The sequence below is a fragment of the Paenibacillus intestini genome, assembly GCF_030803945.1.
GTDB lineage: Bacteria > Bacillota > Bacilli > Paenibacillales > Paenibacillaceae > Paenibacillus > Paenibacillus polysaccharolyticus.
This window is the reverse complement of the sequence record NZ_JAURUN010000016.1, coordinates 1-57,671: the sequence shown is the minus strand read 5'-3', so window position 1 is coordinate 57,671 and position 57,671 is coordinate 1. Positions and strand designations below refer to the sequence as shown.

The 57,671-nt window shown below is 45.7% G+C and carries 50 protein-coding genes (1 of these 50 running past the window's edge); 41 read left to right on the top strand and 9 right to left on the bottom strand.

Annotation, left to right across the window (positions count from 1 at the left end; translation table 11 throughout):
* The 16 genes from purQ to J2T16_RS26685 all read left to right on the top strand — a co-directional run.
* Positions 1-501, top strand: partial view of a phosphoribosylformylglycinamidine synthase subunit PurQ gene (gene purQ / locus J2T16_RS26760; RefSeq protein ID WP_090923362.1) — the 3' portion only. Its footprint begins 189 nt before the window's first position; only the last 501 of its 690 coding nucleotides appear in the window; its start codon lies off the left edge, out of view; it ends in the stop codon at positions 499-501.
* Positions 479-2,722 carry a phosphoribosylformylglycinamidine synthase subunit PurL gene (gene purL, locus J2T16_RS26755; RefSeq protein ID WP_499019843.1) on the top strand — a complete coding sequence of 748 codons (2,244 nt, stop codon included), beginning with the start codon at positions 479-481 and terminating at the stop codon, positions 2,720-2,722. The genes purQ and purL overlap by 23 nt, the downstream gene beginning before the upstream one ends.
* Positions 2,707-4,185, top strand: coding sequence for an amidophosphoribosyltransferase (gene purF, locus J2T16_RS26750; RefSeq protein WP_499019841.1), 1,479 nt, complete (start codon positions 2,707-2,709; stop codon positions 4,183-4,185). Before purL ends, purF begins: the two co-directional genes overlap by 16 nt.
* 12 nt (positions 4,186-4,197) lie before the next feature.
* Entirely contained in the window at positions 4,198-4,641 is a 444-nt protein-coding gene (locus J2T16_RS26745; protein WP_499019838.1) for an immunity 26/phosphotriesterase HocA family protein, read from the top strand.
* A gap of 69 nt (positions 4,642-4,710) precedes the next feature.
* Entirely contained in the window at positions 4,711-5,751 is a 1,041-nt protein-coding gene (purM, locus tag J2T16_RS26740; RefSeq protein WP_499019836.1) for a phosphoribosylformylglycinamidine cyclo-ligase, read from the top strand.
* Entirely contained in the window at positions 5,751-6,368 is a 618-nt protein-coding gene (purN, locus tag J2T16_RS26735) for a phosphoribosylglycinamide formyltransferase (RefSeq protein ID WP_499019834.1), read from the top strand. The genes purM and purN overlap by 1 nt, the downstream gene beginning before the upstream one ends.
* A gap of 334 nt (positions 6,369-6,702) precedes the next feature.
* A complete protein-coding gene (purH, locus tag J2T16_RS26730; protein ID WP_154960740.1) occupies positions 6,703-8,250 on the top strand; it encodes a bifunctional phosphoribosylaminoimidazolecarboxamide formyltransferase/IMP cyclohydrolase in 1,548 nt (515 codons plus the stop codon).
* A 218-nt stretch (positions 8,251-8,468) separates the two neighbouring features.
* Entirely contained in the window at positions 8,469-9,734 is a 1,266-nt protein-coding gene (gene purD, locus J2T16_RS26725) for a phosphoribosylamine--glycine ligase (RefSeq protein ID WP_499019832.1), read from the top strand.
* A gap of 792 nt (positions 9,735-10,526) precedes the next feature.
* Entirely contained in the window at positions 10,527-11,864 is a 1,338-nt protein-coding gene (locus J2T16_RS26720) for a hemolysin family protein (RefSeq protein ID WP_499019830.1), read from the top strand.
* 47 nt (positions 11,865-11,911) lie between these two features.
* On the top strand, positions 11,912-12,994 hold the full coding sequence (locus J2T16_RS26715) for a hemolysin family protein (RefSeq protein ID WP_499019827.1): 1,083 nt from the start codon (positions 11,912-11,914) through the stop codon (positions 12,992-12,994).
* 336 nt (positions 12,995-13,330) lie between these two features.
* Positions 13,331-14,278 carry a ring-cleaving dioxygenase gene (locus J2T16_RS26710; protein ID WP_499019826.1) on the top strand — a complete coding sequence of 316 codons (948 nt, stop codon included), beginning with the start codon at positions 13,331-13,333 and terminating at the stop codon, positions 14,276-14,278.
* Between the two features lie 14 nt (positions 14,279-14,292).
* Complete coding sequence (locus tag J2T16_RS26705; RefSeq protein ID WP_090923416.1) at positions 14,293-14,898, top strand: alpha/beta hydrolase; 606 nt, start codon at positions 14,293-14,295, stop codon at positions 14,896-14,898.
* A gap of 328 nt (positions 14,899-15,226) precedes the next feature.
* A complete protein-coding gene (locus J2T16_RS26700) occupies positions 15,227-17,527 on the top strand; it encodes a beta-glucosidase family protein (RefSeq protein ID WP_499019824.1) in 2,301 nt (766 codons plus the stop codon).
* 264 nt (positions 17,528-17,791) lie between these two features.
* The gene (locus tag J2T16_RS26695; RefSeq protein ID WP_499019821.1) at positions 17,792-18,658 is read left to right on the top strand and encodes an alpha/beta fold hydrolase; all 867 of its coding nucleotides are present in this window, start codon (positions 17,792-17,794) and stop codon (positions 18,656-18,658) included.
* 243 nt (positions 18,659-18,901) lie between these two features.
* The gene (ilvA, locus tag J2T16_RS26690; protein WP_090923415.1) at positions 18,902-20,134 is read left to right on the top strand and encodes a threonine ammonia-lyase IlvA; all 1,233 of its coding nucleotides are present in this window, start codon (positions 18,902-18,904) and stop codon (positions 20,132-20,134) included.
* Positions 20,135-20,155: 21 nt separating this feature from the next.
* On the top strand, positions 20,156-20,761 hold the full coding sequence (locus tag J2T16_RS26685; protein WP_253497460.1) for a GNAT family N-acetyltransferase: 606 nt from the start codon (positions 20,156-20,158) through the stop codon (positions 20,759-20,761).
* A gap of 595 nt (positions 20,762-21,356) precedes the next feature.
* Here the strand turns inward: J2T16_RS26685 and J2T16_RS26680 are convergent.
* A complete protein-coding gene (locus J2T16_RS26680; protein ID WP_499019816.1) occupies positions 21,357-22,331 on the bottom strand; it encodes a hypothetical protein in 975 nt (324 codons plus the stop codon).
* 308 nt (positions 22,332-22,639) lie between these two features.
* Between J2T16_RS26680 and J2T16_RS26675 the strand changes: the two genes are divergently transcribed.
* Together J2T16_RS26675 and J2T16_RS26670 are read left to right on the top strand one after the other, a co-directional pair.
* Positions 22,640-25,780: a stalk domain-containing protein gene (locus J2T16_RS26675; protein ID WP_499019814.1), complete on the top strand. Its 3,141-nt coding sequence runs from the start codon at positions 22,640-22,642 to the stop codon at positions 25,778-25,780.
* Positions 25,781-26,029: 249 nt separating this feature from the next.
* Complete coding sequence (locus J2T16_RS26670) at positions 26,030-26,899, top strand: AraC family transcriptional regulator (protein WP_499019812.1); 870 nt, start codon at positions 26,030-26,032, stop codon at positions 26,897-26,899.
* A 117-nt stretch (positions 26,900-27,016) separates the two neighbouring features.
* On the opposite strand, the gene J2T16_RS26665 is transcribed toward J2T16_RS26670, so the two are convergent.
* The gene (locus tag J2T16_RS26665) at positions 27,017-27,889 is read right to left on the bottom strand and encodes a hypothetical protein (RefSeq protein WP_221788370.1); all 873 of its coding nucleotides are present in this window, start codon (positions 27,887-27,889) and stop codon (positions 27,017-27,019) included.
* Positions 27,890-28,300: 411 nt separating this feature from the next.
* Here J2T16_RS26665 and J2T16_RS26660 point away from each other — a divergent pair, with 411 nt between their 5' ends.
* The 3 genes from J2T16_RS26660 (at position 28,301) to J2T16_RS26650 (ending at position 30,536) form a co-directional block, all read left to right on the top strand.
* Positions 28,301-28,534, top strand: coding sequence for a hypothetical protein (locus J2T16_RS26660; RefSeq protein ID WP_090923327.1), 234 nt, complete (start codon positions 28,301-28,303; stop codon positions 28,532-28,534).
* 272 nt (positions 28,535-28,806) lie between these two features.
* Positions 28,807-29,637: an alpha/beta hydrolase gene (locus tag J2T16_RS26655; protein WP_090923326.1), complete on the top strand. Its 831-nt coding sequence runs from the start codon at positions 28,807-28,809 to the stop codon at positions 29,635-29,637.
* A gap of 113 nt (positions 29,638-29,750) precedes the next feature.
* Positions 29,751-30,536: a DODA-type extradiol aromatic ring-opening family dioxygenase gene (locus tag J2T16_RS26650; RefSeq protein ID WP_221788371.1), complete on the top strand. Its 786-nt coding sequence runs from the start codon at positions 29,751-29,753 to the stop codon at positions 30,534-30,536.
* Between the two features lie 143 nt (positions 30,537-30,679).
* Here J2T16_RS26650 and J2T16_RS26645 read toward each other — a convergent pair whose 3' ends face one another.
* The gene (locus J2T16_RS26645; protein WP_123064805.1) at positions 30,680-30,892 is read right to left on the bottom strand and encodes a hypothetical protein; all 213 of its coding nucleotides are present in this window, start codon (positions 30,890-30,892) and stop codon (positions 30,680-30,682) included.
* A 75-nt stretch (positions 30,893-30,967) separates the two neighbouring features.
* Between J2T16_RS26645 and J2T16_RS26640 the strand changes: the two genes are divergently transcribed.
* Entirely contained in the window at positions 30,968-31,120 is a 153-nt protein-coding gene (locus J2T16_RS26640) for a hypothetical protein (RefSeq protein WP_221788372.1), read from the top strand.
* A gap of 3 nt (positions 31,121-31,123) precedes the next feature.
* On the opposite strand, the gene J2T16_RS26635 is transcribed toward J2T16_RS26640, so the two are convergent.
* Positions 31,124-31,663 (bottom strand): DoxX family protein, encoded by a 540-nt coding sequence (locus J2T16_RS26635; protein ID WP_154891598.1) that lies wholly within the window; start codon positions 31,661-31,663, stop codon positions 31,124-31,126.
* 346 nt (positions 31,664-32,009) lie between these two features.
* Between J2T16_RS26635 and J2T16_RS26630 the strand changes: the two genes are divergently transcribed.
* From J2T16_RS26630 to corA, 4 genes are all read left to right on the top strand, one after another.
* A complete protein-coding gene (locus J2T16_RS26630) occupies positions 32,010-33,083 on the top strand; it encodes a DUF3048 domain-containing protein (RefSeq protein ID WP_221788373.1) in 1,074 nt (357 codons plus the stop codon).
* 357 nt (positions 33,084-33,440) lie between these two features.
* Complete coding sequence (locus J2T16_RS26625) at positions 33,441-34,058, top strand: DUF47 domain-containing protein (RefSeq protein WP_221788374.1); 618 nt, start codon at positions 33,441-33,443, stop codon at positions 34,056-34,058.
* A gap of 14 nt (positions 34,059-34,072) precedes the next feature.
* Positions 34,073-35,062, top strand: a complete 990-nt coding sequence (locus tag J2T16_RS26620; protein ID WP_090923317.1) for an inorganic phosphate transporter — start codon at positions 34,073-34,075, stop codon at positions 35,060-35,062.
* 318 nt (positions 35,063-35,380) lie between these two features.
* Entirely contained in the window at positions 35,381-36,340 is a 960-nt protein-coding gene (corA, locus tag J2T16_RS26615; protein ID WP_154960613.1) for a magnesium/cobalt transporter CorA, read from the top strand.
* Between the two features lie 185 nt (positions 36,341-36,525).
* Here corA and J2T16_RS26610 read toward each other — a convergent pair whose 3' ends face one another.
* A complete protein-coding gene (locus J2T16_RS26610; protein WP_221788375.1) occupies positions 36,526-37,614 on the bottom strand; it encodes a DNA alkylation repair protein in 1,089 nt (362 codons plus the stop codon).
* Between the two features lie 125 nt (positions 37,615-37,739).
* Complete coding sequence (locus tag J2T16_RS26605) at positions 37,740-38,375, bottom strand: tyrosine protein kinase (RefSeq protein ID WP_221788376.1); 636 nt, start codon at positions 38,373-38,375, stop codon at positions 37,740-37,742.
* A gap of 474 nt (positions 38,376-38,849) precedes the next feature.
* On the opposite strand from J2T16_RS26605, the gene J2T16_RS26600 reads away from it, so the two are divergent.
* The 8 genes from J2T16_RS26600 to bioC all read left to right on the top strand — a co-directional run bounded on the left by J2T16_RS26600 (position 38,850) and on the right by bioC (position 46,249).
* Complete coding sequence (locus tag J2T16_RS26600) at positions 38,850-39,140, top strand: YerC/YecD family TrpR-related protein (RefSeq protein ID WP_017690665.1); 291 nt, start codon at positions 38,850-38,852, stop codon at positions 39,138-39,140.
* Between the two features lie 3 nt (positions 39,141-39,143).
* Positions 39,144-39,926, top strand: a complete 783-nt coding sequence (locus tag J2T16_RS26595; protein ID WP_221788378.1) for a sirohydrochlorin chelatase — start codon at positions 39,144-39,146, stop codon at positions 39,924-39,926.
* Positions 39,927-40,221: 295 nt separating this feature from the next.
* Positions 40,222-41,574 (top strand): adenosylmethionine--8-amino-7-oxononanoate transaminase, encoded by a 1,353-nt coding sequence (bioA, locus tag J2T16_RS26590; RefSeq protein WP_260510825.1) that lies wholly within the window; start codon positions 40,222-40,224, stop codon positions 41,572-41,574.
* A gap of 1 nt (position 41,575) precedes the next feature.
* Positions 41,576-42,307, top strand: a complete 732-nt coding sequence (gene bioD, locus J2T16_RS26585; protein WP_221788379.1) for a dethiobiotin synthase — start codon at positions 41,576-41,578, stop codon at positions 42,305-42,307.
* 8 nt (positions 42,308-42,315) lie between these two features.
* Complete coding sequence (gene bioB, locus J2T16_RS26580; protein WP_499019867.1) at positions 42,316-43,350, top strand: biotin synthase BioB; 1,035 nt, start codon at positions 42,316-42,318, stop codon at positions 43,348-43,350.
* Positions 43,331-44,509: an 8-amino-7-oxononanoate synthase gene (gene bioF, locus J2T16_RS26575; RefSeq protein ID WP_499019801.1), complete on the top strand. Its 1,179-nt coding sequence runs from the start codon at positions 43,331-43,333 to the stop codon at positions 44,507-44,509. The genes bioB and bioF overlap by 20 nt, the downstream gene beginning before the upstream one ends.
* On the top strand, positions 44,506-45,378 hold the full coding sequence (locus tag J2T16_RS26570) for an alpha/beta fold hydrolase (RefSeq protein ID WP_260510826.1): 873 nt from the start codon (positions 44,506-44,508) through the stop codon (positions 45,376-45,378). The genes bioF and J2T16_RS26570 overlap by 4 nt, the downstream gene beginning before the upstream one ends.
* Positions 45,353-46,249 carry a malonyl-ACP O-methyltransferase BioC gene (gene bioC, locus J2T16_RS26565; protein WP_221788381.1) on the top strand — a complete coding sequence of 299 codons (897 nt, stop codon included), beginning with the start codon at positions 45,353-45,355 and terminating at the stop codon, positions 46,247-46,249. The genes J2T16_RS26570 and bioC overlap by 26 nt, the downstream gene beginning before the upstream one ends.
* Positions 46,250-46,346: 97 nt before the next feature.
* Here the strand turns inward: bioC and J2T16_RS26560 are convergent, their stop codons facing one another.
* A complete protein-coding gene (locus tag J2T16_RS26560; RefSeq protein ID WP_244159393.1) occupies positions 46,347-47,045 on the bottom strand; it encodes an NPP1 family protein in 699 nt (232 codons plus the stop codon).
* Positions 47,046-47,612: 567 nt separating this feature from the next.
* On the opposite strand from J2T16_RS26560, the gene J2T16_RS26555 reads away from it, so the two are divergent.
* Entirely contained in the window at positions 47,613-48,497 is an 885-nt protein-coding gene (locus tag J2T16_RS26555) for a diacylglycerol kinase (RefSeq protein ID WP_499019798.1), read from the top strand.
* Positions 48,498-48,692: 195 nt separating this feature from the next.
* On the opposite strand, the gene J2T16_RS26550 is transcribed toward J2T16_RS26555, so the two are convergent.
* Entirely contained in the window at positions 48,693-48,836 is a 144-nt protein-coding gene (locus tag J2T16_RS26550) for a hypothetical protein (protein WP_499019795.1), read from the bottom strand.
* Between J2T16_RS26550 and rlmD the strand changes: the two genes are divergently transcribed.
* On the top strand, positions 48,836-50,365 hold the full coding sequence (gene rlmD / locus J2T16_RS26545; RefSeq protein ID WP_499019793.1) for a 23S rRNA (uracil(1939)-C(5))-methyltransferase RlmD: 1,530 nt from the start codon (positions 48,836-48,838) through the stop codon (positions 50,363-50,365). The genes J2T16_RS26550 and rlmD overlap by 1 nt on opposite strands.
* Here rlmD and J2T16_RS26540 read toward each other — a convergent pair.
* Positions 50,275-51,837: a recombinase family protein gene (locus tag J2T16_RS26540; RefSeq protein WP_499019791.1), complete on the bottom strand. Its 1,563-nt coding sequence runs from the start codon at positions 51,835-51,837 to the stop codon at positions 50,275-50,277. The two genes, rlmD and J2T16_RS26540, sit on opposite strands and share 91 nt — an antisense overlap.
* 501 nt (positions 51,838-52,338) lie before the next feature.
* On the opposite strand from J2T16_RS26540, the gene J2T16_RS26535 reads away from it, so the two are divergent.
* The 5 genes from J2T16_RS26535 (at position 52,339) to J2T16_RS26515 (ending at position 57,662) form a co-directional block, all read left to right on the top strand.
* Positions 52,339-53,439: an ABC-three component system protein gene (locus J2T16_RS26535; protein WP_499019789.1), complete on the top strand. Its 1,101-nt coding sequence runs from the start codon at positions 52,339-52,341 to the stop codon at positions 53,437-53,439.
* A complete protein-coding gene (locus tag J2T16_RS26530) occupies positions 53,432-53,938 on the top strand; it encodes an ABC-three component system middle component 2 (protein WP_499019787.1) in 507 nt (168 codons plus the stop codon). The genes J2T16_RS26535 and J2T16_RS26530 overlap by 8 nt, the downstream gene beginning before the upstream one ends.
* Complete coding sequence (locus tag J2T16_RS26525; protein WP_499019784.1) at positions 53,931-55,793, top strand: P-loop NTPase family protein; 1,863 nt, start codon at positions 53,931-53,933, stop codon at positions 55,791-55,793. The genes J2T16_RS26530 and J2T16_RS26525 overlap by 8 nt, the downstream gene beginning before the upstream one ends.
* A gap of 382 nt (positions 55,794-56,175) precedes the next feature.
* Complete coding sequence (locus J2T16_RS26520) at positions 56,176-56,778, top strand: hypothetical protein (RefSeq protein WP_499019782.1); 603 nt, start codon at positions 56,176-56,178, stop codon at positions 56,776-56,778.
* An 11-nt stretch (positions 56,779-56,789) separates the two neighbouring features.
* Positions 56,790-57,662: a hypothetical protein gene (locus J2T16_RS26515; protein WP_499019780.1), complete on the top strand. Its 873-nt coding sequence runs from the start codon at positions 56,790-56,792 to the stop codon at positions 57,660-57,662.
* Positions 57,663-57,671: the final 9 nt, after the last annotated feature.

The window sequence follows — 57,671 nt, the reverse complement described above, 5'->3', positions numbered from 1 at the left end:
CGTTTCGCACCGGTAATGAACGAAGTGGCTAAAGCTGCAGAGCAAGGCAAATATGTACTGGGCATCTGTAACGGATTCCAGATCCTGACGGAAGCAGGTCTGCTTCCGGGAGCGTTGATCCGCAACACGTCCCTGAAATTCCGTTGCCATGACACGGTGCTGAAGGTGGCTAACGCAGATACACCTTTCACACGTGACTACGCACCGGGCGAAGAGATTGTCATTCCGATTGCTCACGGTGAAGGCAACTATTATTGTGACGAAGAAACACTGGCAAGTTTGCAAGCGAACAATCAGATTGTTTTCACATATGGCAATAACCCGAATGGTTCCCTAGGTGATATCGCAGGGGTTTGCAACGAGGCGGGCAACGTAGTGGGCATGATGCCGCATCCAGAGCGTGCAGTGGATTCGCTGTTCGGTTCGGAAGACGGCAAACGGATGTTTACTTCAATTTTGAAAGCATGGAGGGATCGGCATGACGCAGCAGCTATCCGCTAAGGAACCAACAGCAGAACAGGTCGCAGAACATAAACTTTACGCACAGATGGGCGTGTCTGATAGCGAGTATGAGCTGATCTGTGAGTTCATGGGCCGCAAGCCAAACTACACGGAAATTGGTGTATTCAGCGTAATGTGGTCTGAGCACTGCGCATACAAAAACTCCAAGCCACTCTTGCGTCGTTTCCCGACAAGTGGTCCACGGGTCCTGATGGGACCGGGTGAAGGTGCCGGGATCGTAGATATCGGTGACAATCAGGCCGTTGTTTTCAAAATTGAAAGCCATAACCACCCTTCCGCGGTAGAACCTTATCAAGGGGCGGCAACGGGTGTGGGCGGCATTATCCGTGATATTTTTTCAATGGGTGCAAGACCGGTAGCGCTTTTGAACTCTCTTCGTTTCGGTAAGCTGGAGAGTGATCGCGTAAAATATCTGTTTGAGCATGTGGTAGCGGGTATTGCGGGATACGGCAACTGTATCGGAATTCCGACCGTTGCAGGTGAAGTGATGTTTGATGAGAGTTATGAAGGCAATCCGCTCGTGAATGCGATGTGTGTGGGTTTGATCGATCATGACAAAATCCAGCGCGGTGTAGCCAAAGGCGTGGGTAACCCGGTGTATTACGTTGGCCCACCAACAGGTCGTGACGGTATCCACGGCGCAACGTTTGCTTCCGTTGAGCTGACCGAAGAATCCGAGTCTCAGCGTACTGCCGTTCAAGTCGGTGACCCGTTCATGGAGAAGCTGGTTATGGAATCCTGTCTGGAATTGATCGATACGGGTATCGTGCTCGGTATTCAAGACATGGGTGCAGCAGGTCTGACGTGCTCCAGTGCGGAGATGGCAAGTAAAGCGGGTAACGGTCTGGAGTTGTATCTGGATCAGGTGCCACAGCGAGAAGAAGGCATGACACCTTACGAGATGATGCTTTCGGAGTCACAGGAGCGGATGCTGTTTGTCGTCGAGCCGAAGGATGAGGCGCAGGCGATGGAAATCTTTGAACGTTGGGGTGTTATCTGTGCCAAAGTTGGTAAAGTTACTGACGATGGTCGTCTGAAACTGATCCACCACGGCGAAGTTGTCGGTGATATGCCTGTAACGGCTTTGGTTGACGAGTGCCCGGTATACGACAAGCCATCTTCCGTACCTGCTTATTATGAAGCGAGTGCTTCCATCGACACGCTTCGTTATGACGAAGTGTCGGATCTCGGCGGTGCACTGAAACAAGTGCTGGCTTCTCCGACAGTGGCGAGCAAAAAATGGATTTATGATCAATATGACTACATGGTGCGTACAAGCACAGCCGTACGTCCGGGTTCTGATGCAGCAGTGGTTACGATTCGTGGCACGCGCAAAGGTCTTGCGATGACGACGGACTGTAACGGTCGTTACGTTTACCTTGATCCTGAGGTGGGTGGACGTATTGCGGTGAGTGAAGCAGCGCGTAATATCGTATGTTCCGGTGCAGAACCGCTGGCAATTACGGATAACCTGAACTTCGGTAACCCGGAGAAACCGGATATTTTCTGGCAAATGGAAAAAGCCGTGGACGGTATGGCGGAAGCTTGCCGCGTGCTGGATACGCCGGTCATCGGTGGTAACGTGAGCTTGTACAATGAAAACGCCAAAGGCTCTATCTATCCAACGCCAGTGGTCGGTATGGTAGGTCTCGTGCATGATACGGATCATATCACGACACAAGCTTTCAAATCCGAAGGAGATGTCATCATCCTCCTCGGTGAAACCAAAGCAGAACTCGGCGGCAGCGAGCTGCAATACGCCGTGCATGGCGTGACCGAAGGCCGTCCGCCAGAACTTGACCTGAACACGGAGAAAGCATTGCTCAGCACCGTGCTGGAAGCTATCCAATCCGGACTCGTTCGCTCCGCGCATGACTTGTCCGAAGGGGGTCTGGCGGTTGCACTGGCAGAGTCCTGCATCAGCGGTAACGTAGGAGCACAAGTGAATGTAGAGACTGCACTGCGTGCAGATCATACCCTGTTCAGTGAGAGTCAATCCCGTATTTTGCTGTCGGCTTCGCCGGAGCAAGCGAGTAAGCTGGAAGCTTTTGTACGTGAACGTGGAGTGCCAGCAGCTGTCATTGGACGTGTTGAAGGAAGTAACCTGACCATTGAATTGAACGGAACATCAGCCGTGAACGAACCTGTAGGAGGTTTGGCTAAGGTCTGGGAGGATGCGATTCCATGTCTCATGAACTGATGACGGAACCGTTGTGGACAGGTGATTATTATAACGAAGGGTCCGGCAAGGAAGGACTCGACAAATTAAAGGAAGAATGCGGCGTATTCGGGGTGTATCGGCACCCTGATGCGGCTTCCCTTTCCTACTACGGTCTGCATGCCCTGCAGCATCGCGGGGAAGAAAGTGCGGGCATGTGTGTAAGTGACGGCACACAGTTTAACTATCACCGCGGTATGGGACTCGTGAAAGAGGTCTTCACCAAAGACCTGATGCAGACACTCACCGGTGATATTTCGATTGGTCATGTACGTTATTCGACAAGTGGAGATAGCAAACTGACCAATGCACAGCCGCTCGTATTCAAATATCGGGATGGCGACCTAGCGGTTGCTACGAACGGCAACATCGTGAATGCACCAACGATCCGGCGTGAGCTGGAGCAGAGCGGTTCTATTTTCCAAACAACCAGTGATACTGAAGTTATCGCTCATTTGATTGCAAGATCTTCGAAAGGGCTGGTAGAGGCGGCAAAAGACGCATTCAAGCGTATCGTCGGTGGTTATGCGTTTCTGATTATGACGAATGATAAGCTGTTGGTTGCTTCTGACCCGCATGGACTTCGTCCTCTGACGATGGGTAAGCTTGGGGACGCGTACCTGTTTGCTTCTGAAACTTGTGCGCTTGAAACCATCGGCGCTGAGCTGATCCGTGATATTGAACCGGGTGAATTGCTTGTGCTGGATGCAGACGGATTGCATGAGGATCGTTTTGATGATCATAAACACCGCAAGGCACTCTGTGCGATGGAATATATTTATTTTGCTCGACCTGATAGTGATATGAACGGTGCCAATCAGCATGCTGCTCGTAAACGCATGGGTAGTCGGATGGCCATTGAGGCGTTTGTGGATGCGGACTTGGTTACGGGGGTACCAGATTCCAGCATCTCGGCGGCGATTGGATACGCTGAACAGACAGGTATTCCATATGAGATGGGCATGATCAAAAATAAATACACCGGACGTACATTTATCCAGCCAAGCCAGGAACTGCGTGAGCAGGGCGTAAAGATGAAGCTTAGCGCCGTGCGCCGTGTCGTGGAAGGTAAACGTGTAGTGATGATCGATGACTCGATCGTACGGGGGACAACATCCCGCCGGATTGTGAATATGCTTCGTGACGCAGGGGCAACGGAAGTGCATGTGCGGATTACTTCGCCGCCATTTAAGAACCCGTGCTTCTATGGCATTGATACACCGGATAGCCGCGAGCTTATTGCATCTGCTCTGTCCGTTGAAGAGATTTGCCGTGAGATCAATGCAGACTCTCTGGCGTTCCTCAGTCCGGATGGACTGATTGCATCCATTCAAGGCGATAATCAAGATGACTATAAGGGCGGACTATGTCTGGCGTGCTTCGATAATGATTATCCGACCCGCCTTGACTTCGACGGAGAAGAGAAGTTCGGCTGTAGCTGTTAGGAGGTCAGGCTTATGGGAAGAAAAAGCTATAATGAGGGCGATGTTTTTCTGATTCCAATGCATGATGGACGGTTTGCCGTGTGTCAGGTGATATGTGCACTGAGAGACCGCTTCAAAAAAGCATTTTCATTCGGCGTGATGAGCATTCAGCGTGACGAAACTGTAAGTTTGGAAGACGGCGAATTCCTTGTCTATTCTTATGGCAAACGTAAGAGCAACGTGATCTTCACGTCACCCAAGCTGCTGAAAGATGGCACATGGAGCATCGTTGGTAACATTCCGCTGACTCCGGCGAAAAAAGAGCTGCAAGTATTCCAGTGTGCCGGTGCGGTATACAATGGTGACGAATTCATTCGAATGGTTCCACCAGAAGAGTACAGGAACTACATTACAATGGGTTTAGCTGGATTTGAATTGGTACAGATTCATCTATTAGAGATGAGTAGCAATAAATGAGTTGGACTTTTGATTTACACAAAAAAATGTTGAGCTCGATTTATACAAGATACGAAGGGTGTGAGGGTTGTGTCCGAAGCATATAAAAAGGCCGGCGTCGATATCGCGGCAGGAAACGAAGCGGTTGAACGGATGAAAAAACACGTAAAGCGTACCTTTCGTCCGGAAGTGATGACGGATTTGGGTGGATTTGGTGCCCTGTTCGGATTGAACAAAGACAAATATGATGAGCCGGTTCTGGTTTCCGGTACAGATGGTGTTGGAACCAAGTTAAAAATAGCATTTGCTATGGATCGTCATGATACGATTGGTATTGATGCTGTAGCGATGTGTGTCAACGATATCGTTGTACAAGGAGCAGAGCCACTCTTTTTCTTGGACTACCTCGCTTGCGATAAGGTCATCCCGGAGAAGATTGAAGCGATCGTTGCGGGTATCGCGGAAGGCTGTCATCAGTCCGGCTGTGCGCTCATCGGCGGTGAAACGGCTGAGATGCCAGGCATGTACAGTGAAGGTGAGTATGATATTGCAGGTTTCACCGTGGGTATCGTGGACAAAGCAAAAATCATTAATGGCACAACCATCGCATCTGGAGATACGGTCATCGGTCTCGCTTCCAGCGGTGTGCATAGCAACGGTTTCTCTCTGGTTCGCAGATTGCTGCTTGAAGAAGCTGGCCTGGATCTGCACTCCGAAATGACGGAGCTGGGTGGCAAACTGGGCGATGCCTTGCTGGAGCCAACGAAAATTTATGTAAAACCATTACTGTCCCTGCTGGAGAATGTCAAAGTTAAAGGGATGGCGCACATCACGGGCGGTGGATTTATTGAAAATATCCCGCGTATGTTACCAAGCAACGTGAACGTAGATATCAATTATGGTTCATGGCCGATCTTGCCAATCTTTAATCTTTTACAGCAAAAAGGCGATGTATCCAACCGTGATATGTTCACGACGTTTAACATGGGTATCGGACTTGTCTTGGTTGTGAACGAAGCGGATGCAGCAAAAGCATTGGAGCAACTAAAAGCTTCCGGTGAAGAGGCGTACATCATTGGCCGTGTAACTGAAGGAGATGCGCGAGTAACCTTCACGGGAGCGGATGTTTAATGACGAACTACCGCATTGCTGTATTTGCCTCAGGGACAGGAAGCAACTTTCAGTCTCTGGTTGATGCAGCACGGAATGGTGATTTGGGTGCATCGGTGGAATTACTCGTCTGTGATAAACCTGCAGCACGTGTTGTGCAGCGAGCACGGGATGCAGGGGTAGACTGCCATCTGTTTACGCCCAAAGCGTATGATTCGCGTGAAGCATACGAGGCAGAAATTATTGAAGTGCTTGAATCCAAACAGATTGATCTGGTTGTGCTGGCGGGTTATATGAGACTGCTGACCTCCGTAATGGTTGAGCGCTACGCGGGTCGACTGATCAACATTCATCCATCGCTCCTGCCAGCCTTTGCTGGCAAAGATGCGATTGGACAAGCACTTGATTATGGTGTGAAAGTGACAGGTGTAACCGTTCATTTTGTGGACGGCGGCATGGATACGGGGCCGATTATAGCCCAGCATCCTGTGCCTGTCCAACCAAGGGATACGGCGGAAACGATCAGCAAAGCTATCCATGCTGCCGAACAGCAGTTATACCCTGAAGTGGTATCTTGGTTCGCGCAAGGTTTGGTTCAATTAAACGGACGCCACGTTACCGTTACCAAACCGGTTTGATATAAGTTGAAATTTTTTCCACACATGAACGTAGAGAACAGAAATAAGCTGGAGAAGCGGAGCGTTCGCCTGAAAGCTTTCTGAAAGAAAGCTACATCGGAAGCATAAGCTTATTACTTGATTTTTACCATTATAAAATTGTTCGAAAAATCTAGGAATAACAGCGATCAAAAGATTATCTGTTCTCGCAGTGGCTCAGTGTGGGAATCGTTTATCAACTTATATAACAGAAGTCGAAAATTGGTACGCATTTTGTGATATTTCTCGGGAAATAAATCGGCTGTGTTTCGTCAGGAAACGCGAAGCTTATGGGATAATAAAGGAGGAGCATATTGTGAGTATCAAAAGAGCGCTGGTCAGCGTATCGGATAAAACAGGCATCGTGGACTTTTGCCGCGAGCTGTCGCAAATGGGTGTGGAGATTATTTCGACAGGAGGTACAAGTAGCCTGTTGTCGAAGGAAGGCGTACCTGTCATCGGAATTTCGGACGTAACCGGATTCCCGGAAATTATGGACGGGCGTGTCAAAACATTACATCCGGCAGTTCACAGCGGCTTGCTTGCTGTTCGTGATAACGAAGAGCATACACGCCAAATGCAGGAGCTTGGTTTGGGTTACATCGATCTGGTTGTTGTGAACCTGTATCCTTTCCAGGAAACCATCGCTAAACCGGATGTAGCCTATGAAGATGCGATTGAGAACATCGATATTGGTGGACCAACGATGCTTCGTTCAGCGGCTAAAAACCATGCTTTTGTTAGCGTTGTTGTTGATGCGGCCGACTACAGTCAAGTGCTGGAGGAAGTGCGCAGCGGCGGAGATACGACGCTGGAAACACGCAAACGGCTTGCGGCAAAAGTGTTCCGTCATACGGCGGCTTACGATGCACTCATCTCCGATTACCTGTCCAACGTTAATGGCGATCCATTACCAGAGCGTCTGACCGTTACTTACGAAAAGCTCCAAGATCTACGATATGGCGAAAATCCGCACCAACAAGCGGCATTCTACCGCAAACCGCTGGCTGCGCAGGATACATTGACTACAGCTGAGCAATTGCATGGTAAAGAGTTGTCTTACAATAACATCAACGATGCCAACGCAGCACTGCAGATTGTCAAAGAATTTGAAGAGCCAGCAGTCGTTGCCGTAAAACATATGAACCCTTGCGGTGTAGGAATTGGCGAAAGCATCTATGAAGCCTACAGTAAAGCTTATGCTGCTGACCCAACATCGATTTTCGGTGGCATTGTGGCAGCAAACCGCATCATCGACAGCGATACGGCGAACAAGCTGAGCGAGATTTTCCTGGAAATCGTACTCGCTCCTGATTTTACCCAAGAAGCACTGGATATCCTGACGAAAAAGAAAAATATTCGTTTGCTCAAAACAGGTGAACTGAACGCAGCTCGCAACCGTGAAAGCCAATTCGTGGTGACATCGATTGACGGCGGTATGATCGTGCAACAATCAGACGTACACTCCATTGAAGCGAGCGAGCTCAACGTGGTTACAGATCGTGCACCTTCCGAAGAAGAAATGAAACAGCTATTGTTTGGCTGGAAAGTTGTTAAACATGTGAAGTCCAACGCGATTGTACTTGCTGCGAACGACATGACGGTAGGTGTAGGTGCAGGGCAAATGAATCGTGTCGGCGCGGCCAAAATTGCAATTGAGCAAGCTGGCGAGCAGGCAAAAGGAGCTATTCTCGCTTCCGATGCATTCTTCCCGATGGGTGATACACTTGAGTTGGCGGCAAAAGCGGGTATTACAGCAGTCATTCAGCCAGGCGGCTCGATCAAAGACGAAGAGTCTATCAAGGTAGCCAATGAATATGGCATCGCCATGGTATTCACGGGCGTACGTCATTTTAAACACTAGGACAAGTAATAAGCAGGTTGAAGAGTTAAAGTCCGAACAGAAGTATTAAAATACTCTTCATCAAAAAGTGGCAAGTGTTATAAAGGAGTGTCACCTGTCATGCTGATGACGTATGGGGCACTCCTTTTTTCAGGAAATAGATCAATAAAAAATAGACACTTAATGTTTTGAAGTGTAGGAACATCACAATCCAGTAAAGCGTGGAGGGAAACAGACGAATGGATATTTTGGTAGTCGGCGGCGGCGGCCGCGAACATGCAATTATCTGGGCACTGGCGAAGAGTCCAAAGGCAGGTAAAATTCATTGTGCACCCGGGAATGCGGGCATTGCACAGCTGGCAGAGTGTCATCCGATTGCGGTACATGAATTTGACAAACTCAAAGCACTGGCAGTTGAACTAAAAGTAGACCTCGTCGTTATTGGACCAGATGATCCGCTCGCAGACGGCATTGTGGACGCATTTGACTCGACAGGAATCCCGGTCTTCGGCCCACGTCGTAATGCAGCGGAAATCGAAGGCAGCAAAACATTTATGAAGGATCTGCTACACAAATACAATATCCCTACGGCTGCATACGAGAAGTTCGACAACTACGAGCAAGCTCAGACCTATCTGGATGAGCAAGCGATTCCGATTGTTATCAAAGCGGACGGACTGGCTGCAGGTAAAGGGGTCACCGTTGCATACTCTCGTGAGGAGGCGAATCAGGCCCTTCGCAGCATTATGGTTGATAAGGTGTTTGGTGAAGCTGGAGCGAAAGTGATTATCGAAGAATTCCTCGCCGGACAGGAGATGTCGATTCTGGCTTTTGTTGACGGTGAGACAGTTCGTCCGATGGCTGCTGCGCAGGATCATAAACCTGTGTTCGACAATGATCAGGGGCCAAATACGGGCGGCATGGGCACATACTCTCCACTTCCACATATTCCGGCCACCATTATTGAAGAAGCGGTGGAAACCATCATTAAGCCAACAGCGAAAGCAATGGTATCCGAGGGACGTCCATTCCGTGGTGTATTGTTTGCGGGTCTGATGATCTCCCCGGATGGCAAACCCAAAACGATTGAGTTCAACGCACGCTTCGGAGATCCAGAGACACAAGTGGTGCTGCCACGTCTGAAAACGGACCTGCTCGACATTTTCTGGGCAACCGTTCACGGAAAACTGGCTGATCTGGAGATTGAATGGAGCGAAGAAGCCGCTGTATGTGTCGTGCTTGCTTCAGGCGGATATCCCGGCCCTTATGCGAAAGGTGTTGTGATTGAGGGACTGGATCAAGCCCAAGAGGGTGTTGTGTTCCATGCAGGAACAGCGCGTAATGAAGCTGGGGACTGGGTGACAAACGGTGGACGTATTCTCGGTGTTGTAGGCCTAGGTGCTGACATTGCAGAAGCAAGAGCCAAAGCATATGCTCAGGCAGAGCACATTCATTTTGAAGGCAAACATCAACGCTCCGACATTGCTGCCAAAGCTTTGGTGTAACAATTAAGCCAGCCCGTAGGATGGGTACCGCAAGGTATTTGCATCCTGTGGGCTTTTTGCGCGTATTACATATATTATGTGTAAAAAAGACAGTTAGATTTCTTATAAACCTGCCTGAGCACAACGTTTATCCGCTATGAAAGTGAAGATTTGGATCTGTTTAATGGCCAAATGGAACGGGTAGTATTTCAGTAAACTGCACTATTCTAATAAAGTGGAAAGATTCATATATAGATACGGAAAAAGCCAGAAAAAACGGAAGATACATAGATCATAGAAACTCATTTTTTGGTAGGATAACACTGGTTAAAATGCCACAGGATAACATACATATAGACTATTCTGTGAACAATAGACTGTAAGCTTGTGCCAAACCATAACGTGCAACTGGATGGTTTGAATCAAAACATGATATACTTTTCGGAAACAGGAATCGATACGTTGGGAGGTGGATATCTATTGGGTAGGCGATATTGTAAATTGTCCAAATGGCGAATCTAGGTGGAGTTGATCAAGGAACAATGGACAGCATGAGGGGTAACCCGTTTTGATTGAAGTCGTTTCTACACGTCATGGGCGTTATTGACTTCATCTTGGATTCCTGTTTTAGATTTACAAGGTCATTATGCGACTTATACAGAAGTGATCATGAACTGATTTTTATATATTTTTTATTCGTCACGGGCTCTTGGCATCACACATTCAACAGCGTATGAACAGTTAACGGCATGAACGTTAATGTATCACGCTGTAACTATCTTGGAGGTGAATCCCTGACTATCGGGGAAGTCTTTGGACATAATTACCATATTAAATATCGCATTACTTATCATCTTGATTGTACTGACTGCATTTTTCGTTGCGTCGGAGTTTGCTGTTGTGAAAATTCGTACATCAAGGGTGGATCAACTGGTTGCCGAAGGCAATAAACAGGCAGTGCTTGCCAAAAAGGTCGTCTCGGACCTGGATTATTATTTGTCCGCCTGTCAGCTAGGTATCACCGTTACAGCCCTCGGACTCGGGGCCTTGGGGAAACCGACTGTGGAGAGATTGTTATATCCGGTGTTTAATTATTTTGACGTACCTGCCTCGGCCTCGGCGATTGCTTCTTATGCGATAGCTTTTATACTCGTTACGTTTTTGCATGTCGTTGTTGGTGAGATGGCACCCAAAACGTTGGCGATTCAATTTTCCGAAAAGTTGACTTTGTTACTCTCTCCGCCGCTGTACTGGTTTGGTAAAGTCATGTATCCATTCATCTGGGCACTCAATGGTGCATCGCGTGTAATCCTGCGTGCATTCGGTGTAAAACCAGCCGGACATGATCAGGCCTATTCCGAGGATGAGATTAAGATCATTATGAACCAGAGCTATGAAGGCGATGAAAGCAACAAGACCAAACTTTCGTATCTGGAAAATGTTTTTGTGTTCGATGAACGTGATGCCAAAGACATCATGGTTCCTCGTACAGAACTAATTACACTGAATCAGGATATGACGTATGACGATATTATTCCTATATTGGATGAGCATAACTACTCCAGATATCCCGTCATCGAGGATGGAGATAAAGACCGCATTATCGGTGTCGTGAATGTGAAGAAGATTTTGCCGGACATGGTTGCGACCCGGGCACATCAATTGAGTGAATTTGTGCGTGAGATCCCCTTTGTATCGGAAGTGACATCCATTCAGGATGCGATGATCAAAATGCAACAGGAACGTGTGCATATGGCTGTTGTCGTGGATGAGTATGGCGGTACTTCGGGAATCATTACGATGGAGGATATCCTTGAAGAGCTGGTTGGCGAGATCCGGGATGAGTTCGATGCTGATGAAGTAGCGGACATTCAGGAGACCGGGGAAAACCAGTATCTAATTAGTGGCCGTGTGCTGCTGGATGAACTGGAGCGTCAATTCGGAATTATATTCGAAGGTAATGAAGAGATGGATACGGTTGCCGGATGGATTCAGTACCAGAAGGGTGTCGGTGTGGAAAAAGGAGATACCGTTGAACACGGCGACTATGTCTGGACGGTAGTGGATGCCGAGAACTATCACATCAAGCAGGTGCTGCTTGAACGTGTTAACGGTATTGAGGCCCAAGAAGCTGCCAGCGATCTGGCTTAAACATTTCAAAACTTAATGGAGGTGAATCCCTCACCCGAGGGAAATCATTGGACGGAATAATAGCCTTAAACTTATTTTTAGTAGCTGTATTTATCGGTTTGACCGCGTTTTTCGTAGGAGCCGAGTTTGCTATTCTGAAAGTGCGGATGTCCCGTATTGATCAATTGATCTCGGAAGGCAACAAAAAAGCAGTGGTCGCCAAAAAAGTAGCACATAATCTGGATTATTATCTGTCTGCCTGTCAACTTGGTATTACGATTACTGCGCTCGTACTGGGTGCTTTGGGCGAACCGACCGTGGAGAAATTGTTGCATCCGTTATTCCAGAGTCTGGAAGTGCCTGCTGCACTGTCCACCGTACTCTCTTACGCGATTGCATTGGCATTTATCACCTTCTTGCATGTCGTAATCGGCGAGCTTGCACCGAAGACACTTGCCATTCAGTTTGCTGAAAAGATGACGTTGTTGCTTGCACCACCGCTCTACTGGTTCGGTAAAATCATGAACCCGTTCATTTATGCGCTGAATGGTGCAGCACGTTTATTGCTTAGCATTTTCGGTATCAAACCGGCCGGGCATGATACGGTTCACTCCGAAGAGGAATTAAAGCTGATCATGGCGCAAAGTTATGAGAGTGGCGAAATTAACCAGACGGAGCTGGATTACCTCAAAAACATTTTTGCCTTTGATGAGCGTTTGCTTCAGGAGATCATGATTCCCCGAAATAAAATCGTTACACTGAATAAAGAAATGCCGCTGGAACAGATTATTGAAGTGCTGAATCAGCATGAGTATACGAGGTATCCTGTCATTGCAAACGGGAATGCAAACCATTTTGTCGGGTTTATTAATACCAAACAGACGTTAACGAGTGTAGCTGCGGGCAGAACGTTCAGCATGAACACGTTCATGCACCCAATGCCGAGCTTCTCGGAGCGTTCACCGATCAAGGATGTACTCGTTCAGATGCAACATAGCCGCGTGCATATCGCTTCTGTCAAAGACGAAGCTGGCGCAACGATCGGAATGGTGACCATGGAGGATATTCTCGAAGAGATTGTCGGGGATATCAAGGATGAATATGAGCATAAAGATCTGGTTAATCCACCGAAGAAATTAAAATTGGTGTAAGAATCAGAAGCAGGCTTCATTTTGGTGAGATACACGTTATTAAAGACAGGTTCCCGTACTTCGGTTCGGGGACCTGTTTTTTATGTGAAAAGCAGTTCAGAGCGATACGTTTTAACAAAAACAAACGAGTCTATGTAAGGTTCATTGAAGTAATATCTTAATTTTGAAATAAATGCTTGCATATTACTCGGTTATGGATTAATATGAATTTAAAGAATCTTAATTTAAAGATAAATAACGAAGCTAAAGTAAGTTAATCCTCAGAAGCAGTAAATAAAACAACCGTACAACAAACAAGATAATGAATAATAAACGAAAACTAAGGGAGTGGAGATTATGTTCAGAACTTCAGGCATTCATCATATTACCGCTTTTGTTGACGACGCACAGAAAAATGTAGACTTCTACGCAGGGGTGTTGGGACTCAGACTGGTGAAAAAAACGATCAACTTTGATGCACCGGATGTATATCACTTGTACTACGGCAATGAGCAAGGCGCACCAGGTACGATCATTACGTTTTTCCCGCAGAAGAATGCAAGAAGAGGTGTGATTGGCTCAGGTCAGACCGGAGTTACCGTCTATGCTGTACCGATGGGCAGCCTGTCGTTCTGGAAAGAACGTCTTGCTTCCTTCGATATTCCATATGAAAATAAAACGAGATTCGGCGAACAATATATTCGTTTCTTCGATAAAGGGGGATTGCTCCTTGAACTGGTTGAGCGCGAAGGCGGCGAGCCGAGCCAGTGGGCATTTAATGGGGTGACACCTGAGCATGCGATCAAAGGCTTTGGCGGTGCGGTGCTCTACAGTCATGTGCCTGAGAAAACGATGGATGTGCTTGTCGGCAAGCTTGGTCTGGAACAGGTTGGTGAAGAGAATGGCCTGATTCGTCTGCGGGCGAGCGGTGATCTGGGACAGATCATCGATATTCAATCAACAGGTATCCAGCGCGGTATCGGTGGAGCAGGAACGGTACATCACATTGCATGGCGTGCCAAAGATTATTCGGAGCATGAACAGATTCAACAGGATCTGGATCAAACAGGGTATCATCCAACACCCGTGATTGACCGTCAATACTTCAACGCGGTATATTTCCGTGAACCAGGCGGTATTTTGTTCGAGATTGCGACAGATCCTCCAGGCTTTGCACGGGATGAACCGCAAGAGACGATGGGCGAGAAATTGATGCTGCCTGAATGGTACGAACCACAGCGTGAGCAGATCGAACAATTGTTGCCACCAATTCAAGTACGGGAATGGAAGGGGGAGTCTAAATGATGAGTACAGCGACGATGAAACATATCTACAAAGCAGGTGCGCAGGCAGATGCGGCGACAATATTGTTGCTCCACGGTACAGGTGGAACGGAGAATGATCTGATCGGACTGGCAGAGATGATTGCTCCGGGGGCGGCGATTCTTGGAGTGCGAGGTAACGTTTCCGAGAATGGGATGCCACGTTTCTTCCGCCGCCTTGCAGAAGGTGTCTTTGATGAAGAGGATCTGATTGCACGGACAGCAGAGCTGGGAGCCTTTATCGATGCTGCTGCGGTGGAATATGGATTCGATCGATCGAACGTGTATGCGCTGGGCTATTCCAATGGTGCCAACATTGCCGCAAGTCTGATGTTCCATCAGGCAGATGTATTCAAGGGAGCAATCCTGCACCATCCGATGGTGCCGCTTCGCGGACTGACACTGCCTGATCTGAAAGGACTGCCCGTGTTCATCGGTGCAGGAGAGAATGATCCAATTGTGCCAAGACGTGAAACGGAGGAACTGGCTTCCCTGCTGAGCGGGGCGGGTGCCGATGTGCATATGCATTGGGAACGTCAGGGGCATCAACTGACACGTACCGAGGCAGAAGCCGCGGCAGCATGGTATACAACACAGGTGTAATACAGGTACAGTACTTGTGGATGTATTGCATTACGAGATCTAGCACATATCGACATATATAAGAAGTTCGCAGGCAGCCTGATCGTTGAGATCGGGCTGTTTTTTCATTTTATTAATCTATATAGGATAACAGCGATTGAAGGTTATTCTGTCATCGGAGTGCACCGTGTAAAATCTTTAAGTTAACTTATTTGCCTCACGAAAAATGAGCACATCTGTTATGTAAACGTGCCAAACCGGGTAAGGATTTGAAATAGTAAAAGTCCACGCAGTATGCTTGTTATATAGCTTCGACACTACACGAATATCATGAACTGGAGGGGTTAATGTGGAACGTAACATCAAAGATTTGGTACAGCAGATGACACTGGAAGAAAAAGCGGGAATGTGCTCAGGGCTCGACTTTTGGCATCTGAAAGGGGTGGAGCGTCTCGGCATTCCATCTATTATGGTAACGGATGGTCCTCACGGATTGCGCAAACAGGACAGCAGTGCAGATCACTTGGGTCTGACCGCAAGTGTACCTGCAACCTGTTTCCCGTCTGCGGCAGGGCTGGCGAGTTCGTGGGATACCGAGCTGGCGCGTCAGGTGGGCGTGGCTTTGGGTGAAGAATGTCAGGCCGAAGATGTGGCGGTACTGCTTGGACCGGGTGTAAATATTAAACGTTCTCCCTTGGGCGGACGGAACTTTGAATACTTTTCTGAAGACCCACTCTTATCTACTCAGATGGCTACCGCTCATATTCAGGGCGTGCAGAGCCAGGGCGTGGGTACGTCTCTCAAACACTTTGCGGTGAATAACCAGGAAGAGCGCCGTATGTCGATTGATGCGGTGGTAGACGAACGGACGCTACGCGAGATTTATCTGGCCAGCTTCGAAGGCGCAGTGAAGGATGCACAGCCTTGGACGGTCATGTGTTCTTATAATAAAGTGAACGGTACGTATGCGGGTGAAAATGAGTGGCTGCTGACGGACATATTGAAGGATGAATGGGGCCATGAAGGTCTGGTTGTCTCGGACTGGGGTGCAGTGAATGAGCGGACGGATGCCCTTGCAGCTGGACTGGAGCTGGAGATGCCAGCAAGCGGCGGTATTGGAGAACGTAAGGTGATCGATGCGGTAGAGAGCGGAAAGCTGCCCATGGACAAGCTGGATCTTGCGGTGGAGCGTTTGCTGACCTTAATTTTCAAAGCGGTGGATCATAAGAAAGAAGGCGCTTCGTACGATAAAGATGAACATCATCAGCTTGCACGTAAAGTGGCATCCGAGAGTATGGTTTTGTTGAAAAATGAAGCCGGGCTTCTTCCGCTAAAGCGTGAAGGTAGCGTAGCCATCGTAGGTGCTTTTGCGCGTAAACCTCGCTTTCAGGGAGGGGGAAGCTCCCACATTAATCCGACCAAGGTCGATGATATTGTGGAGGAGATGACTCTTGTGGCAGGCGATGGAGTAACCATCTCGTATGCACCAGGGTACCGGATTGAAGAGGACGATGTGGATGAGACACTGTTGCAGCAGGCTGTTCAGGCTGCACAAGCGGCAGATACCGCTGTGGTATTTGTTGGATTGCCGGATCGATACGAATCCGAAGGGTATGACCGTGCGCATCTGCGTCTGCCGGACAACCACATTCGACTGATTGAAGAGGTTGCCAAGGTGCAGTCCCGTGTAGTGGTTGTGCTAAGCAACGGTTCTCCAGTGGAGATGCCTTGGCTGTCGCAGGTCCAAGCTGTGCTTGAAGCTTATCTTGGCGGACAGGCCGTAGGAGGCGCAATCGCCGATCTGCTCTACGGTGAGGTGAACCCATCCGGTAAACTGGCAGAGACCTTCCCGGCTAAGCTTAGCCACAATCCGTCCTATCTGAACTTCCCTGGTGAGGCAGATCGTGTGGATTACCGAGAGGGGATCTTCGTCGGTTACCGTTATTATGATAAAAAAGAGCTGGACCCGCTATTCCCTTTTGGATACGGCCTCAGTTATACCACGTTTGAGTACAGCGATTTACAAGTAGATCGCACAGCGCTAACGGATCTGGACGAGGTGCAGGTACAAATACGCGTCACCAATACCGGGGAGCGTGCAGGGAAAGAGATCGTACAGTTGTACGTTAGTGATGTTGAGAGTACAGTGATTCGTCCGGATCGGGAGCTGAAAGCTTTTGCGAAGGTGGCACTGGAGGCTGGCGAGTCCAAAATAGTTCATTTCACGCTGAATAAGCGTTCGTTCGCGTATTACAACGTGGATATGAAAGACTGGCATGTCGAGACGGGGGAGTTCGGTATACAGCTCGGTAGCTCTTCGCGTGATATTCGTATGCAGACTCGGGTAAGCGTAGAGTCTACTGCCACGTTCATTCCAACGTATACACGCAATAGTACCCTTGGCGATATTCAGCGCGACCCCGAGAATAAAAAGCTGATTGAGCAGGCTTTGCAGCAATTCCAGGAAGCGAGCGGTTTTGGTGGCGGTGACGATTCCGGTGATCATGATCATGCGGACATGATGAACGCGATGATGAAATATATGCCGCTACGTGCCCTTGTGGCTTTTAGCGGTGGCGCGATGACTGAGGATACGATGAATCAGCTGCTGGATCAGATGAACAATAAGGAGCACGGCATTCGCGGATAAGAGAATTTCATCCCGATTCTGCTTCATGACCTGTGATCTGTGAAGAAGTAATCAGGTTATGCGCGAGCAAAAGGGCGCGAGGCCGTAAGTTTTATATTGTACGTTCAGCTACTGCAAGGCTGAGAGGGATACCCGATCCGGTGATGGATTGGGTGTTCTTTTTTTACAGGGGAAAAGGTATAATTAGTAATTGATAATCATTTTCATTTAGAAGCGTGATGAGAGACGAGATACTGTGGATCAGTGGGGAGGGAAGGTGAAGCAATGGGTCATGATGCTGGATTACATACGTTGGGTTCAAGTGCATATATCCAGACCCGGGATGGCCGGAAGTTGCATTACATGTCGAAGGGCGCTGGAGAAGTGACGGTCGTTTTTGAGTCGGGGATGGGCGTTTCCAGATCTACATGGGGGCTGGTTGTGCCGACGATTGCGGAGCATGCACGTACCGTTGTGTATGACAGGGCAGGAGCGGGACGAAGTGATGTTGATTTTTCTCCACGCACGCTCACCCGGATTGCGGTAGACCTGAATGACCTGCTAAAAGCGCTCGGGACAGGGCCGATTATTCTGGTGGGGCATAGCTGGGGAGGGCCCATTGTGCGGGCAACGGCCGCTAGTAATCTGTTACGTCTGCAAGGTATCATTCTTGTTGACCCGTCGGATGAGCATTGTGAGTTATATTTTTCCCGTATGGCGAAGGTCGGTTTTGCGATAAATGGGGCACTTATTCCCGCTCTGGCTCGTGTGGGCCTGTATCGGTTTCTTGGCATCAAAGACTTTCTTAGTCAGCCTGATGACGTTGTAGCAGATCACCGCCGGGAGGACTTTACGGTACAAGCTGCTCGGACGATGGCTGCGGAGGGAAAGAATTTTTTGCAAGATTTAAAGGGGTTACAGGAGCAACCTCCCGAATTGGGAGACTTGGAAGTTAGCATTATTTCGGGTACGTTGCCGGGCAAGGGAGAACGTAAAATCAGACCTGCCATTGTTGAAGCTCACCGTCAGACGGTGAGTAAGCTAGCCAATGCAAGGTGGGTAGAAGCAGCGCGTTCGGGTCACATGGTGATGTTTACAGATCCTGAAGTGATCGTCAATGAGATCATGCGAATGATACGCGATGCGGAGTAAGAGATAAGAAAGTGGAAAATGAGAAATGTAAAGTATTTGAGTACAGTCGTTATAGCGAGTAGAAGATTGTTCCTCCCGGTGTCGGGCGCAAGAACAGAGCAAAAGTGATACAATAAAAAGAAAAAGCAATGGATGACATTGTTAGACCATATAAGCGGAGTGTGGAGACAGATGAAACCAGAGAATCAAGAAACAACAGGAACGGGAGCCGGAAACGAAGGTTCTAGAAATGTCCATGTAGGCATGGAAGATATCGTACGCGCACATCATGTGCTGCGTGAAGTGATTGTCAGAACGCCGCTACAGCGGGATGCTGTACTTTCGGCTAAATATAACTGTAATGTGTATCTGAAACGGGAAGACCTTCAAGTGGTGCGTTCTTTTAAAATTCGAGGGGCTTACAATATGATACGCAGTCTGACCCCAGCGGAAATGGAGAAAGGCATCGTCTGTGCGAGTGCCGGCAACCACGCACAGGGTGTAGCTTTTAGCTGTAATGCACTGGGCATTCACGGCAAAATCTTTATGCCAAGCACAACACCGAACCAGAAAGTGAAACAGGTACGACGTTTTGGCGGCGATAATGTAGAAGTTGTCCTGATCGGTGATACGTATGATGATGCGTATGCGGAAGCGATGCGGGCATGTGACGAGCAGGGCATGACCTTTATCCATCCGTTTGATTCACCGAAGATTATTGCAGGGAACGGTACAGTTGCGATGGAGATCATGGAAAGCCTTGATGAGAATGCAGACTATGTATTTGTCACCATTGGCGGCGGCGGATTAGCGGCTGGAGTAGGAACCTACATGAAAACGGTGAGTCCTGAAACACAAATCATCGGCGTTGAGCCGCTTGGAGCAGCTTCCATGAGTGAAGCAATGTTCCGCAAACAAGTGGTTACGCTGGATGATATCGATAAATTTGTGGATGGGGCAGCGGTGAAACGGGTCGGTGATTTGACTTATGACATCTGTAGCAACATCCTGAATGACATTGTGAAGGTGCCAGAAGGCAAAGCCTGCACAACCATTCTGGAATTATATAACGAAAATGCGATCGTGGTGGAGCCTGCGGGTTCGCTGGCTGTAGCAGCACTGGAGCAATACCGCGAACAGATCGCAGGCAAGACGGTGGTCTGTGTCATCAGCGGCGGTAACAATGATATTGACCGGATGCAGGAGATCAAAGAGCGTTCCCTGATCTACGAAGGTCTGAAATATTATTTCATGGTGAATTTCCCGCAACGTGCTGGGGCGCTACGTGAGTTCCTGGAGGAAGTGCTCGGTCCGAATGACGATATCGCCAGATTTGAATATACGAAAAAACATGACAAGGAAAATGGCCCTGCCTTAGTCGGCATCGAGCTCATGTACAAGGAAGACTACCAGCCACTCATCGAACGTATGAACCGCAAAGGTATCGCCTACACTGAGCTGAACAAAAACTTAAATCTGTTCAACATGTTGATCTGAGAGAGAGGTGTCTTTTTACAAGTGAAACCTACTATAGGGTCAGAGCAACAGAAGAAAGTGCCTCAGATCCGACCTGCACGGAAGGAAGATGTGGATCAGATCATCCCGCTGCTGGTGCAGGCGATTGGGGATATCGCTTATGCACTTGCGGGGGAGGCGGACCATGAGCGGGCAATGGACGTCTTACGTGAGTTTGTTACACAGGAAAATAACCGGATCAGTTATCAAAATATAACTGTGATGGAGCAGGATGGTGAGATTGCTGGCATGCTGGTAGCGTACGCCGGTGATGATGTGGATCGTCTGGACCAGCCGCTTCTGAATCGTCCCGGACGTGATGGCGATGAGAAATATGCTCTGGTAAAAGAAACCCGCCCTGGGGAGTATTATCTCGATACTCTTTCGGTAAGTGAGCCATTTCAGGGGCAGGGCATCGGCCGTGCACTGATGGCTGCTTTTGAGCAGCAGGGAAGAGAACTCGGGCACACGCAGGTTGCCCTGATCGTGGAGCAGGACAATGGCCGCGCCATGCAGCTCTATGAACGGCAAGGCTATGTTCAAGATGAAGTGATTCTCATCGGTGGACATGAGTATTACCATATGGTCAAAGAGCTCTCAGTTCTATAGATTGGCTGGAATGCATTCGAGCTTCGCACTCAAAAGGAGCCAACGCTTGAGTGATGGATGCTTACATATGTAACAGTGAGGGACACCATCTGTATCGTGAACCCGTAACAACTATATTTAGTCAGTTAACAGCAGATACGCCAAAAAAGACGAAGCAACGCCGAGGGCGGTGGGTTCGTCTTTTTTTGATAAAGCGGCGGTGGAGCAATATAAGCTGACAGGCTAACGATCTCAGATGACGCTATTTGGTCGATTTCAACTCATTTAAAATTCTAACGATCAGGAGAAACGTTATTTCCCCATTTCAGACGAGAAATCATTGATTTTTGCTCATTTCAGAAGAAATAGCGTCTCTGGTGATCGTTAGATCACTGAACATCTCTAAATCGGCCAAATAAGGTCTGTGGTGATCGTTAGAATTTTTTTCATCCGTACAACCTTCTACGCGACTAGCACAAGGAACGGTGTATGAAAAATGTTGACTATTCCAAGCTTACCATTGCATGCACACATCTATTTAACCTAACTCCCTTGCTCTACCTCCAGCTTATCCAGGCCATTGGCTGATTGTTACCGTTAGATTGATCTAAAACTTTTATATACCGTACTCCGGCAGATATTCATCCCTAGATACGTTCTGTTCCAGCCATTTGTCGACAGCCTCTGTTCTTTCAAACTTGGATTCAGCGACGACATCCATGAACGCATTCAGTTTTTTAAAAAAAGCACTGTCCTCGGAAGTATTCCGCTGTAAGACAGCTTTGTACCCTTTTTGAGCATTGGGCACCATTACGTTGGTGTCGTAATCGAACAGCGGGGTATTATCGAGCCCGTAAAAGGTGTACAAGGTGTATTGATTCATCAACATCTGTACCTGGTTTTTCCGGTTAGACTTAGGAAAATCATTCAGGAACCGCTCTTGATTCAGCGCACGGTTCAGCATATCCTGATATCCGATCATGAGGCCCCCATCTTCAGAGGCGATATTGCTCGTTTCGACTGCCATGATGCGAATGTACTGTTTGATATCTTCATTTACATAAGAAGTGTATTTTTCAAATGCGGCATAATTCATGATTGGATAGAGATAACCCTCGATCATCGTAAGACGATAACCGCTGTCTCTGGCCTGTTGCAGCAGTGAACGGAGACTCGTGTCTTTGGTGCGTGACATCAGCTGCGTAAAGCTGTTATTCCAATTGTATATTTTCTGCATCTGATCCTGAACATTGGGCACAAGCATGCGATCCGTTATGGCCGTTAGCGCTTTGAAGCGGGCATTTTCTAACTGTAGCACCATCAGGGTTGCATGATAGGGGGTCACCTGGCTGATTTTAGACTCTAGGTAACGGTCTGCCGCGGGTAGGCCATTTTTTTTGTATAGCATGTTCTGAAAGGATTTGTAGATTGCTGTCGAATTGGCTGATGTTACTTTGGTATTCGCAGCAGGGGCAGCAAAAGCAATGCCTGCGACTGGTGAAACCGCTGTTTGTAACAATAGAGTAATAGCCGTAGCGGTAAGCAGCGTACGCATACCTTTCTTTTTATAAAAATACAAAGATGATGCCATAGATATAAACCTCCTGTAATTTTGGAATGAACAGATAAGGATGAAAAGTAGACTTGATTCACTATTACACACAGATTAAAGCAATTGGCACAAGAAGTGGTTTCGGAATGATGACAAAATCTTCTGTTAATTTTAACCTTTACAGGTGGATGCAAGGCCAATGTTTCTGCGAAAATAATTTTTGGGGAACCGGAAACCTTTTAACGATTCGGAACGTCTTAGTTGTGCATAGGTAAATACAGGAATTATTGAATCGCACAGCTAATCTATAAGAGTGTACTAATTATAGGAGAATGGGGATAGGGTCTATGAGGAAAGCAGGAGGAAATCAAGTCAAAAAAGTGATGTCAGCACTGGCCGTATCAGCCATGCTTATGTCTGCACTGCCAACATCGGTAATGGATGCTGCTGCAAGAATCAGCATTTATATTAACGGTACTGAGGTGCCGGCGGTTCAAGCCCCTGTGATGAAGGCTGGACGTGTACTCGTTCCACTCCGGTCGATTTTTGAAGGAATTGACGCGGAAGTGCAGTTCAACAATAAAACGAAAACCATTACAGCAACCCGTGGGGATCAGGAAGTGAAATTAACACTTGGTTCCAAGGCTGCATATATCGATGGTCAACTGAATGTGATGGATGTTCCTGCGAGTACGATTAAAGGTAGTACGATGGTACCCATTCGTTTTGTGAGCGAAGCTTTTGGGGAAAAAGTATTCTGGAACTCACGCAGTCAGCGTGTGGATGTTAAAACCACATATACACCTGAAACGCCGGTTGATGATACGCAGTTTTCTGCTTGGAATATTTATGGATCCGTATCTGGCAGTAACGGAGATGGCCGTGACCTGACGGTAAGCTTCACACGTGCAAAGTCAGAGAGAACAGTGTCAGCTTACAGGGTGATGCTGGTCAAAAGTGGGGATATCAACAGCTTTAAAGAATCCGTTGCTACAGCCGTATCTCCGGCGAACTACACTTCAATTACACCAAACGGCACCAATCCGAAGCTGACACTTAACGCTCAGACACGCGACGTTAACGGTGATTTGCTGAATAGCAATGAATCCTATCGATTGTATGTACTGACCGTAGGTAACAGCAACAATAACAACCAAAACTATCTAGGCTGGTCTTCACAGGTTCTGAAGCTGAACCAGGTGAAACCTTCTGTTCAAGCTGTGACGGGACTGCGCATTGCCGATGTTAGCGATAATGGCGACGGAAGGGATCTGGAGATCAACTTCACACAGCCAAGCACCAATTCGAATATTACGAGTTACCGTGCATTTGTTGTGAAGGCGAAGGACGCATCCTCATTTAACCAGGCTGCTGCGAGCAAGGTATCCAGCGCGAATTACACGATCATCAATAAAGGGAATTCCAGCACAGTCAAAAGCATACTGAACTCTTCATCACGGGATACGTCGGGCGAGTTGATCAAAAACGGAACCACGTATGTTGTGTACATTATGTCTGTAAGTGCGAATACAGCAACAGATAGCAAGCTGTCTGCGGCTTCGTCTTCCCTGACGTTGTCCTTGAATTCAACTCCGGCTCCGGTCATTACACAAGTGAGAGACATCTCGGATTATGGAGATGGGCGCGATATTCAGGTGAGCTTTAACCGTGTATCGGATGAATCGAAGGTAACGAACTATCGTGTGTTTGTTGTACGCAACTCGGTAGCCAGCAGCTTTAACTTGCCTACAGCAAGTAATCTGTCTTCCAGTTTATATTATACCGTGAACAAAACAGGTAATAACCTCGTGGTTACATTGCCATCGAATATGCGGGATACCAGCGGTTATAACATCACAAACCTGCAGGATTATCGGATCTTTGTCATGGCAGCAGGCACTCAGCAGAACAACTATACCCATGCGTTGTCAGCTTCCTCCAATGTCTTGAGACTGACCTCCAATAGCAATGCAGGTGTGGCAACGAACCTGTCTGTTACAGATATTGCGGATAACGGAAATGGATCTGACATGCGCGTGTCGTTTAGCAAAGCAAGCGATGAGTCCAATGTTTCCCACTATCGAGTATTTGTCGTACCTGCCAATAACGTAGGAAGCTTCAACCTGAATGCTGCGAATGTGTCGAACAATTATACACAAGTGAATAAAACAGGTGGTAATCTGACCGTAACACTATCGAGTAACTCGGTTGATACCAATGGGTATAGAATTGCGAACTACAACGCTTATCGTGTGTTTGTCCTGTCCGTAAATAGTAACGGAAACTGGAGTCAGAATGCACTTTCCTCATCTTCAGCTCAAATCACGCTAGCACCGAACGCAATGGTTGCTGCACCGACCAGTGTGAGTGCAACCGATGTTGCGGATAACGGGAATGGCAGTGATCTGCGTGTAACATTCAACCGGTCAACGGATGAGAATAATGTGAATCATTATCGTGTGTTTGTTGTGAAAAATACGGCTGTAGGAAGTTTTAATCTGAATGCTGCATTGAATAACGGCTTCTACACGTATAGAAGTAAAAGTGGGAGTAATCAGGCTTTCACATTAGCAAGTGATGCTAGAGCAACGGATGGCAGCTTTATTGGTGATAATGTTGATTATCGGGTATTTGTCCTGGCGGTGAATAATAATTCATCTCAATCTAGCGCGCTGTCTTCAGTATCGCCTGTGGTTAAATTAGGAAGTGCTTCTCCTGTAATCGCAGTGGGCAGTGTAAGTGTAGCGGTTAAAAATCAGGGACAACAAGCGGGTAACGCTTCTGATGTAACTGTAAATTTTGCCAAAGCATCGAACGAAACAGGCATTGCCAAATATCGTCTGTTTATTGTCCCAGCAGATCAGGTACCTGGCTTTACGCTAAATACAGCGATGAATATTAATTATTATAATGATTTGGATAAAAGTAGTGCAGGCACTACGTTCGCATTGAGCGATGGATACCGGGATATTAATAATAAATCTATCGAGATCGGGAAAAAGTATAGAGTGTTTATTATGTCTGTATCCGACAGTACAACTCGTTCATCAAGTCTTTCAGTGGCTTCCGACGAATTTAGTATTAATAACATAGTACAATCTGTTCAAGCAGCCGTTATTACGGGTCTACAGAAATCAAGTACTGTAACTGAAGCGATCTACAAGTTGACCTTCATCAAACCATCTAGTGAAACTGGCATCTCCTCATATCAATTGTATATTGTGAAGGGAAGAGGAGCTGTTGATCCGGCTACAGCTAATTCCAGCAGTAACTATTCAGTAGGAGATCCCAAAGCGGTTGAAGTTACTTTGAATACCAATGCTAAAGATACTACAGGGGCTAGTCTTGTGGAAGGAGAAGAGTACACCGTATATATTGTGTCAGTTGCGTCTAATACAACAACCAATAGAAGTACGATCTCTAATCCATCTGAAGCATTTAAGCTTGAAAAAGCTCCAGCAGTTACACAATCAACTCCTCCGCAGTAAACTACGGCACAAAGTTAGCAATAGAATTGTAATGCTTCAACTCCCTTTCCTTCCTTGGAAAGGGAGTTTTTTCTTTGCATCCGTTAATGCCTCGGAAAGGGAACCGCTCTCCGTACGACCTATGTCCTTATTTTTCCATATTTAGACATGCTCAAATAGGTTCCTAAGGCCATTGCTGGTCTTGGATCAAACCATGGATAATAGGAGTCATAGAGCTTGACTAGCTCTTGAGTCGAAAGGAAGGATGCAATGTTAACATTTCGTTTGACGGGGCAGCCGGATTCCCGGATGCCGCTATACCTGTACGGTGTGGGCACACAGGAAGAGAAAGGACTGCATCGACCGGGGGGATTTCCGGTGTATCAGTTATTTTTGGCGCGTAATGGTGGAGGACAGTTTAATATCTCTGGCAGAGGAACGATCGTAATGGGCTCAGGGCAGCTGTTTGCTTTGGGGCCGGGCATTGCTCATGAGTATATCGCACATACAAGAACGGGTGGAGAGCTGGGGTTTATAGGAATCGGCGGCGAATCAGCGAATTCAGTACTTCAGGCGACAGGCATCATGTGCGAAAGACCTCGCACATTAACCGGGTTTGACCTGATTTGGTCACAGATGACGGAACTGTGGAAGGGGTTGGATCAGGGCGGGATGTCGATGTGGCAAATGTCCACTTTGATCTACCAGCTGATTCTCGACTTGGCTCAGGCTATGGCTCCAGTTGGTTATGTTTCACATGTACATGGGAATTCGGACGCTGGCCAGGAGGGACTCAACCGGGCAATCGTTTTAATGCAGGCTCATTATCAGGACGATCTGTTATTGAAACATGTGGCCGAGGCAGTTGGTTACTCTGTGCAGCATTTGAATCGTTTATTTCATCAGCATTATGGCGTGACTGGACATCAGTATATGCAACGCTGGCGTTTACAAAAGGGACTGGAGTGGCTTAATGAACATCCTGAGGCTAGTGTGAAGGAAGCTGCGGAGAATGTAGGCATGGAAGTGAATTATTTTATTCGTATGTTCAAGCGTGAATTCGGGGAAACGCCAGGCAAAGGCATGAAACTACGCAATCAGCTCAGACTGGAGCAGGATCACCACCCCCGTCACAAATAAAATACGAATCTGCAATAAAAAAAGAGACCTGACGGTCTCTTGAATGGAATTTCTTATAAAGTAAAAGAACATCTATGTGTACCACGAAACAACCACATTCGACATTGCCTCCTTCAATCATGCCTGCTTTTTTTGCCCGAAAATAGGCCGGATTAAAGCAAGACCAACAATACCAATAACGGCGCTAACCCATGGAGCCATGTAGAACACAGGAAGTTTATCCCGAAGTGGATAACCCACAAAAAGAACAAGTACAACGATCACGATATAAATGATAATGCCTCGAACGTTAACTTTGGGCATGACATGTTTGTCTGTCCCCTTATCGTCTGGACGTTCTGCTAATCGGCGTAGCATCTCTACGAGCGCAATTCCGCCTACAGCGCTAATGATGAGAGAGAACAAGCTGATATGTTCGAAAGCCTCCGTATCGCCGTCTGTTAGGCCGAAGAATAGTCCTGCACATCCCTGAATGAACAGGACAACGGATATGGCCGCCCAGGCAATCATAACATACCATTTTGGCGTTCGTTTCACAGGTTCTGGTGTACCCGGTTGATCGTCAGACTGAGCGATGCTGGATTTGATGTTCTTTTTAGAATCTTCAGCAGAACGGGCATGTTGTTTCGGATAAGCTTGTTTTTTTTCGGGAGGGACACTTCCGCTACGGTTTTCCCTGCTTGAATCTTTCCCTGTGCTTGCCCCTGATTGAGCATATGTATCTGCTGAGCCTACTCCAAGTTGGGTATAAATATCTTCTTCCAGATCAGAGCCGTACAATTCGCGTGCAGATTTGTTATCTTTCTGTGCTTGTACGATGGCTTTTCCCGCAGCGAGAATCCATTCTTCCTGTGTTTTCTCGTCTGCTGGCGCTTGCCTTGCGATGGTGCTGATCTGGTTATACAATTGTACGTTGTCTGGTGTCATACGGCTCATCTCTGTGATTTGCCGATTTTGTATTTCTTTCAGCTTTTTATAGGAAATCCCCAATGCTTGCTCCCCCTGTCTCACACGTTCTGATCTTCCATTCCATGAAGACCCTGACGATATTTTAGTATACGGGAAGGGCTCTCGTTTCGCAAAGTCATTCCTTATAAAACAACTGCTTGTGATTTACCCATAGCCCGATACAGGCTAACACAACACAGGTGCATAAGAGCACCAGTTTTCCATGATGCTGAATCCATCCGAGTAGATGTGCCATGAGTTCATTCCTTTCGGTAACAGGCCTCCGGGACAGGCGTGCCTGAGATTTTGGTTTTATTTTCCCCTGTGGAGTTGTGAATATACATGGCTTGGTTGGAAGAAGCAACGATTCTGTGAACCGTGAATAAAGAGCTGCCCAATCCATCACAATAGTAGCATTTCCAAACTGAAATGATGGATAGGAGTGTGGTTAGCATGGATAAACAATCAGATCTCACACGAAAGATGCTGCTCAACAGTAATTCCCGTGGTGCCATGGATGAAGTGGTACCGATGGAAGAGGCAGTGGAGGATACTGAGTTCGGCGAAGAGTTGAATGATGATAACTGGCAGGGAAGAAGCTTCTGGGACAACGAGGGAGCAGGTCAGCAACATGAGTGGAACGGACGTATTGAGACTCATGCGATGTTTCGCAGGAGCTATGAGTAGGATCGTGCAGATATAACGCAAGAAAACAGGAATGAATCAGAAATTTTCGGAGCCCTGCTGAATATAGCGAGGCTCTTTTTTTACGAGAAAATCCGTACGAAAAGAGAACAGCTTTACATGACCTAAGGGGTTCATTTCTCGCGTTGACTTGGGGGTGAGGGAATGATAATATACTAATATCTTCTTAATACTCATTAAACTTATCGGATTAAACATAATTAATTAAAATACGTTGATTATATAACAAGGTCACCATGAAAGGGGAGATCCGTATGGAACGTCAGATCAGCATTCGTCACGGGGAAGAGGAGTTAACTGCGACCATTCACTATCCGGTTGTAAAAGATATTAAAGAGGAGACACGTCAGCAACGTGTTCCTCTGGCTGTCATCTGCCACGGTTTTGTGGGAAGCCGAATTGGAGTGGATCGGTTGTTCGTGAAGACAGCTCGTGAACTCGCGGAAGACGGATATCTGGTGCTACGTTTTGATTACATCGGTTGCGGAGAAAGCAGTGGGGAGTACGGAGCAGAAGGATTAGAGTCGATGATACTGCAGACCCGTTCTGTGCTGGATTATGCTGTGAACTGCAGTGATGTCGACCCTACACGTGTAACTCTGATCGGACATAGCTTGGGCGGAGCAGTTGCGCTGTTGACTGCTGTACGTGACAAACGGGTTAAAAATCTTGTCATGTGGTCGGCTGTCGGTTATCCGTTCAACGATATCGTGAAGATTACGGGCAGGGATGTGTATGACGAGGGTGTGAGAGCAGGGGCTTCCGATTATCTTGGCTATAAATTTACGCCTAAATTCTTTGACTCTTTGGCGGAGCATCAACCATTCCAGGAAGCTGTGAAGTTCAGCGGAGATGTGCTGGTTGTGCACGGTACTTCCGATGAAGTCATCCCTGTGGACTATGCGTTCTTGTATCAAAAAGTGTTCTGGATGCGCCAGGAAGGGCGCTGCGACAAGGAAATCATTTTCCAGGGCAATCATACCTTCTCATCTGGTAAAGAGCGCGAACAACTGATTACACGTACGAGAGAATGGCTCGGGGAGCGTCAGAAGATTGAAGAGAACTGGCAACATTGGATGATCTAAGCGATAAGTCTTACGTCATCAATCAAAAGTCACGGTTATTAACTTGGAAAAGCGCTTGCTTCGGGGTAAAATAGAGAGGTAAGCATCCTATCCGTGTCTGGAGGTTGGCAGCGATGACATTACCTGCACTATTCATTGCGCATGGTTCTCCTACGCTGGCGTTGGAGAGCAGTGATTACACTCAATTTTTGAACGAGCTTGGAGACAGGCTGCCGGCTCCAAAGGCCATCGTTGTATTCACCGCACACTGGGACTGTCCCGAGCCTTCGGTGACGATGGATGAGTCCCATCAGACCTTGCATGATTTTTACGGATACCCTTCAGCGTTGTATAACATACAATACCCTGCAGTCGGGCAGACCGATGTCGCGAGCGAGATATGTGCGTTATTTTCCCGTAGTAACTTGCCGCATCGACCTGTTCGTGGGCGTGGACTGGATCATGGCGTATGGGTGCCACTGCTACATATGTACCCTGAAGCGAGCATTCCAGTGATTGCTGTATCGGTGGATTCCCTACGTTCTCCGCAAGAGCAGTATGATATCGGGCGTATGCTGGAGCAACTCAGACATGATAACGTGCTTATCATCGGCAGTGGTGGAACCGTGCATAATTTAAGAATGCTGGCACAGGATGATGAGCCACAAGACTGGGCTATCGAGTTTGATGATTGGCTCGGAGAGCGTTTAGAGCAATGGAATACCAGAGAATTGTTTCTGTATGAAAAAAAAGCTCCTCATGCGCGGACGGCTGTTCCGTCTTATGGCATGGAACATCTTGCGCCATTGTTCTACGCCATGGGCTCAGCAGATATGTCTCGCACAGCGAAGCGATTATTTCAGTCGTATGCCTGCGGCACGTTAAGTTTGAATTGCTGGCAGTTTGGCGACGGCATATAACTTGGGGCAAATGAGAACAGAAACATCAATTTAGATGGCGAAATGAAGAATACAGTCGTATGCTTATAAATAAGCAAAAAGGTTCCTGCGGTCAGTTGATTGACTGCGTGGAACCTTTTTTGGGTTTGGGTGTTCAGCGGTGATTATTTGCGAAGTTCGAACAACTCACATTCGGTACGTGAGTGATAGGCCAGTTCACTGACACTGGATTGAACAACAACGGTTTTCTCGTCAAAACGAATGATGATACCTCCAGAGTCGATCTGGTGGTTATCTTTGAATACCCGGATTTTATGTTTTAAGGTCATGGCTTCCTGAAAATCGGCATCGGTTTCGAGACGGCGCTGCGTCGGCATAGGGATACTCCTTTGTACTGTTAGACTTTATAACCATCATAATATGGGATTCTACTGATGAGCAAGTGTAGAGACTTGGATGCACAATGGTTGAAGAAGATGGAAGAGCGGTTGGCAATAAGAGCAGATCAGCATAGGTTGTCAGGTTATGAACAAATGAGTGAAAAGAATACAACACAAAGCCCTGCTCCAAGGGGGGAAGCAGGGCTGAGTTTCTTATATTTTTAATGATTAAGCCGTTTTCTTAGTGGGTGTAATGGTTGGTGTGTCTGTTGGCTGAATGGTTCTGTCCTTTTTGAACAATCCGCGAAGGTAAGGAAGTACCCAGTGATCCAGACCAATTTTACCAGCATTTGCACCAGCTACGACGATGAAGATTTCCATCACAACCAGTTGAGCATTCGTGCTTACTGTACCCGAGAAGAGGAACGCGAAGTTCATGACCATCGCCATCAGAGCTGCCAGCGTTGTGAAGCATCCAAGAATGAGTCCCAGACCTACCAGGAATTCACCGAGCGGGATCACGAAGTCGAATAATCCGGCATTTGGAATAGCGAACTTTTCAAGGAACGTTGCCCACCAAGCTTGAACCGCTGGATGATCGCCTGTTGCTTTTTCAAGTGCCCCAGTGAGGAACCCGCCAGCTTGGAATCCGCCGGTCAATTTGCTCCATCCGTGAGTCATCCAGTCATAACCGATATACACCCGAAGTACTGTCAAAATCCACATTGCCACTTTGTTTTCTCTAAGCCATTGATTGAAGCTGAACATATAAACCACTCCTTTTATGGAATCTAGTGTGTGTTGTTTTTGTTTTTCTAAGTGATCACCTTTGATGTCTTTATTGTATATTCCGAAAGGTGTTTTGTTTGTGATTAAAATCACAATCTAGTTCAAATTTTAAGTAAGGTTTAAGAAGTTCACATTTAGGACATATTTATTTGCTTATTTCAAGATTCAAAGATAACTTGTGAGATAAGACAAGGCTTAGAAGGCGCAGACAAAACGGAAACGTTATGATTAAATGGAAAGAAATACAGGAGATGGTTGCCTGCATGAGAGGAATATCACATGACGAGCAGAAGAAAGTCAGCCAAATCGTTTAGGAGGTCCTATATTGAAGTTATTTTCTTGGAACAAAGCTATATCAGCAGCATCAATCTGCCTTCTTACCGTTAGTCTTGTTGCTTGCCAGAATAAAGAGGTAGCCCAAATTCCCCAGCCGAAGCCCACACCTGCACCGGTTCAAGAAGAGAAGCCTGTGGAGGAGCCTGTTCATTCTGGCTTTACAGCTCCTTTCACGGGACTAGCCGTGGAGAAACCGTCTACGCAGCGGCCACTAGCGGTCATGATCAACAATGCACCTGCCGCCCGTCCCCAATCGGGACTCAGCGCAGCCGATATTATCATTGAGGTGCTTGCCGAAGGTGGGATTACGCGGTTCATTGCTATATTTCAGAGTGAAGGTGGAGAAGAAACCGTCGGCCCAATACGTAGTATTCGTCCATACTTGATAGAGCTTGGCGAAAGTTATGACGGGGTGCTTATTCATGCCGGAGGCAGTCCGGAGGCGTATTCTATTTTGCAAAAACAGCAGAAACATCATATGGATGAAATTTCGAATGGCGGTCCTTACTTCTGGCGTTCCAAAGAACGCAAAGCCCCGCACAATCTATATACTTCTGTAGACAAGCTTAGAGAAGGTACGGATAAGAGAGGATACAGTCATGAATTTAAATCTCCTGTGTACAAGTATGACGAGGTAGGAGCGACCTCCACTGGAGAGAGCGTGAAGCAGTTTGAACTCCATTATTTATTGAATAGTTACAAAGTTGCGTATGATTATGATGAAGTTAGCGGACGATATATGAGAATGGTGAACGGGAAGCCAGATCAGGATAAAGATAACGGCAGTCAGTTAGGTGCAGCCAATATCATTGTTGCTGGGGCAGACCATAAGGTGCTCGACGATGTAGGCAGGTTATCCGTAAACGTGGATCATGGCGGTGAAGCGATGCTGTTTCAGAAGGGCAAGATGATTCGCGGGCAATGGGTTAGAAAAGAGGGAGATATAATTCGTTTTGTGAAGGATGGGCGTGAAATGAATCTTGTGCCCGGGAAAACTTTCATTAGCATTGTGCCGAACCATCCAAAGTTTGCAGATCATGTGAAGCTGGCAGAACAAGAATAAGCCATATACAACGATTGGCACAACGAAATGAATCACTTTTGCAGGCTGAAATGAAAGAGAGCGATGAAAAGGGTTAAGATTGGTGATGATGTGTTGTCGTATCATAGCGCTTTTTATGAAAATTGTGACGGGTTACGCGTCGGTTTATGTGGAGTTTTGTAAACGCAGTGTAAAATCGGAGTCTGATTTTGCCATAATTCCAAATAATTAAGATTCATTTCAGGTTAATATGAGAAGAATATAAAAAAGGATCGCAGGTTTTGTACAAACCATGAAACAAATATGATAAGATATCAAAGGTTGTCATTTCATGTTTCATCGGTTATCGGCGCAATTTCTCGAAGAGGGGATAGAGCTATGAAGATTAAGAAGAAGAAGGACATATTTTTTGAAACACTGGAGAATATGGCAGATACGGTTGTTCAAGCGGCAGATTATTTCTCCCAGCATGTTTCCAACCTTCAGGATGTAACTCTTTTTGCTAATGAAATGAAAAAGTACGAGTCGCAATGTGATGACTACGTGCACACGATCATTACAGAACTCAACAAAACATTTATCACGCCGATCGAACGCGATGATATTATGGAACTGACAACAACTCTTGATGACGTATTGGACGGCATTGAAGCTACAGCTTCCCGTTTCTATATGTACAATTTGGTGGAACCGGACGAATATATCGTTCAATTTGCAGAGATTTTGCGCCAATCGGCTTACGAAATTCAGAAGGCGATTCATTTGCTGTCCCAGAAAAAATTGCTGGCGATTCGTGAATATACGATTCGTCTGAATGATTTGGAAAACCAAGGCGACGAAGTATTGCGTAACTGTATCAAGAATCTCTTCGCTACGGTGTCTGATCCGATTGAATTGATCAAGCGTAAAGAAATATATGAACGCCTTGAAACAACAACGGATGCTTGCGAGCATGTTGCGAACGTTCTTGAATCCATCATCATGCGTAATTCTTAAGGAGCCAGAGAATAATGGAAACAACGATTTGGGTATTAGGTATAGTCGTCTTCCTTGCACTGGCGTTTGACTTCATCAACGGTTTCCACGACACGGCTAATGCCATTGCCACATCGGTATCCACACGTGCACTGACGCCGCGCCGCGCCATTATTTTGGCGGCCGTGATGAACTTTGTTGGTGCGATGATGTTTACGGGTGTTGCGAAGACGATTGGGGGGAGCGTGACGGACCCCACCAAGCTTGATAACGGGATCGAGGTTGTCATCGTCACCTTGATTGCCGCGATCATCTGGAATTTGGTTACCTGGTGGTTTGGAATTCCTTCATCTTCTTCACATGCGTTAATTGGAGCGCTCGCAGGTGCAGTGCTCGTTGGAGCAGGCTCGGACAAAGTGAAATGGAGTGGATTCATTGATATCGTCGGAGGTTTGCTGTTGTCACCTCTGATTGCTTTTGCCATTGGTTATATCGTCATGACGATTCTTAAATATGTGTTTGCCAAACGCAGTCCGCACAATGTGAATAAAGGCTTCCGTACGGTACAGATCTTCACGGCTGCCCTGCAGGCATTCACTCATGGTACCAACGATGCGCAGAAAGCGATGGGGATTATTACATTTGCACTCGTCGCAGCCAAGGTACAGGATCATCTTGAAGTACCACTGTGGGTTAAAATCTCAGCAGCAACAGCTATGGCCCTGGGGACATCGGTGGGTGGTTGGAAAATCATCAAAACGATGGGGACTAAAATTTTCAAAATCGAACCAATTAACGGCTTTGCTGCCGATTTATCTGCTGCATCCGTTATTTTCACAGCAACATTGTTGCACCTTCCGGTAAGTACGACACACGCAATCACATCCGCGATTCTGGGTGTAGGTTCGGCGAAACGTTTCTCGGCTGTAAAATGGGGACTGGCTGGACGTATCATCATTACGTGGTTCATTACGATTCCAATTACCGGAGCACTTGCAGGTCTGTTGTACTGGATTATTTTCTAAATAGTTGTCAACAGAAGGGCCAGGTATCCATCGATCGGATACAGTAAGTGAAGGACGAACCTGTTCATAACCGTGTGAATATCGGGATATGTGGATAAATATACAATGAGTTGAAGAAATGCCTGTGCACGAAGATGTGGACAGGCTGGATATGTGGATAGCCATCCGTGGAATGATAAACCAAAAGAAACCTTCCTGTGGATACAGGGAACTGTGGATAGGGGAAATGAGAGAAGCCAACAGGGTTGGCTTTTTTTGTTGTCCAGGCTGTACAATGAAATCAGAACTTCGATAAGAGACAAGGACGTGGTCTAATCCATGATTCGTACACTTGCGATTACACGGGATCATCAAGTCACGGTGAATATGCCGCTCGAACAGCTGGATTTAAACGATTTTGCCTGGGTGTGGGCAGATTTCAACCAGCCTACCGAAGAAGAAAGTCGGCTACTGGATACATATTTTCATTTTCACCCACTTGCCATTGAAGACTGTCTGCATGTATTGCAACGTCCCAAGCTGGATTATTATGAGAATTTGCAGTTTCTTGTGTTACATGCGCTGAATCCAGCTACGCTTGAGGCAGAAGAGGTAGATCTGTTCCTGGGACAGAACTTTTTGGTGTCATTCCATCATGGAAGATTGGAAGAAGTGGACGAAGCCTGGGACAGACTGCTGAAACACGCTCATGAGCGTACCATTTGGGCAAGAGGGCCGGTGGCGGCAGCTTATACAGTGATGGACAAACTGGTCGATCATTATTTTCCATCGCTATTTTCCATCGAGGATGAACTGGCTGAACTGGAAAATCGGGGCGGTCAGGAGTCCGTAGAGGAATTGATGAATCAGGTGTTTGACCTGCGCAGTCGACTCCTGAAGCTTAGACGCACTGTTGTCCCTATGCGGGATCTGCTCTACCGGGTCATTAATTCGCAACATGTACAGCGAACAGGGGAACATACCGCATATTTTACCGATATTTATGACCACCTGCTCAAACTGACGGATATGATTGAAGCCGATCGGGAGATGACGGCAGACTTGCGCGATAGCTATATCTCACTGAATTCGAATCGAATGAATCAGATTATGAAAACACTGACGGTCATTACGACGGTATTTATGCCACTCACTCTAATTGCAGGTATCTACGGCATGAACTTCGCCCATATGCCGGAGCTTCAGTGGAGGTATGGTTACGGTGCTGTGTTATTGCTGATGTTTGTCCTTGGAGGCTGTATGGTGGCCTGGTTTGTGAAGCGCGGCTGGTTTAAATAAACAGGATAACTTGATAATAAAGAGAAAAGGCCGTCAGGCGAACCTTGCGGAACACGAAATCCGTTGCTCCCAAGGTTGTTTGTTGCCTGACGGCTATTCTCTGTCTATTTTTCTATCCACATGTGCATAAGTGATTCAATCATAGAGACTTGTGCATAACTAAAGTGAAATTTCCATTTCGAAGTTCAGTCTAACGTAAGCACAAAAGAAGCGGATTCCGTATTTTGCCCGTTCACAACGATCGTGAGCGTATGCAGCCCTTCGTAATATTTCCGTGTCGTAATGAGTTTGAATGATTGTTTGGTATTGACGGTACTGCGACCACTGGCATACATCTTGTCCGAGCACTTAAAGCGTTTGGGTGCCTGTTTGCCGTTAGCCTTCATATAACCAATCTCATATTCAAGCCTCAGCATCTGCGGTTCGCCGCTCGTATTAACCACATCGAATGAAAAATGAAGATCCTCTCCCGTAGCAATCTGCTCCCGATCCAGCTTCAGGTTTTCAATATGGACAGCCTCCTGCTTGTGATAGCCGAATAGGCTCAGTGCAACAGGGTGCCCCTTCTTCAGCAGCGAACGACTTGCGTGGTGGATAATCCAGTCGGTATGCGCGTTCTGACCGTACCAAGCTTGAGCTAAGTCGAGAACAAGATCAGGGTGATCTTTGGAAATATCGTTCAGATGATTCGCTACACTTTTTCGTACATAGAGAGATTCATCCTGCCTGAGTGCATGCAGAATCGGAAGCGCGGGCGTCGGATCAACGATCAAATCCCCAAGCTTGGTTCCCCATGGCAAACGAGGGCGACTGCCTTCGCTGGCAAGCCTGCGAATATGCTCGTCACTGCTTTCTGTCCATTCCATCAACTGTTTCAACGTCTTAAGCGGGTAACGCTGGATGAAGGGGCGTACCGCAAATTCAGAACTTGAATAAGGTGTGAATACCTTAAGATATTTCATCGATAATTCGTAGTTTTCGGGGGCAAGTCCATTCACTTCAATGAAATCAGGCACAAAAAGGTACTCAACCCCGCGCAACTGTGGAGCTGCCTGTTCAAGGATATGTAAGGCTTGTTCGTAATCGGCGGGCAGAACATGGGTCAAAGATTCCGTAATTCGGCGTATCCTTGCCTTGAACTCCAGCGCTTCCCAGCCTTCAGCGAAAACCAGTTCGCGGAATCGCTGTGTTTGTAACTCTGGATAGAACTGATGCAACTGATTGGCAGTTCGATCAATGAGAGTGGGTGTATATTTATCTTTGAACAGTTCCATGGTCTGCCTCCTTATATGTATTATCTAGTATACCTCATTTTCCAGTATAAGAACATAAGTTCTTGGTGTTAGTTGCTCAAAAGGGTTAAGGCACCCGCCTTCATGAAGGGAGTGCCTGAATAGAGTTAACTTTTGCGTCTTTTGGGACGCGGTTTGGATGTTGCGTTTTTCCGGCGAGCTGGAGAAGCGGTGCGTTTCCGCTGTGTACCAGTTGTTTTTTTGCGGCGTTTGCGCGTGCGAGGTTTCGAGTATTCTTCATAATCAGCGTCGGCTTCGCTGCTACTGTTTTTATTTTTTCCAAAAGGCAGAATGCCCATCACCAGTTTCATCATCGGGGCCATCTGCTGAATACCGCCAACGACCTTTTGCATTTTGGCCACGCCGCTCATAATGCCGTCAATGCCGCCGAAGCGGTCAATCATGCCTTTTAATTCACCTAAGTTGGCAAGGGAAAAGCCTGAGCTGCCTGAAGAGGCAGGTGTTTGAGCCGGAACGACTGGAGTAACGGGCACGACCTCGCTTCCATAAAGCCCTCCGCTGGGTGCGCCCTGCCCATAGGGCACAAGACCGGAGGCTTCAACCTCGGCGAAGCCCGGGTAAGTCGGATGAACTCCAGGATACATCGGCTGGATCTGGGCTTCATTGAGAGAGCGTGGCACATTTCCATACGGTGCATAAGCTGAGGTGCGAGCCTGCTGCTGGCCTTGAGGAGCCGGACGTTGCCGTGTTCCTGGCGGGCGATGATAGTAATGCTGTGGCATGAACGATCACGTTCCTTCTATATTAGATTTTTCGGAATTGCGTTCCACCGAGAAATCAATCCTGTAAAAATCATGGTATAACAAGCAGGGTGGAACTCCCTTTTGATATACTGTATGTCATTCGCGGAGAGGCGGCGTAGGCGGGTATCACGGAAAACGGGATATTTGCGGAAATGGGCGCAAGTCATGCCGGCGTTTATAAGATGGTTTTCAGGAAGAAAAATGAATTTCGGACACAATTTTGTAACAATTTACAGGTATAAAATCCTAGATAAATAATCGGATATGTTCCCCCTAAAGGGGCGAATATCGCAGTTTTTATGCTCATTGTCCGTCTGTGGAGGACAATAGTATGTTTTGTAAGCGTTAACATGTGTTTTTGTTCTGTAGTGCGTGAAATCGTTAACGCTTGAAATACCAACTCAGGCTAGGTACAATGGATGTACACAGTAACCGCTAGGGGATGATGATAAAATGCAGCTGAAAAAGCTAAATGATAAAAGCATTGAACAACTATTTGAGGCAATCCTGACACTTAAGGATATTGAAGAGTGTTATGTTTTTTTTGATGACCTCTGCACCGTGAACGAGATCCAATCCATGTCCCAGCGGCTGGAAGTAGCACGTATGCTTGGCAAAGGCAACACGTATAACCAGATTGAAGCAGAGACGGGCGCGAGCACGGCCACGATTTCGCGTGTTAAGCGTTGTCTGAATTACGGGAATGACGGTTATAAAATGACGCTGGAACGCCTGGGGCGCTAAGTCATGAAGAAGCCGGGTGTACTCATCATTAGTCACGGTTCTCAGGAGAAAACCTGGGTGGAATCCGTCGATGACGCGATTTCCCGGTTGAATCTGCCTGATCCGTTACCTGTTGAAGCTGGATTTCTGGAATTGGTGGACGGGCGTTTAATTCAGGACGGTATTAACCGACTGGAAGCGCAAGGTGTAACGGACCTGTTGGTTGTACCGCTATTTGTTTCCTCTGGCAGTACCCATGTGGATGAGATCGAGTATGCAATCGGGGCGAAGGATGCACCTGAGCGTGAAACCGATCTTGAACCTTTTGAGGTGAAGGCACGTGTTCATTTTGGCTATCCGGTGGATAATGATCCTGATATTGCGGTGATGGTATGGGACAAGGTTCGGTCATTATCACAGCAACCTGAGCAGGAAACGATTTTGCTTGTCGGACATGGCAGTATCCATGATGGGTTCCGCCAGCGTTGGGAAGCAGGCATTTCTTCGCTTGCGGAACGAGTGCAGCAAATCAGTGGAGTCGCTCATACAGACTATGCATTGCTTAATCCGGAAAGTGTATATGACAAGGCGAAATTCTGGTCCGAAGAGCGTGGCAGTCGCGTCATTGTGGCACCGCTATTTTTGAGTGCTGGTTATTTTACCCAGCATGTTATTCCAGGTCGACTTAAAGAGTTGGAATATGCATATAGTGGGGAAACGTTGTTGCCTCATCCTTTGCTTGGGCAGTGGCTGGAGCGCCAGATTCAGTTTTTGCTGGAGAAGTGTAACAGGGCTGTTCAAAGTTAAATAGCATTAAAGTGGGATTCCACTTTAAATTCATTCATGATAAAAAAACGGCAGAGATGCCGTTTTTTTTGTTTTATTGCGCCTTTATTTCGCTCTACAAAAGGTACCTCGAACCTAATCGAAATGATCTGAAGTGTTTAATGTGTAGTAAAAATAGGCCACATGGAGAATGTAAAACTCTCTTTACAGCGAAGAATTTGTTTGATAAGATGTGCATGTCTTAATTGTTAACCTTAAAAATAAATTTGGTTAACAATTAAATTTGTTAGATGATTTAATGGGAAGGAGCTGTACGATGACACCATATGAACGGCTTGTAGCCATAGACCGGGCTCATGTCTGGCATCCTTTTACTCAGATGAAGGATTATAACCAGTCTGATCCCCTAATCATTGAACGAGGCGAAGGAGTTATGCTGTATGACGTACAGGGGAGAGCTTACTACGATGGTTTTTCTTCGGTTTGGCTTAATGTGCATGGGCACAATGTGCCGGAGCTGAATGAGGCCGTCACTGCACAATTGGGACGAGTAGCACATTCCACACTGCTTGGCATGGCTAATATCCCTGCAATTGAGCTGGCCGAGAAATTAGTAGAGATTACACCTCAAGGGTTGACGAAAGTGTTTTATTCTGATGCAGGCGCAACCGGAGTGGAAATTGCAGTCAAGATGGCTTTTCAATATTGGATGAATCTCGGGAAGACCTCCAAAACCAAATTCATCACCATGAATCAGGCTTATCACGGAGACACCATTGGCGCAGTGAGCGTAGGTGCCATTCCGTTGTATCATGATGTATTTCGACCGATGCTGTTTCCGTCTTATGTCGTACCCTATCCATATGCTTATCGACATGAGCGTGGTGCACATGGAGCAAAAGAAGCTACCCTGTCTGAGCTACGCAAGATTCTTGAAACGAATGCACATGAAATTGCGGCGATGATTGTCGAGCCGATCGTTCAAGGCGCAAGTGGCATCATCGTTATGCCCGAAGGCTGTCTGCGCGAGATGGCAACATTATGCCGGGAATATGACGTACTGTTTATCGCCGATGAGGTGGCTACAGGCTTTGGAAGGACAGGTATGATGTTTGCTTGTGATCATGAAGAGGTGTCCCCTGACCTGATGGTAGTTGGGAAGGGGCTGACTGGCGGTTATTTGCCTGTAGCAGCTACGCTGGCAACCGAAGAGGTGTATCGTGCTTTTTACGCGGATTATGAAGAGCAGAAAACTTTTTTTCACGGTCATTCGTTTACAGGTAATCCGCTCGGGTGTGCAGTCGCGCTGGCAAGCCTGAAGCGATTTGAAGATCACCATATGTTAGAGAATGTAAGGATAAAAGCAATGTTGGTTGAGCGCAAGCTTCGTGGCATACAAGATGCTCCGCATGTCGGAGAGATCCGGCAAAAGGGACTGATGGTGGGCGTTGAACTGGTGAAGGACAAGTCCACCCGGCAAACGTATGCATGGGCAGAACGCATCGGCGTTCGGGTAACCCGGCGTGCCCGGGAACTGGGGCTGCTCACGAGACCCTTAGGCAATGTTGTGGTGTTCATGCCGCCGCTTGCTAGCACCGATGCAGAGATTGATGCGATGACCGATATTCTGATGAAAGCTATTATCGATGTCACTGAGGCGGATATGTGAGATGAATGGAACACAAGGTTTATTCGTGACAGGTACTGATACAGGCGTGGGCAAAACGGTAATTACAGGTGCGCTTGTTGCTACGCTTCGTGCGGAAGGACATCATGTCGGCGTCTGGAAACCGGTTCAGACAGGTGGACTTCTGGGTGACGGCACAACCGATGCAGAACTACTGCTGAAATACACGGAGATGGATTCGTACGCGGAGGATATTACCTCGTTCACCTTTGAGGCTCCTCTTGCACCCATGCTTGCTGCAAAACAGGCGGGATCGAACATTACGTTACAGGATATCTTTGATGCTGGGGCATCAATACTTAATCGATATGCCTCCGTGTTTATTGAAGGTGCGGGCGGAGTAGCTGTTCCAATAACGAAAGATGCCATGACGACTGATCTGATAGCCGAGCTTCAGATTCCGGTATTAATCGTTGCAAGATCAGGGCTAGGTACGATCAATCATACGTTGCTTACGATGGAATACTTAGAGCGCCGCGGAATTTCAATTCTAGGTTTCATTCTGAATGATGGCCTATCAGGTGAGTTATGCCTTGACCCAAGCTGGGAGACAAACGGGAGAATCATTGAACAATACAGCGGCATTCCTTGTCTGGGACATTTTCCAAAGCTTACAGGAGAGATTGATTCCAAGAGGTTAATCCATGCGGTTCAGGCAACGATCAATCTTTCTCCCGTCAGAGATGTTTTGACCATTCAGAAAATGGAGGAATAGCAATGAACATGAGCATAGCTCCTAAAGATACAGACTGGGTATCCCTTGCCAGAAAATCTTTGAAAGGCGAATGCCTGACAGCAGAGGAAGGGATCGCTGTTCTGGATGCTGATAATGATGAGGTACTTCCGCTCCTGCATGCGGCTTATCTCGTAAGACGACACTTCTATGGCAATAAAGTAAAGCTGAATATGATTATCAACGCCAAGAGCGGGTTGTGCCCGGAAGATTGCGGGTACTGCTCTCAATCCATCCGATCCAGCGCATCTATTCCGAAATACAGTTTGCTGGATAAGGAAACGTTGCTGGCAGGTGCACAGGAAGCAATGGCTCGCCAAGCAGGTACATATTGTATCGTTGCATCAGGAAAAGGACCGACAAATCACGAACTGGAGCAGGTCATCGACGCTGTAAAAAAAATCCGTGCTACGCTACCACTTAAAATCTGTGCTTGCCTTGGCATCTTAAAGGAGGGGCAGGCCGAACGTTTGGCTGAAGCAGGGGTGCATCGTTACAACCACAATCTGAATACAAGCCGAGATAACTATCCGTCTATCACGACAACACATACGTATGACCAGCGGGTTGAAACTGTAGAGAAGGCCAGGACTTCCGGCATGTCTCCTTGCTCGGGTGTTATTATCGGCATGGGCGAGAGTCAGCGAGACATTGTAGGGATGGCTTTTGCATTGCGAGAGCTTGATACAGATTCGATTCCGGTTAACTTTCTAAATGCAATCCCGGGTACACCTATGGAAGGAGCTTCACGTACAACGTCGATGAGAGCACTTAAGGTGCTGGCATTATTTCGATTGATCTGTCCATCCAAAGAAATTCGTGTAGCAGGAGGACGTGAGATTAGTTTGCGTTCATTGCAGCCATTGGCGCTGTATGCGGCCAATTCGATCTTTGTGGGCGATTATTTGACGACAGCAGGTCAGGACATTACGAATGATCATCAGATGATTGAGGATTTGGGGTTTGAGATCGAACTCAATGCCTTGCAGGGTGGTGGCGACAAATATGAACTGGATGGAAAATGAACTTGAGAAACTGGCTCACGCCTCAAATCAACGCCATTTACGCGATAGTGCTACGTCTCCTGAACGTCCTGGTCATATTGTAAGAGGAGGGAATAGCTTGCTTGATCTGGCTTCCAATAACTATCTGGGAATTGCCGGGCATCCTGATATTATTCAAGCCATTTGTGAAACACTTCAGGTTGAAGGTGCAGGCTCAGGCGCTTCTCGTTTTGTCACGGGCAATCGGTCAGTATACGGCCGTCTGGAAGCAGCGCTGGCATCTTGGCAGCAGGCGGAAGGCTCTCTTATTTTTGCAAATGGTTATATGGCAAATTCAGGTGTCATTGCAGCACTCATGGGGCGAGGAGATGTGCTTTTTAGCGATCAGTACAATCATGCCAGCATCGTTGATGGTGCTGTGTTAAGCCGTGCGGAGCATGCCAGATATCGGCATAACGATCTGGAGCATCTAGAGGCCCTGTTGCACAAACATCGGGATAAAAGGCGCAAGCTGATTGTCACGGATGCACTGTTTTCCATGGATGGGGATCGGGCATGGTTGCATGAACTGGTGAGACTCAAACGGCGATATGACGCCATGCTGATGGTGGATGAGGCACATAGTGGAGGTGTCTACGGGGAAAAGGGAGAAGGGCTGTGTCATGAGTTGGGACTGCATCGCCATGTAGATGTGCATATCGGGACATTCAGCAAAGCCTTCGGTATATATGGAGCTTATGTAGCTGGTAACAACGTATTAATACAATATCTTATGAATAAAGTTAGACCACTTATCTATTCTACGGCGCTCCCGCCTTCGCTTCTGGCAGGAATTATGGCGGCGTTACATTTGGTACAGACAGAGCATTGGCGCCGTAATCATCTGCGTTCGACCAGTGAATGGTTTCGTTCCGCGTTGACGAATGCAGGATTCCATGTGGGGGAAGGAGATTCGCCAATTGTGCCGATCGTGGTTGGTGACAATGAACAGGCACTTCGTTTCAGCGAAGCTCTGGAAGCAACCGGCATTGCAGGGATTGCCATTAGGCCGCCAACGGTGCCAGTTGGTACAGCGCGAATTCGCTTTTCTGTATCTTCGGCGCATACGTTTGATGAGTTGAGGCAGGCGAGTGTTCTCATTAAGAAAGTCGGTAATCAGCTCGGTTTACTCACATCATGAACATACAGAATGAATACATGGGACGAGTAGAGCAAAATGACAAAGGGACGATATTATGGCTAACTGGCTGGAGCATGACAGATGCTGTATTTGACTCATTGCGTCAGCGATTGCCTGATTATCAACATCTCTCCCTGGATTACAGTACTATGAGTGCTTCCGCAGACATGCTGGAGCTCGTGGAAACAACCGTCAAGCGTTTATCTCGGGCAGTTCGGTCTGATCGATTGGATGAGGTCGCCGCTCATGGCGATATCGGCATGCCAGAACTGTTCCACGTGCTGAAAGGGGGTTGCGGAGGGAAGGTGCCTCGCGCTCCACTACTCATCTCGGGCTGGTCTTTGGGAGCGATACTTGCTCTTGGACTGGCAACCAAAGGTTATGCCGATGGGCTGGTGTTATTTAGTGCAACGGCACGTTTTGTTCGGGAAAAGAAGGAACTGAGCCTTGGTGTGCACGATGCGTACGTCAGGCAGATGATTCGAGGCATAGCCAAGGATCGGCCAGACGTGGAGACTCGTTTTCGCAAAATGATGTTTACGGTAAGGGAGTGGGAAATGGGGTATGCTGACCACCTGCCTCCTGTTGGCTACTGGACACCAGAAGCTCTACTGGCGGGGCTTCAGATTTTACGTTATGAGGATCATTTGCCCGATCTTGCTCGAATCGATTGTCCAGTCCTTTTATTCCACGGGTATGAGGACAAAATTTGTCCATATGATGCAGGGGTGGAATTGTTGGATCGGTTACCGCGAGCCAAGTTGGTGACGCTGTACGATAGAGGACATGCATCTTTTCTAGGTGATGAAGTCAGAATTGAGAAGGAGTGGAGGAGATGGAGGCATGAGCATAAGCAGGAGATGGGATGAAAACAGAGCAAGCTTCGACAGTAGCATCCATGTTCAGCAACGATTCAATCGTAATGCATCCTCTTATGATGCACATGCCCACGTACAGCGAAAGATGGCTACTCTGCTCGCAGAGATTGCTGCACATGGTAAGAACAATACGCTCAGCCATTCACTGAATTTTCTTGAAGTAGGTTGCGGTACAGGTGTTTTGACTCGAATGATTGCCCGTGATTGGCCTGATGCCAGCATTACGGCCGTGGACATTGCACCCGAAATGATTCGTCTGGCATCAAGGCGAGTACAGCATGCTGAAGATGGAAAAGGTACCGCAGAAGGGGTTCGTTTTATGCAGGCTGACATTGAAAAGTGGGTTCATCAGGTCCCGTCATGCTCAGTAGATATCATCGTTTCCAATGCTTGTTTTCAATGGTTGCATGATCCTCAACGGACCTTGACCGGCTTGAAACGTATACTTCGTCCTGGAGGCAGGCTTCTGTTCACCACTTTTGGGACAGACACTTTTCGGGAGATGCATGAGGCATTTCATGAGGTATATCTAGCCTGCGGAATGCAACCGCAGCGACATGGACTGTCGTTTCATTCGGCTGAAGAGTGGAGAGTTATGCTGGAGAGATCAGGTTTTACGAGTTATTCGGAGAATCGTTTGGTTCATATCGAGAGATATGCTTCTGCAAGAGATTTTCTGCACTCGGTAAAAGGCATGGGGGCTAGCGCTTCGGAAGCGGTTCAAGTACCCGAGGTTAGTCTACGAACTCTATTTACCCGGATGTACAAGGTGTATGAAGATAGGTTTAGTGTCGGGGCAGCAGGAGGGGTTCAGGCGACATATGACCTCTTGTTTATTGAAGCTTCCGTTTCAGATATTTAGTAAGATATGAAGCAATATACGCGGCATATTATACAGATAAATCCCCTCCAAGCGGCTTATCCAGCCATGAAGGGGATTTGTTTTTTTATCTAACCAATTATCTAAACCAGGCTTTATTCAGATTGTTCGCAAAGTTGTTATCGTTAAATGGTACATTGGCGCTGCCAAAGTCCGTTGTATTCAGGGCATTACGTGCAGCTGGAGTCAGATCATCCCAACCGATTAGCGGCTGAGTTCCCCCAACTACGTTGGTTACACCAAGCTCGTGGTTGAGCGGCCAGGTGCTATTATAGGAGATTTTCGGATGATCGCCCTGCATATTGCTGTTGCTTGGTGCCACTTTGGTGAACTGCCCGTGACCTGAGTAGGCGATCGAGAGTACTTTCGGGTTGGCAACCGCCGGGTTGTCTACCCATACGACGATGCCTTCCCAATCATGCCGATGTCCAAATCCCGGAGATGGGTTGTCTTTAGGGAAGTACCATGCGTACATGATCGCCCAGACGCCATTATGCCAAGCAGAACGTGAATAGACCTGACCCAGGTTGGAGCCGCATCCGCCATTGTGTGATCCGGACGTTGCCAAACCTGCGCTGGTGTTACCTTGTGCATCAACGGCTGGGAAAGGCACGCATCCATGATAGACCTTCAGGAAAGGTTGGAAACGTTTGGCTGTGATTTGCGTGGCTGTTACGGGTGTGACTTCTTGAAAACCGACGACCTGGTCATGATTAATGACGGCTGCTTCCGCAACGGTGCCTATCGGTAAATAGGCGAGGAGGGTAACCATTAGCATCAGTACCAGTTTTTTGGTTTTTTGCATTGTGCAATTCTCCTTTGTAAACGTAGTAGAGTGAGGTCAGTTATGTATGGATGTGTTCTGTATATCCATGGTACTGGAAAAATATTGATTTAGGTTATATTTTTATATTGAGATTTGTAAATTTGCTGTATATTTTTGTCATAATATAATTAGTTGCGGACAGCAGATAGTATGGAGATTAATTCCGGTGCTAGCGGGCAGAATGGAAGATCAGTGGTTTTTTTGCAAAAGAAGATGGAAAGATCGGTTTCAAGATGACTTTGGCATGTTTATTAGGGTAAGGGACTTCGGGCGTTAGGATTTATGCAAAAATCACGGCTGGAATAGGCTAGGACATCTTTACATTTGATGATATGATAGAAGCAATAGCTTTTGGAATGGGACGTCATTCCTCTGGCATAGTTATATATAGTGTTTGGGCAGGATTAACGAAAGTTCATGGTTGTGTTAATTATAATGATGCCCCTTGGTGGACTGATGCAGCGTAAGAAGATGAGGTCATTCGGACTCATGGATAATGTGGAATAGGTGGCGTATCAGATGAAAAGAGCTCGATTAATATATAATCCGACTTCAGGCCGGGAAGAAATGAAGAAACGTCTAGCTGATATTTTGCAACGTTTGGATCAAGGCGGTATTGAGGCTTCGTGTCATGCTACAACGGGGGAAGGCGATGCGACCCGGGAAGCGGAACTGGCGATTGAACGCGGATACGACATGATTATCGCTGCTGGCGGAGACGGTACGTTATATGAGGTCATTAATGGTATGGCTGAGCGGGACAATCGCCCTCCGCTGGGTGTATTTCCTCTGGGGACGACCAATGACTTTGCGCGTGCGCTCGGGATTCCGAGACAATGGGAAGATTATGTGGATCTGGTTATTCAGCAGCAGACGCGCCCTCTGGATCTGGGCAAGGCGAACGATAGGTATTTTATCAACATCGCCGGCGGTGGATCGTTAACCGAATTGACTTATGAAGTACCGAGTCGTTTGAAAACGATGATCGGGCAACTGGCCTATTACATGAAGGGGATTGAGAAAATGGCTAGCCTGTCCCCGCAGGAATTAATCATTCGTGCGAACGGTCAGGAAGAAATTCATGATGAATTCATGCTGTTTCTTATTGCGAATACGAACTCCGTTGGCGGCTTCGAGAAGCTGGCTCCGGGGGCAACCATTGATGATGGGTTGTTCGATGTCATTGGTGTACGCAAGTGTAATCTAGCGGATATGATTCGTCTTGTTACTTTGGCGCTGCGCGGAGAGCATCTGAACGACAAAAAGGTTGTTCATTTCCAGACGAATCACATGGAAGTCAATTCCCCAGGTTATGTGCAACTGAATCTGGACGGCGAACTGGGCGGCACCTTGCCAGCAACGTTCACGAATCTAAAGCATCATCTGCAGCTGTTCCATCGGTAAATAAATGTTACAATGAAATAACGTTTCTGAGATTCGTTAGAATTTTGGAACGTTATTTTTGGCGTGAAGAAGGCAATTCTTTTATCAAGATTACGGAAATTACAGAAAAGCTCAGAACAGTTCAGAACAGCTATAGGTTAACTCACCGTCATTGCAGGCGGTGTACTATATAAGAAAGAAGTGAATGTACGTTGTCTAATACGAACCGCAGCGGTCGTGGAAAAAACCGCCGGAATTCGGCTGCTCCTCAAGGGAAAGGGAATGCTTCAGCTTCTCGTCAGCCAAGTCAATCAACGCAATCAAGTCATTCAAATCAAACAATAGCGTCAACAAACTCAATGAAATCTGGTCGTCCATCTACACGTCAATCGGGAAAAGAAACTTGGCAGAATGGTGCATCTGTATCCCTGTCTGGTGCACGTTCTAAAGGCAGAGCACGTGAATCCGCACCAATCGAAGGATTACCTGTTAGCAAAAATGAAGAAACCGTCATTGAGATTATTGGCATGAATCATGACGGTGAGGGTGTAGGCCGTGCGGATGGATACACGCTGTTTGTACAGGGGGCCCTTCCGGGAGAAACTGTGCGCGTGCGTGTCATGAAAACCAAGAAGCAGTACGGCTACGCCAAGTTGCTGGAAATTGTCAAAGCCAGTCCGGATCGTGTATCCGCGCCATGTCCGATCTACGATCAATGCGGCGGATGTCAGATCCAGCATATGAGCTACGCAGGTCAACTGGCGTGGAAACGTCAGCTTGTGATCGATAATCTGCAGCGCATCGGGAAGCTGAACGTGCTGGTGGAGGATGAGACGAACGAAGAAGATACAGCACACGCGATTCGTGTCCTGCCAACAATGGGTATGGACGAGCCGTGGCGTTACCGGAATAAGGCACAGGTGCCGATTGGTGTAACCGAAGGTGGTTTGGTAGGTGGTTTTTATGCCAAAGGAAGTCACCGCATCATCGATATGGAGACCTGTCTTATTCAGCACGAGCACAATGACGAAGTAGTGGCGAAGGTGAAGGAGATCGGCAGCCACCTCGGCATCAGTGCATACAACGAAGAAACTGGCCGCGGCCTGCTGCGTCATGTCGTAGTAAAAAAAGCGTTCCGTACAGGCGAGATGATGCTCGTTCTGGTGACGAATGGCCGGGATATTCAACATAAAGACGAGTGGATCGGCAGTATCCGCGAAGCGATTCCTCAGGTGGCGAGCATCTGCCAGAACGTGAACAAAAAGCAGACAAACGTTATTTTTGGCGATGAGACCCGTGTCCTGTGGGGCCGTGATGTAATCTATGATTATATCGGGGATGTGCAATTTGCAATCTCTCCACGTTCCTTCTACCAGGTCAATCCGGTGCAGACTGAAGTGCTGTATGGAAAAACAGTAGAATACGCTGGGCTGAGCGGCAAAGAAACTGTAATTGATGCCTATTGCGGCATCGGAACGATCTCTCTTTTCCTGGCGCAACATGCGGATCAGGTATACGGGGTAGAGATTGTGCCCGAAGCGATTGAGGATGCACGCAGCAATGCGATGCTGAACGAGATGAAGAACGTGAAGTTCGAAGTTGGCGCTTCCGAGGACGTCATCCCTCGCTGGAAGGAACAAGGCATCGAAGCTGATGTCATCGTCGTTGATCCCCCGCGCAAAGGCTGCGACCCTCGTCTGCTGGATACCATCCTTGAGATGAAGCCGGAACGTGTGGTATACGTGAGCTGTAATCCGAGTACCTTGGCACGTGATTTAAGAGTGCTAGAGGATGGAGGCTATCGTACCGTGGAGGTCACGCCGGTGGATATGTTCCCGCATACGGTGCATGTGGAGTGCTGTGCGTTGATAGTTAGAAGCAAAGAATAAGCAGAAGGGTTCGAGAATCTGTAGAAGATTCTCGGACTCCCGTCTGCTTTAATTTCGATACGATCGATCAATCTATGAAGAATTTCTGGCGTAAGCTCCTTGAAAGATAGGAACTCCTCAAGGTTCTTTTTTAAATCTGAAAAAGCTAACGTATCATCTTGAATTTGAAGCGATTCATCGTATTGGCATTTATTCAGCATTAGATCGTCTATTTCCTGATTTATAGAAGTAACGTATTCATCATATTCTTTTTTTTGCATATCTCCATCAAAATGCTTGTCATGAGCTTGTTTCTTCCGATTTTTCAACTTTTCCATTTGAGTATCTAATGTTCTGAGCACTTTTTCATTCTGTTGCTTTTGCTTCTTTAACTGATTCTCAAGTTTTTTAATCACAGCATCATTACTTAAATTGGATACAAGCATTTTAATATCTTGTAGAATAACAGAGATCAGATCTGCTTCACGAACGAGATGATCGGAACACTTTTTACTTCCATATTTATTATAACTACCGCACAAGTAGCCTTTGACATTCTTCTTAAAGTGCATACCACGCCCACAATCGGCACAATATGCGGTATTCGTAAATAGATGTACCTCTGATTGCGGTCTCGTCCGTTTTCTACTTTCAAGTAATTGCTGAACAATATCAAAGTCTTTTCTTGTAATAATTGGCTCGTGGGTATTTTGGACGATGATGAAGTCCTTCTGGTCTTTATAGTTCCTTTTTTTGTTCGTTACACTTTTAGTTGTAGATCGGCATTGCACCAAATCTCCCACATAATGGGGATTCGTAAGAATTATACGAATCGTAGATCCTCCCCACATATCAGAAGCATTTTTCTTTCCAGCAATTTGTGATGGCGTAGGAATGCCTTCTTCGTACAATTCACGTGCAATACAATCATGTCCTTTTCCCGCCAAATAGCCTCTATATATCCTTCTAACAATATCGGGAGTCGGGTCATTTTTTACATACAAGCGACCGTCTTTTAATTCATAACCAAGCGGCGGAATTGAACCTTTGAATTCACCACGTTGAGCTTTAAGTTTGAAGATCGTTTTTACACGATCACTAATTTTCTGCGATTCCTGCTCATACATCAAAGCATAAAACCCAAACATTTGAAGATTACCTTCGAGAGTATTAATGGCATTGTCTAACGTAATAATATCAAGGTTATGATTTAGGACAATATCTCGAATCTCGTAAGATAAGCCTACATTTCTTGCAAGTCTCGAAAGTTCTTTTGCCAAAATCATATCGAACTTCTTTGCTTTTGCGTCTGCTATAAGGCGTTGTAAAACTGGACGTTTTGAAGTTGTTCCTGATTCAATTTCAACATAAAAGTCGAAAACAGTCCATCCTCTTTCCGAAACGTATTTGAGAAATAGATTCTTTTGATTTTCAAGCGATGATTTCTGTTCTTCTTTGTCAGTTGAAACTCGTACATATATTGCACATCTCATGCGGCATTCTTCCTTTCGTCATGAGATGTGACCGTATTCACCTGATTATGATCGTAGTAGGACCTGACTAATCTGTCAACATTTTCGTCAATTAAAGCCTCCATAATGTCTTCGAAAGATAGTTTGTTTTCGTTATTGAATATTCGTTCGATTTGCATTTTAATTCCTCCTCCGATTATTTGGGTGTGAGTTGCATATTGGATAGTCGGAAGGATTCGATACACATTTCTTCCAGAACGAGTACGAACCGTATTTCTATCAATTCACCGAAGGAAATCTGCAGTATTTCGTTTAGATGAATTGAGTATATGAAAAAAATAAGCCTTTGTGTTTGAAAAACGGTCTTACCCCTGTCGGAGGTTTAGTGTTTTAAAGTGTTAAAATAATTATGGGTTGTTTATATTATTACTTAGGCCCAAAATTTGAGGAGGGATATTTAGGGAATCTGTCGAATTAGATAAGGTAAAATTAGATTCTGATGGATATATAGGGGACAATACTATGGAAGCATTAAGGGAAATAAATAAACCGAAGGTCCAAAATTTAACTAATCAACAAATCCTTTATGGGATGGCTATTACTATTCCTGCAATTGAATTGTTGTCTTTGTTTTCTGACGCAGAGTTTGAAAAATTTATTCAAGAATGGGCAACGGGATATCTACTTGAGATAAATGGATATAAGAAGGTGTATCGTAATGCTGGTGCAGGAGATAAGGGAAGAGATGTAGTAGCATGTCATGATGAGTTGGGTGAAGTATGGGATTGCTACCAGTGTAAACATTATGACCATGCTTTAGCTCCAAGTGATGTTTGGGTGGAGTTTGGGAAGCTATGCTATTATACTTTCAAAAATGAATTTACTATACCCAAAAAATATATTTTTGCAACTTCTAAAGGTATTGGACCCTTGCTTAAAACTTACATTCAAGATCCTAAGCAACTAAAAACAAATCTTATTATTAACTGGGAAAGACATTGTAAAAATAAAATAACTGATACTGAGATTGTAGAGTTAACTGGCAATTTCAAAGTCTACGTTGAGCAGTTCGATTTTAGTGTAGTGGGTTTTCTGGATCCGCTTGAGGTTATAGAACAGCATAGAAAGACACCTTACTATGCACCAAGATTTGGTGGCGGCTTTAATAAATTCCGAGAGGAAGCTATAACTCCTGATGAAACAGAAGAATCTGAGCTGATTTATGTAACAAAACTGTTAGAAGCATACAGTGAAGATAAGGGAGTAACCTTTAGTAATGCTGATGATTTAGCTGATTACAGTTTATATAACAACCATTTTAGTCGTGAACGAATCCATTATCATAAGGCTCAGTCACTTGCATCATTCGAACGAGATACATTGCCAGAAGGTGCAAACGCATTCGTTAAATTAAAAAAATCAGTATATATGGGTGTGATTGATACTGTTGAATCAGAATTTATAAGTGGTTTTGCGAGAGTTAAAGAGGTAACTAAAACAGCAAGGAGTCTACAGTTATCAGGCAATCCACTAATTTCTGTTGTGGAGGATGATGACAGGCATGGAATATGTCATCATCTTGCGAATGATGGCTTAATCGAGTGGGTGAAAAAGAATGAGTAATACCCAATACACTGAAAAATTGTTATTATTTAATTCAACCTTAGAAGTATCTTTAAGACTTCTTGTCCTATTAAGTCAAGATTCAAATAAAACCTATGATACAGATAGGCTTGTTATTCTTGATTATTTCATTTTACACGCAAAAGATATCGATTGTGAGCAAGAGAATTTGCACCCCTCACTACCTTTAAGAAGTTCAGAAATTATAATTAAAAGAAAATTGGTGTCTGAAGGATTGGAATTATTAATCAGCAGAGGTTTAATCGAGATTATATATAAGGATACTGGTATATATTATAAATCCAATAAATTAACGCATATGTTTACAAACCTACTGAAGAGCGATTATTTTAATAGGTTGAAGGGTTTATCTAATTGGGTAGTTGAAAAATATGGATCTTTTGATACTCCTGAATTAAACTCCATAGTAAATAAGAACATTCAATTATGGGGTGGGGAATTTGAATACGAATCCTTAGTGAGAGGTAAATATGAATAAATATGGATTGCTGATTGAAAGATTGATTTTATCAAATGGTAGCGAACAAAGAGAAGTTAAATTCTTTGAAGGGCTTAATGTTATCTCAGGTCCAACAGACACAGGGAAAACATATGTGTACCAATGTTTAAAATATTTACTTGGTTCAAATGATTCCCCAAAAACCATACCTGAAAATAAAGATTACAGTGACGCATATTTAGAGATTTTTTCTTATACCAAAGATTCATGGATTACTTTAAAACGAGAATTTAATACAAATAAAATACGTATTTATTCATGTGCTTTTGACAGAATTAATAGCGATACTGTTTACATTTCTGTTAATACAAGAGGAAGTTCAAATTTAATTTCCAGTAAGATGTTAGAATATATCGGGTTCATTTCTAAAGAAGAACTAAGAACACACGTTAAACAAGATAAATATAGAAAAATAGCTTTTCGTGATTTTTTGCATTTTTCTCTTATTGATGAAAAAGAAGTAATTAAAGATAAATCTGTTTTAACAACTGGTCAGTATACTTCGAGGACTGTAGAATTAAACGCATTTTTTTATTTTTTGACAGGGAAGTATACATCTTTTCTTACATATCTATCTAAACTTAAAGGTGGGAAGGAGAAGAAAGAAAAGCCTCAAGTTGATAAGTCAGATTATTATTTAGATCTATTAATTAATGATACACAAAGAGAATTAGATAGTTTAAATGTAGATGATAGTTCTTCAACTATTTCATTTAAAGAGGAACTCTTGTTTGTAACATCAGAGATAGAAGAACAAAGTAAGCTATTTAAAGAATCATTTGAGAATATTGAGAAACTAAAATCTAAAAGACTTATGAATCAAGAACTAATTAAAAGATTTACACTTTTGATGGATCATTTCAAATCCGATCTTCAACGTCTTGACTTTATATTAGAAGGCGGTAGTATTATTTCAAATCTTGGAGCAGAAAATTGTCCGAGATGTGGAAAAAAATTAGATGACTTTCACAATGATACTGACCATGATAAGGCTATAGAAGATATTAGTTATGAAATATTGTTCTCTTCGTATAGCTCTGAAAAAGAAAAAATAATATTGAATATAAATGATCTTAATGTAACAATAGAAAACTTAGAAATGGATAATCGCAAAATAAATGAACTGATACTATTAGATGAGAAAAAATATACTGAGATTAAACAAAATATTGATGATCAACTTAAACCAACTAAAGATTCATTACAAGAAAAAATCAATAATCAAATCGATGCCAAATTAATTAGGGCAAAAATGGAATACTTAAAGAATCTACTTAATAAATTGAATCTCCAAAGAGAGAATCTCATCTTACCTATAAAGCAAACAGTAGTTGAAGGAGAATCAACATCAGAAAATAAGGAAATAGTCGATGAAAGATTAGTGGAATTAACTAAGTTAATGAATGGCTTTTTAGTAGTGATGAAATTTCCTGAGCTAAATCCAGAAACAAACAATGTATCTTTTGATATTAAGGAATATGATTTCGTAATTAACGGTAAAGCACGCTCCGTTTATGGTAAAGGATTTAGATCTATCATTTATAGTGTGTTCGTAATAAGCTTAATGGTCTATTGTCAAAAAAACAATTTACCTCATACGGGATTTGTGGTCATTGATTCTCCTCTGACAACTTATCAAGAAGCAGGAGGGGATGACGATGAAGATAAGATTCCAGAGGAATTAAAAGTAAGATTTATAAATACTTTTACTAACATCAAAGATTCTCAAGTGATAATTTTAGAAAACAAGTTTTCTATGAATATTGACAATGAAAAAATAAATCTTATCAAATTTACAAAGGATAGACGAAATGGAAGATATGGTTTTATGTAATTTTCACTAAAAATGGAATATTTGAGAGTGGGATGGGGCTCCTATGCTTAATGCATGGAGCCTTTTTTTTGCGTTTCTCGACAATTGAGTTATACCGCCAACTGAGGAGTCTATAATACAAAAAAACGGGAAGAGGGGCTTCGCTCGTCGAGAGACTTCCAACTTCACCTTCTCCCTATGGGAGTATCGGTTCAGTAGGAATCTCTATCACTTCGTTGCATTCGCCTTTGGCGACCGTTCACCCTACGGGATTCACTATGAAACGAAGTGCGACTCGCTCGCCCCTTGGGAAAACCAGTTGCCCATTCTGGGCAAGCGTCTCTTTACGAGACGCAAATGTGAACCCATATCCCGCTTAAAACTTCAAAGGAGGGATACTGTTATGCCGAGAAAAAGCAAGCCTTATATCACGCAATTTTTTGAGCGTGATCGTTTAGCTTTTACCGCCCTATTCCGTACAGGGCATGTTAATTATGAGCATTTGCGTTATTGCGGTTTAGCTGATTCCAGAATCAAGAATTTGATACGGGATGGTCATTACGAAAAGGTAGTTTATAAGCATGCTGGTGAGGTTAAGGAATGCTACAAACTCAGTAAATTAGGACGTGCAATGGGATGTAGACTCTGGGGATTGGAAAAGCCATATCATGCTCAGAATCCAAAGCATGATATAGCGATTGCAGAAAAATATTTTAGTATTTCAGTAGAATGTCGTGATCAGTGGTCTACGGAAAGTCAGATTCGTGACAAGTTTCAGGGGCAATTAAATGATCTGCGAAATCAGGGGAAAGAAGAAGTTGCAAGGGTTTACGAGGATATGCTTAACAGAGGCTTAATATCGATGCCAGATGCCTTGTATGTCGACATAAACGGTACAGAGATTGCTTTTGAAGTAGTTACGAATACCTACGGACAAGATGAGATGAGGGCAAAAGAAGCACTCGTGGAAATAATGAATTATCGATACGAAACGACCAGAGTATAGGAGGTGAAATAATGGGTAATTCCAATGCAAATAAACAGTTTATTTGTGAACGGTATAGTGAATATTTATATATCATCTACCATTTCGGTAACAAGGTCATCCTAATTAAACAGCTCTATCGATATGCTCAAGAATTTGGCTTAGCAAATAGTTATTCAGCTTTCTACGGACATATTAAGCAACTGATTAATGCTGAAATCATACGAAAAGAAGCGTTTCTTGCTTATGGTAGGAAAACACAGCTTCAAATGCTGACCTTAAAAAAATTCGGAATTCGGTTTGTAGAAGGGAAGGTTAGTAGTCAATGCGTTGCGGCTGTTCCAAAGGCGAATTCAAATGAGCGTATTCTCGTTTCAATATTCAAGAATTGTTATATTTTAAATAAGATTATTCCTCGAATTTGCAAAGAAGGCGGAAATGTTACTTTTGAGCAAGTGATCGCCTTGGTTAATCAGGACAATAGCAACATGTTAAATGCCAGAAACCAAGGTGTTGAACTTCTGTATAAAATCCAAGATAGTTCAGCAGCACTGCATCCCTTTTTAAACATTAGTGAGATCAATTACGAAATTAACAGATTGAAAGAGATTAAGCATAAGCGTTCGATGGGGTTAAGAAAGGGGGCTATGGCATCGGAAGGTAAAGGTGTTGGAAAAGTATATTCAACTCCTGAGAGGGCATTAGCGGAGATTGTAAATGGAAATGAAATAGAAATGTGGATGGATAGCCGAATGTATGCTTCATTAAAGTCCCGAAAATTGGATTACTATTCAATTGATAGCTTGTTAAATGCTCATGTGGACCAATGTCAAGAAAGTAGACACTTACGCGACGGATTTGTCCGTAAACTTCTTCGCAAAACGAGTAGGGGAAAGATAACCTAGCGCACCATG

Bases quoted from the DNA above. Each gene is read 5' to 3' on its own strand.
- purL (WP_499019843.1), top strand. From the start codon at position 479: ATGACGCAGCAGCTATCCGCTAAGGAACCAACAGCAGAACAGGTCGCA.
- purF (WP_499019841.1), top strand. From the start codon at position 2,707: ATGTCTCATGAACTGATGACGGAACCGTTGTGGACAGGTGATTATTAT.
- J2T16_RS26745 (WP_499019838.1), top strand. From the start codon at position 4,198: ATGGGAAGAAAAAGCTATAATGAGGGCGATGTTTTTCTGATTCCAATG.
- purN (WP_499019834.1), top strand. From the start codon at position 5,751: ATGACGAACTACCGCATTGCTGTATTTGCCTCAGGGACAGGAAGCAAC.
- purD (WP_499019832.1), top strand. From the start codon at position 8,469: ATGGATATTTTGGTAGTCGGCGGCGGCGGCCGCGAACATGCAATTATC.
- J2T16_RS26710 (WP_499019826.1), top strand. From the start codon at position 13,331: ATGTTCAGAACTTCAGGCATTCATCATATTACCGCTTTTGTTGACGAC.
- J2T16_RS26705 (WP_090923416.1), top strand. From the start codon at position 14,293: ATGAAACATATCTACAAAGCAGGTGCGCAGGCAGATGCGGCGACAATA.
- J2T16_RS26695 (WP_499019821.1), top strand. From the start codon at position 17,792: ATGGGTCATGATGCTGGATTACATACGTTGGGTTCAAGTGCATATATC.
- ilvA (WP_090923415.1), top strand. From the start codon at position 18,902: ATGGAAGATATCGTACGCGCACATCATGTGCTGCGTGAAGTGATTGTC.
- J2T16_RS26680 (WP_499019816.1), bottom strand. From the start codon at position 22,331: ATGGCATCATCTTTGTATTTTTATAAAAAGAAAGGTATGCGTACGCTG.
- J2T16_RS26675 (WP_499019814.1), top strand. From the start codon at position 22,640: ATGAGGAAAGCAGGAGGAAATCAAGTCAAAAAAGTGATGTCAGCACTG.
- J2T16_RS26670 (WP_499019812.1), top strand. From the start codon at position 26,030: ATGTTAACATTTCGTTTGACGGGGCAGCCGGATTCCCGGATGCCGCTA.
- J2T16_RS26660 (WP_090923327.1), top strand. From the start codon at position 28,301: ATGGATAAACAATCAGATCTCACACGAAAGATGCTGCTCAACAGTAAT.
- J2T16_RS26655 (WP_090923326.1), top strand. From the start codon at position 28,807: ATGGAACGTCAGATCAGCATTCGTCACGGGGAAGAGGAGTTAACTGCG.
- J2T16_RS26650 (WP_221788371.1), top strand. From the start codon at position 29,751: ATGACATTACCTGCACTATTCATTGCGCATGGTTCTCCTACGCTGGCG.
- J2T16_RS26645 (WP_123064805.1), bottom strand. From the start codon at position 30,892: ATGCCGACGCAGCGCCGTCTCGAAACCGATGCCGATTTTCAGGAAGCC.
- J2T16_RS26635 (WP_154891598.1), bottom strand. From the start codon at position 31,663: ATGTTCAGCTTCAATCAATGGCTTAGAGAAAACAAAGTGGCAATGTGG.
- J2T16_RS26625 (WP_221788374.1), top strand. From the start codon at position 33,441: ATGAAGATTAAGAAGAAGAAGGACATATTTTTTGAAACACTGGAGAAT.
- J2T16_RS26620 (WP_090923317.1), top strand. From the start codon at position 34,073: ATGGAAACAACGATTTGGGTATTAGGTATAGTCGTCTTCCTTGCACTG.
- corA (WP_154960613.1), top strand. From the start codon at position 35,381: ATGATTCGTACACTTGCGATTACACGGGATCATCAAGTCACGGTGAAT.
- J2T16_RS26610 (WP_221788375.1), bottom strand. From the start codon at position 37,614: ATGGAACTGTTCAAAGATAAATATACACCCACTCTCATTGATCGAACT.
- J2T16_RS26605 (WP_221788376.1), bottom strand. From the start codon at position 38,375: ATGCCACAGCATTACTATCATCGCCCGCCAGGAACACGGCAACGTCCG.
- J2T16_RS26600 (WP_017690665.1), top strand. From the start codon at position 38,850: ATGCAGCTGAAAAAGCTAAATGATAAAAGCATTGAACAACTATTTGAG.
- J2T16_RS26595 (WP_221788378.1), top strand. From the start codon at position 39,144: ATGAAGAAGCCGGGTGTACTCATCATTAGTCACGGTTCTCAGGAGAAA.
- bioA (WP_260510825.1), top strand. From the start codon at position 40,222: ATGACACCATATGAACGGCTTGTAGCCATAGACCGGGCTCATGTCTGG.
- bioD (WP_221788379.1), top strand. From the start codon at position 41,576: ATGAATGGAACACAAGGTTTATTCGTGACAGGTACTGATACAGGCGTG.
- bioB (WP_499019867.1), top strand. From the start codon at position 42,316: ATGAGCATAGCTCCTAAAGATACAGACTGGGTATCCCTTGCCAGAAAA.
- bioF (WP_499019801.1), top strand. From the start codon at position 43,331: ATGAACTGGATGGAAAATGAACTTGAGAAACTGGCTCACGCCTCAAAT.
- J2T16_RS26570 (WP_260510826.1), top strand. From the start codon at position 44,506: ATGAACATACAGAATGAATACATGGGACGAGTAGAGCAAAATGACAAA.
- bioC (WP_221788381.1), top strand. From the start codon at position 45,353: ATGAGCATAAGCAGGAGATGGGATGAAAACAGAGCAAGCTTCGACAGT.
- J2T16_RS26560 (WP_244159393.1), bottom strand. From the start codon at position 47,045: ATGCTAATGGTTACCCTCCTCGCCTATTTACCGATAGGCACCGTTGCG.
- J2T16_RS26555 (WP_499019798.1), top strand. From the start codon at position 47,613: ATGAAAAGAGCTCGATTAATATATAATCCGACTTCAGGCCGGGAAGAA.
- rlmD (WP_499019793.1), top strand. From the start codon at position 48,836: ATGAAATCTGGTCGTCCATCTACACGTCAATCGGGAAAAGAAACTTGG.
- J2T16_RS26540 (WP_499019791.1), bottom strand. From the start codon at position 51,837: ATGAGATGTGCAATATATGTACGAGTTTCAACTGACAAAGAAGAACAG.
- J2T16_RS26535 (WP_499019789.1), top strand. From the start codon at position 52,339: ATGGAAGCATTAAGGGAAATAAATAAACCGAAGGTCCAAAATTTAACT.
- J2T16_RS26530 (WP_499019787.1), top strand. From the start codon at position 53,432: ATGAGTAATACCCAATACACTGAAAAATTGTTATTATTTAATTCAACC.
- J2T16_RS26525 (WP_499019784.1), top strand. From the start codon at position 53,931: ATGAATAAATATGGATTGCTGATTGAAAGATTGATTTTATCAAATGGT.
- J2T16_RS26520 (WP_499019782.1), top strand. From the start codon at position 56,176: ATGCCGAGAAAAAGCAAGCCTTATATCACGCAATTTTTTGAGCGTGAT.
- J2T16_RS26515 (WP_499019780.1), top strand. From the start codon at position 56,790: ATGGGTAATTCCAATGCAAATAAACAGTTTATTTGTGAACGGTATAGT.